50 protein-coding genes and 8 pseudogenes (1 of these 58 running past the window's edge) are annotated in these 56,210 nt (G+C 69.8%); 22 read left to right on the top strand and 36 right to left on the bottom strand.

What is annotated here, in order from left to right:
• The 9 genes from ACIF8T_RS36045 to ACIF8T_RS36005 all read right to left on the bottom strand — a co-directional run.
• A protein-coding gene (locus tag ACIF8T_RS36045) for a formylglycine-generating enzyme family protein (RefSeq protein WP_400041140.1) crosses the window boundary here: on the bottom strand, positions 1-341 show its beginning. It extends 610 nt beyond the left edge of the window; 341 of the gene's 951 nt are visible here — the first part of the coding sequence; it begins with the start codon at positions 339-341; its stop codon lies off the left edge, out of view.
• Between the two features lie 190 nt (positions 342-531).
• Positions 532-1,440, bottom strand: coding sequence for an ATP-binding cassette domain-containing protein (locus ACIF8T_RS36040; protein WP_400041138.1), 909 nt, complete (start codon positions 1,438-1,440; stop codon positions 532-534).
• 2 nt (positions 1,441-1,442) lie between these two features.
• A complete protein-coding gene (locus ACIF8T_RS36035; RefSeq protein ID WP_400041136.1) occupies positions 1,443-3,212 on the bottom strand; it encodes an ATP-binding cassette domain-containing protein in 1,770 nt (589 codons plus the stop codon).
• Positions 3,209-4,150 (bottom strand): ABC transporter permease, encoded by a 942-nt coding sequence (locus ACIF8T_RS36030; protein WP_400041134.1) that lies wholly within the window; start codon positions 4,148-4,150, stop codon positions 3,209-3,211. The genes ACIF8T_RS36035 and ACIF8T_RS36030 overlap by 4 nt, the downstream gene beginning before the upstream one ends.
• A 65-nt stretch (positions 4,151-4,215) precedes the next feature.
• Entirely contained in the window at positions 4,216-5,769 is a 1,554-nt protein-coding gene (locus ACIF8T_RS36025) for an ABC transporter substrate-binding protein (protein ID WP_400041132.1), read from the bottom strand.
• Between the two features lie 107 nt (positions 5,770-5,876).
• On the bottom strand, positions 5,877-6,206 hold the full coding sequence (locus ACIF8T_RS36020; protein WP_400041130.1) for a hypothetical protein: 330 nt from the start codon (positions 6,204-6,206) through the stop codon (positions 5,877-5,879).
• Positions 6,207-6,224: 18 nt separating this feature from the next.
• The gene (locus tag ACIF8T_RS36015; protein WP_400041128.1) at positions 6,225-6,359 is read right to left on the bottom strand and encodes a hypothetical protein; all 135 of its coding nucleotides are present in this window, start codon (positions 6,357-6,359) and stop codon (positions 6,225-6,227) included.
• Positions 6,360-6,429: 70 nt separating this feature from the next.
• Entirely contained in the window at positions 6,430-6,642 is a 213-nt protein-coding gene (locus ACIF8T_RS36010) for an SRPBCC family protein (protein WP_400041126.1), read from the bottom strand.
• A gap of 2 nt (positions 6,643-6,644) precedes the next feature.
• Positions 6,645-7,505: a Rieske 2Fe-2S domain-containing protein gene (locus ACIF8T_RS36005; protein ID WP_400041124.1), complete on the bottom strand. Its 861-nt coding sequence runs from the start codon at positions 7,503-7,505 to the stop codon at positions 6,645-6,647.
• Positions 7,506-7,773: 268 nt separating this feature from the next.
• Here ACIF8T_RS36005 and ACIF8T_RS36000 point away from each other — a divergent pair, with 268 nt between their 5' ends.
• From ACIF8T_RS36000 to ACIF8T_RS35975, 6 genes and pseudogenes are all read left to right on the top strand, one after another.
• Entirely contained in the window at positions 7,774-9,066 is a 1,293-nt protein-coding gene (locus ACIF8T_RS36000; protein ID WP_400041122.1) for a cytochrome P450, read from the top strand.
• Positions 9,063-9,254, top strand: coding sequence for a ferredoxin (locus ACIF8T_RS35995; protein ID WP_400041121.1), 192 nt, complete (start codon positions 9,063-9,065; stop codon positions 9,252-9,254). The genes ACIF8T_RS36000 and ACIF8T_RS35995 overlap by 4 nt, the downstream gene beginning before the upstream one ends.
• A 25-nt stretch (positions 9,255-9,279) precedes the next feature.
• A complete protein-coding gene (locus ACIF8T_RS35990) occupies positions 9,280-9,606 on the top strand; it encodes a DUF1330 domain-containing protein (protein WP_400041119.1) in 327 nt (108 codons plus the stop codon).
• A gap of 39 nt (positions 9,607-9,645) precedes the next feature.
• A pseudogene (locus tag ACIF8T_RS35985) lies at positions 9,646-10,119 on the top strand (LLM class flavin-dependent oxidoreductase); the annotation flags it as partial.
• 160 nt (positions 10,120-10,279) lie between these two features.
• Positions 10,280-10,624 carry a hypothetical protein gene (locus ACIF8T_RS35980; RefSeq protein WP_400041169.1) on the top strand — a complete coding sequence of 115 codons (345 nt, stop codon included), beginning with the start codon at positions 10,280-10,282 and terminating at the stop codon, positions 10,622-10,624.
• A gap of 98 nt (positions 10,625-10,722) precedes the next feature.
• Complete coding sequence (locus ACIF8T_RS35975) at positions 10,723-12,003, top strand: GDSL-type esterase/lipase family protein (RefSeq protein ID WP_400041117.1); 1,281 nt, start codon at positions 10,723-10,725, stop codon at positions 12,001-12,003.
• An 81-nt stretch (positions 12,004-12,084) separates the two neighbouring features.
• Here the strand turns inward: ACIF8T_RS35975 and ACIF8T_RS35970 are convergent.
• Positions 12,085-13,035, bottom strand: a pseudogene (locus tag ACIF8T_RS35970) (acyl-CoA dehydrogenase family protein); the annotation flags it as partial.
• Positions 13,036-13,100: 65 nt separating this feature from the next.
• Positions 13,101-14,336: pseudogene (locus ACIF8T_RS35965) on the bottom strand (CaiB/BaiF CoA transferase family protein).
• A gap of 127 nt (positions 14,337-14,463) precedes the next feature.
• Between ACIF8T_RS35965 and ACIF8T_RS35960 the strand changes: the two are divergent.
• From ACIF8T_RS35960 to ACIF8T_RS35950, 3 genes are all read left to right on the top strand, one after another.
• Positions 14,464-14,868, top strand: a complete 405-nt coding sequence (locus tag ACIF8T_RS35960) for a LysR family transcriptional regulator (protein WP_400041115.1) — start codon at positions 14,464-14,466, stop codon at positions 14,866-14,868.
• 265 nt (positions 14,869-15,133) lie between these two features.
• Positions 15,134-15,421 carry a LysR substrate-binding domain-containing protein gene (locus tag ACIF8T_RS35955; RefSeq protein WP_400041114.1) on the top strand — a complete coding sequence of 96 codons (288 nt, stop codon included), beginning with the start codon at positions 15,134-15,136 and terminating at the stop codon, positions 15,419-15,421.
• An 838-nt stretch (positions 15,422-16,259) separates the two neighbouring features.
• The gene (locus tag ACIF8T_RS35950; RefSeq protein ID WP_400041112.1) at positions 16,260-16,448 is read left to right on the top strand and encodes a hypothetical protein; all 189 of its coding nucleotides are present in this window, start codon (positions 16,260-16,262) and stop codon (positions 16,446-16,448) included.
• Between the two features lie 43 nt (positions 16,449-16,491).
• Here the strand turns inward: ACIF8T_RS35950 and ACIF8T_RS35945 are convergent, their stop codons facing one another.
• Positions 16,492-17,481 carry a LacI family DNA-binding transcriptional regulator gene (locus tag ACIF8T_RS35945; protein WP_400041110.1) on the bottom strand — a complete coding sequence of 330 codons (990 nt, stop codon included), beginning with the start codon at positions 17,479-17,481 and terminating at the stop codon, positions 16,492-16,494.
• Positions 17,482-17,663: 182 nt separating this feature from the next.
• On the opposite strand from ACIF8T_RS35945, the gene ACIF8T_RS35940 reads away from it, so the two are divergent.
• The 7 genes from ACIF8T_RS35940 to ACIF8T_RS35910 all read left to right on the top strand — a co-directional run bounded on the left by ACIF8T_RS35940 (position 17,664) and on the right by ACIF8T_RS35910 (position 30,273).
• A complete protein-coding gene (locus ACIF8T_RS35940; protein WP_400041108.1) occupies positions 17,664-18,995 on the top strand; it encodes an MFS transporter in 1,332 nt (443 codons plus the stop codon).
• 14 nt (positions 18,996-19,009) lie between these two features.
• A complete protein-coding gene (locus ACIF8T_RS35935; RefSeq protein ID WP_400041107.1) occupies positions 19,010-21,547 on the top strand; it encodes a glycoside hydrolase family 2 TIM barrel-domain containing protein in 2,538 nt (845 codons plus the stop codon).
• Positions 21,544-23,922 (top strand): beta-glucosidase, encoded by a 2,379-nt coding sequence (locus tag ACIF8T_RS35930; RefSeq protein WP_400041106.1) that lies wholly within the window; start codon positions 21,544-21,546, stop codon positions 23,920-23,922. Before ACIF8T_RS35935 ends, ACIF8T_RS35930 begins: the two co-directional genes overlap by 4 nt.
• Before the next feature lie 59 nt (positions 23,923-23,981).
• On the top strand, positions 23,982-26,486 hold the full coding sequence (locus ACIF8T_RS35925; RefSeq protein WP_400041105.1) for a glycoside hydrolase family 78 protein: 2,505 nt from the start codon (positions 23,982-23,984) through the stop codon (positions 26,484-26,486).
• Positions 26,483-27,382 carry an alpha/beta hydrolase fold domain-containing protein gene (locus ACIF8T_RS35920; protein WP_400041103.1) on the top strand — a complete coding sequence of 300 codons (900 nt, stop codon included), beginning with the start codon at positions 26,483-26,485 and terminating at the stop codon, positions 27,380-27,382. The genes ACIF8T_RS35925 and ACIF8T_RS35920 overlap by 4 nt, the downstream gene beginning before the upstream one ends.
• A 174-nt stretch (positions 27,383-27,556) precedes the next feature.
• Entirely contained in the window at positions 27,557-28,534 is a 978-nt protein-coding gene (locus ACIF8T_RS35915; protein ID WP_400041102.1) for a LacI family DNA-binding transcriptional regulator, read from the top strand.
• A gap of 278 nt (positions 28,535-28,812) precedes the next feature.
• Entirely contained in the window at positions 28,813-30,273 is a 1,461-nt protein-coding gene (locus ACIF8T_RS35910; RefSeq protein ID WP_400041100.1) for an MFS transporter, read from the top strand.
• A 128-nt stretch (positions 30,274-30,401) separates the two neighbouring features.
• Here the strand turns inward: ACIF8T_RS35910 and ACIF8T_RS35905 are convergent, their stop codons facing one another.
• The 20 genes and pseudogenes from ACIF8T_RS35905 to ACIF8T_RS35810 form a co-directional block, all read right to left on the bottom strand.
• Positions 30,402-31,877 (bottom strand): family 43 glycosylhydrolase, encoded by a 1,476-nt coding sequence (locus ACIF8T_RS35905; protein ID WP_400041099.1) that lies wholly within the window; start codon positions 31,875-31,877, stop codon positions 30,402-30,404.
• 217 nt (positions 31,878-32,094) lie between these two features.
• Complete coding sequence (locus tag ACIF8T_RS35900) at positions 32,095-32,247, bottom strand: hypothetical protein (protein WP_400041097.1); 153 nt, start codon at positions 32,245-32,247, stop codon at positions 32,095-32,097.
• 174 nt (positions 32,248-32,421) lie between these two features.
• Positions 32,422-33,327 carry a hypothetical protein gene (locus ACIF8T_RS35895; RefSeq protein ID WP_400041095.1) on the bottom strand — a complete coding sequence of 302 codons (906 nt, stop codon included), beginning with the start codon at positions 33,325-33,327 and terminating at the stop codon, positions 32,422-32,424.
• 439 nt (positions 33,328-33,766) lie between these two features.
• The gene (locus ACIF8T_RS35890) at positions 33,767-35,998 is read right to left on the bottom strand and encodes an MMPL family transporter (protein ID WP_400041093.1); all 2,232 of its coding nucleotides are present in this window, start codon (positions 35,996-35,998) and stop codon (positions 33,767-33,769) included.
• Between the two features lie 186 nt (positions 35,999-36,184).
• Positions 36,185-36,841 carry a LuxR C-terminal-related transcriptional regulator gene (locus ACIF8T_RS35885; RefSeq protein ID WP_400041092.1) on the bottom strand — a complete coding sequence of 219 codons (657 nt, stop codon included), beginning with the start codon at positions 36,839-36,841 and terminating at the stop codon, positions 36,185-36,187.
• Positions 36,829-37,983 carry a histidine kinase gene (locus ACIF8T_RS35880; protein WP_400041090.1) on the bottom strand — a complete coding sequence of 385 codons (1,155 nt, stop codon included), beginning with the start codon at positions 37,981-37,983 and terminating at the stop codon, positions 36,829-36,831. Before ACIF8T_RS35880 ends, ACIF8T_RS35885 begins: the two co-directional genes overlap by 13 nt.
• Positions 37,984-38,162: 179 nt before the next feature.
• Complete coding sequence (locus ACIF8T_RS35875) at positions 38,163-38,708, bottom strand: amidohydrolase family protein (RefSeq protein WP_400041088.1); 546 nt, start codon at positions 38,706-38,708, stop codon at positions 38,163-38,165.
• A 185-nt stretch (positions 38,709-38,893) separates the two neighbouring features.
• The gene (locus ACIF8T_RS35870; RefSeq protein ID WP_400041087.1) at positions 38,894-39,094 is read right to left on the bottom strand and encodes a hypothetical protein; all 201 of its coding nucleotides are present in this window, start codon (positions 39,092-39,094) and stop codon (positions 38,894-38,896) included.
• Positions 39,095-39,138: 44 nt separating this feature from the next.
• Entirely contained in the window at positions 39,139-39,780 is a 642-nt protein-coding gene (locus ACIF8T_RS35865) for a TetR/AcrR family transcriptional regulator (RefSeq protein WP_400041165.1), read from the bottom strand.
• Between the two features lie 97 nt (positions 39,781-39,877).
• Positions 39,878-40,030, bottom strand: a complete 153-nt coding sequence (locus tag ACIF8T_RS35860) for a hypothetical protein (protein WP_400041167.1) — start codon at positions 40,028-40,030, stop codon at positions 39,878-39,880.
• Between the two features lie 248 nt (positions 40,031-40,278).
• Positions 40,279-40,344: pseudogene (locus tag ACIF8T_RS35855) on the bottom strand (hypothetical protein); the annotation flags it as partial.
• Positions 40,341-40,646, bottom strand: a complete 306-nt coding sequence (locus ACIF8T_RS35850) for an NAD(P)-binding domain-containing protein (RefSeq protein WP_400041085.1) — start codon at positions 40,644-40,646, stop codon at positions 40,341-40,343. The pseudogene ACIF8T_RS35855 and the gene ACIF8T_RS35850, both read right to left, overlap by 4 nt.
• A 57-nt stretch (positions 40,647-40,703) precedes the next feature.
• Positions 40,704-41,033 carry a DoxX family protein gene (locus ACIF8T_RS35845; RefSeq protein WP_400041083.1) on the bottom strand — a complete coding sequence of 110 codons (330 nt, stop codon included), beginning with the start codon at positions 41,031-41,033 and terminating at the stop codon, positions 40,704-40,706.
• A gap of 168 nt (positions 41,034-41,201) precedes the next feature.
• Positions 41,202-42,110 (bottom strand): alpha/beta hydrolase, encoded by a 909-nt coding sequence (locus ACIF8T_RS35840; protein ID WP_400041081.1) that lies wholly within the window; start codon positions 42,108-42,110, stop codon positions 41,202-41,204.
• Positions 42,107-42,529: a thiolase C-terminal domain-containing protein gene (locus ACIF8T_RS35835; RefSeq protein WP_400041079.1), complete on the bottom strand. Its 423-nt coding sequence runs from the start codon at positions 42,527-42,529 to the stop codon at positions 42,107-42,109. Before ACIF8T_RS35835 ends, ACIF8T_RS35840 begins: the two co-directional genes overlap by 4 nt.
• Positions 42,424-43,884 (bottom strand): annotated as a pseudogene (locus ACIF8T_RS35830) (enoyl-CoA hydratase-related protein); the annotation flags it as partial. The pseudogene ACIF8T_RS35830 and the gene ACIF8T_RS35835, both read right to left, overlap by 106 nt.
• A 43-nt stretch (positions 43,885-43,927) precedes the next feature.
• Positions 43,928-44,578 (bottom strand): acyl-CoA dehydrogenase family protein, encoded by a 651-nt coding sequence (locus tag ACIF8T_RS35825; protein ID WP_400041077.1) that lies wholly within the window; start codon positions 44,576-44,578, stop codon positions 43,928-43,930.
• Positions 44,579-44,611: 33 nt separating this feature from the next.
• Complete coding sequence (locus tag ACIF8T_RS35820) at positions 44,612-44,737, bottom strand: hypothetical protein (protein WP_400041076.1); 126 nt, start codon at positions 44,735-44,737, stop codon at positions 44,612-44,614.
• Between the two features lie 123 nt (positions 44,738-44,860).
• A complete protein-coding gene (locus ACIF8T_RS35815) occupies positions 44,861-45,085 on the bottom strand; it encodes a hypothetical protein (RefSeq protein ID WP_400041074.1) in 225 nt (74 codons plus the stop codon).
• An 89-nt stretch (positions 45,086-45,174) separates the two neighbouring features.
• Positions 45,175-45,351, bottom strand: coding sequence for an acyl-CoA dehydrogenase family protein (locus tag ACIF8T_RS35810; protein WP_400041072.1), 177 nt, complete (start codon positions 45,349-45,351; stop codon positions 45,175-45,177).
• A 750-nt stretch (positions 45,352-46,101) separates the two neighbouring features.
• Between ACIF8T_RS35810 and ACIF8T_RS35805 the strand changes: the two genes are divergently transcribed.
• Both ACIF8T_RS35805 and ACIF8T_RS35800 read left to right on the top strand, forming a co-directional pair.
• Complete coding sequence (locus ACIF8T_RS35805; protein ID WP_400041070.1) at positions 46,102-46,908, top strand: TetR/AcrR family transcriptional regulator; 807 nt, start codon at positions 46,102-46,104, stop codon at positions 46,906-46,908.
• An 87-nt stretch (positions 46,909-46,995) separates the two neighbouring features.
• A pseudogene (locus tag ACIF8T_RS35800) lies at positions 46,996-47,724 on the top strand (acyl-CoA dehydrogenase family protein); the annotation flags it as partial.
• 126 nt (positions 47,725-47,850) lie between these two features.
• Here ACIF8T_RS35800 and ACIF8T_RS35795 read toward each other — a convergent pair.
• Positions 47,851-48,495 (bottom strand): annotated as a pseudogene (locus ACIF8T_RS35795) (CoA transferase); the annotation flags it as partial.
• 56 nt (positions 48,496-48,551) lie between these two features.
• Between ACIF8T_RS35795 and ACIF8T_RS35790 the strand changes: the two are divergent.
• The 3 genes from ACIF8T_RS35790 to ACIF8T_RS35780 all read left to right on the top strand — a co-directional run bounded on the left by ACIF8T_RS35790 (position 48,552) and on the right by ACIF8T_RS35780 (position 52,279).
• Complete coding sequence (locus tag ACIF8T_RS35790; RefSeq protein ID WP_400041068.1) at positions 48,552-49,334, top strand: enoyl-CoA hydratase/isomerase family protein; 783 nt, start codon at positions 48,552-48,554, stop codon at positions 49,332-49,334.
• A 277-nt stretch (positions 49,335-49,611) separates the two neighbouring features.
• Positions 49,612-50,265 (top strand): TetR/AcrR family transcriptional regulator, encoded by a 654-nt coding sequence (locus ACIF8T_RS35785; RefSeq protein ID WP_400041066.1) that lies wholly within the window; start codon positions 49,612-49,614, stop codon positions 50,263-50,265.
• A gap of 19 nt (positions 50,266-50,284) precedes the next feature.
• Positions 50,285-52,279 (top strand): hypothetical protein, encoded by a 1,995-nt coding sequence (locus ACIF8T_RS35780; protein WP_400041065.1) that lies wholly within the window; start codon positions 50,285-50,287, stop codon positions 52,277-52,279.
• A 79-nt stretch (positions 52,280-52,358) separates the two neighbouring features.
• On the opposite strand, the pseudogene ACIF8T_RS35775 reads toward ACIF8T_RS35780, so the two are convergent.
• Both ACIF8T_RS35775 and ACIF8T_RS35770 read right to left on the bottom strand, forming a co-directional pair.
• A pseudogene (locus tag ACIF8T_RS35775) lies at positions 52,359-52,558 on the bottom strand (DNA-binding response regulator); the annotation flags it as partial.
• 301 nt (positions 52,559-52,859) lie between these two features.
• Complete coding sequence (locus tag ACIF8T_RS35770) at positions 52,860-53,486, bottom strand: TetR/AcrR family transcriptional regulator (protein ID WP_400041063.1); 627 nt, start codon at positions 53,484-53,486, stop codon at positions 52,860-52,862.
• Between the two features lie 139 nt (positions 53,487-53,625).
• Between ACIF8T_RS35770 and ACIF8T_RS35765 the strand changes: the two genes are divergently transcribed.
• The gene (locus ACIF8T_RS35765) at positions 53,626-54,387 is read left to right on the top strand and encodes an SDR family NAD(P)-dependent oxidoreductase (RefSeq protein ID WP_400041061.1); all 762 of its coding nucleotides are present in this window, start codon (positions 53,626-53,628) and stop codon (positions 54,385-54,387) included.
• 159 nt (positions 54,388-54,546) lie between these two features.
• Here the strand turns inward: ACIF8T_RS35765 and ACIF8T_RS35760 are convergent, their stop codons facing one another.
• The gene (locus tag ACIF8T_RS35760; protein ID WP_400041060.1) at positions 54,547-55,989 is read right to left on the bottom strand and encodes an NF041680 family putative transposase; all 1,443 of its coding nucleotides are present in this window, start codon (positions 55,987-55,989) and stop codon (positions 54,547-54,549) included.
• Positions 55,990-56,210: the final 221 nt, after the last annotated feature.

The following is a 56,210-nucleotide window of genomic DNA, read 5'->3' as shown; positions in this document are numbered from 1 at the left end:
AGCGGGCCGGGCAGGAAACCAGCGAACACATAGGACCAACCGACGCGTTCGGCCTCGGTGACATGGCCGGTGGCGTCGACGAACGCGGCGAACTCGTCGTTGCTGACGGCGTGCGCGTCGATGTGGAAGGTGCTGACCTGCACTGTCCGCACGGGGCCTTCACCATCCGCCGGGAACCCCTCTTCGTCGTCGGCGCCCATCAGAAAGTCGCCACTGGGGATGCGGATCATGCCGTCCAAGGAGCCCTGGTAGTCGGCCAGTGGCACAGTCAGCGGCCGAAGGGCCGCCTCGTTGCTTCCGGGCGCGCAACAAAAGAGGGCAGAGGGGTGAGAAACTTTCATCAGACGCAACTCCTGTTTCTTGTGGGACACGGGTCATGCGGGTCGCCCGGCGTGTCCGTCGGACGCGGGGCTGACCTGTGCACAAGGGGAAATGAGTTTCCGCCGCTCTAAACTTTCGGCTCAGCCCGCCCAAGGGCTGGGCCGAGCCGTTCCTCCCACCAGCAGTTTCCCGACCTGGTCCATAACCCGGTCATCGAGATCCGCGGTGAAAGTTTGTGTTCTGCGCCGCTGTCGACCCCGTGCCATCGGACGTCTGTGGCGTTTCCACCGAGGCGGTGAGCCGTACCCGCGCGGCCCTGCGCTTCTCCTGTTCGACCGGGTCCGCGACCGGGGACGCAAGTACGAGTCGCCGGGTGTAGGGGTGCCGAGGGGCAGAGGTGACGGCGGGGGCAGGGCCGGTCTCCACCAGTTCGCCGCGGTGGAGAACGGCCACGCGGTGGCTCATGTGGCGCACGACGGCCAGATCGTGGGAGATGAAAAGGTAAGCGACTCCGGTGCGGCGCTGAATGTCGATGAAGAGATCCAGCACCCTCGCTTGGGTGGACAGGTCCAGTGCGGAGACGGGCTCGTCGCAGACGATCAGACGTGGCTCGGGGGCGAGAGCACGGGCGATGGCGACGCGCTGCCGCTGGCCGCCGCTGAACTCGCGCGGCAGCCGCTGGGACGCATCAGCGGGCAGCTCCACCCGGTCCAGCAGCGCGCCCACCTTTCTGCGGGCCTCCCGCGCGTTGACGCCTTGAACTGTCAGCGGCTCGGCAAGGGTGTCACCGACGGTCAGCGCCGGATTCAGTGAGCTGTAGGGGTCCTGGAACACCACTTGGATGTCACGGGCCAGGGCACGGCGTTCCCTGCGGTCGGCGTGAGTGATGTCGCGGCCGTCCCAAGTGATCCTGCCGGCGGTCGGCCGGGCCAGGCCGAGCACGGCCCGGCCGATGGTGGTCTTGCCGGAACCGGACTCGCCGACCAGGCCGAGTGTCTCCCCATCGGCCACGGCCAGGGACACCCCGTGCAGTACCTCCACCGGCCGGGCCCGCAGGCCTCGGCCGCGGCTCCGGTACGTCAGGCGCAGGCCCTCCACTTTCAACAGGGATGTGGTCATCCTTACTCCTTCGCCAGGATGCCGGATGCGGTGGCCGGTGGATCGGTGCGCACGGTGCGCTCGTCGAGGACGGAGCCCAGCAGCATCCTGGTGTAGGGATGCTCGGCCGCACGGAAGATGTCCAGGTAGGTTCCGGTTTCGACGACTTCGCCCTCCCGCATAACGGCGATGCGCCGGCAGCTGTCGGCAACGACCCCGAAGTTGTGAGTGACCAGCAGCACCGCCATGTGCAACTCCTGCTGGAGATCGCGCAGCAGGTCGAGGATTTCGGCCTGGACGGTGACGTCGAGGGCAGTGGTCGGTTCGTCGGCGATCAGCAGTTCCGGCTCAGCCGCCACGGCTCCGGCAATGAGCACGCGCTGGGCCATGCCGCCGGAGATCTGGTAGGGGTAGGAGGTGAAGGCCCGGCGCGGATCGGGGATGCCCACGCGTTCCAGCAGAGCCAGCATTCGCTCCCGAGCCTCGGTACGCGAAACGTCGGTTACCGCCCGGAGGCCCTCGACGAGCTGGGCCCCCACTGTGAACGACGGGTTGAGGTTGGACATGGGCTCCTGTGGAACGTATCCGATGGTCCGGCCGCGCAGGCGGTGCAGCTCCCGCTCGGTCGCGCCGAGCAGTTCACGTCCGTCCAGGCGGATGGAGCCGCGGGCCACCACCGCCTCGCGCGGCAGCACGCCGAGTACCGCGAAGGCCGTCTGTGTCTTCCCCGAGCCGGACTCGCCCACGAGGCCGAGTGTCTCCCCCGCATCCAGGCGCAGGTGCATTCCACTTACCACCTCCTTCAGTTCGCCCGAGGGCGTGGGGTAGGCGATCGTCAGGTCCTCGATGACCAGCAGTCCCGGCGGCGTGGCTTTCGGGGTGGAGGCACGGGGGGTGGGGGTCGGTCGGGCGGTCTTCTTGGAAGGCACGGAGGTGGCGCCTTCCAGAATGTCGCGCAGCGCGTTGCCGAACAGGACGAGGGAGACTGTCATGACGCCGAGCAGGAGGCTCGGCCAGACGATCTGCAAGGGCTCGATGTAGAGGTTGGCGAAGCCCTCGGCGACCATGGAGCCGAAGCTGGGGACCGTGGCGGGCCCGACGCCGAGGAAGGCCAGGCCCGCCTGGACCCCAATGGAGGCGTTGCACAGGAAAGCGGCGGCGATGATGACCGGGCCCCGGACGGCGAAGAGCACGTGTCGGCGCAGGATGCGCGCGTCCGGCAGGCCCGAGACCCGGGCAGCGTCCACGAACAGCTCGTTCCTCACCCCGAGGACGAGGTTGCGCACCAGCCGGTAGACGCTGGGTGACAGCAGCACGCCGAAGATGAGCATGGTGACCCTGTAGTCGCCCTTGGTCATCGGCATGAGCACGATGAGGAGCAGCAACCCGGGGAAGGTCATGACCAGACTGAACACCCATTCGGTGATGTTCCTGAGGCGGTCGTAGTATCCGCCGACCAGACCGGCCGTGACTCCGATGACCAGGGCGACGCCCGTTCCGATCAATGCCGAGACGACACTGGTGTTGATCGAGCCCAGCAGCCGGGCCCAGATGTCCCGGCCGCTGCGGTCGCCGCCGAGCAGGTAGCCGGCGGTGCCGGGGCCCGCGTCAACGTGCTCGAGCGAGGCCTCGTTGGGGCCGTGCTGGGTGAGCGGGGGCGCGAGCAGGCCGAGGACGACGACCAGCAGGAGGACGGCGGCCGTGGTTATCGCCTGCGGGTCGCGGAGCAGCTTGCGCAGGGGCGTCGTGCGGCGCGGGGTGTGGGGCCGGGTGAGGGCGAGGTCGGCGGTCATAGGATCCTCGCCTTCGGGTTGAGCCAGCCGTTCACGAGGTCGACGGCGAGGTTGACGAGAACGACCAGCAGGACGGCGAAAAGGGTGATCCCCATGATGACCGGGACGTCCCCTTGGAGGGAGGCGTCGAAGGCGTAGCTGCCGAAGCCCGGTATGGCGAACACCTTCTCGATGATGAGTGCGCCGCCCAGCATGGCGATGAATTCGAAGGACAGCACCGTGAGGGCGGGCCCGGAGGCGTTGCGCAGAGCGTGGCGGAGGACGACGGAGCGCGTCGGTATGCCGCGGGTGCGCAACGTGCGCACGTAGTCCTTGCGCAGTTCGTCGATCATGGTGCCGCGGACCTGTGCGGTCAGCCCGGCCACGCTGGCGATCAGCAGTGCGGTCACCGGGATGACAATGGACCGGGCCCAGGCGGCGGGGTTGTCGGTGAGAGAGGTGAAGCCGGTGGCGGGAAGCACGTCGAGGCGGATTGACAACAGGTACACGAGCGCGATGGCGATGAGCAGGTTGGGCACGAGGTGCCCGGCGAGGGACACAGCTTGGACCACGCGGTCGACGACACCTCCACGCCAGGCGGCCAACACGCCCAGCGCGATACTGAACGCGACGGAGAGCAGCAGGGTGACAAGCACGATCGACACCGTCACTCCGAGGTGCTGCCGGACAGTGCGCCCGACGCTCTCGCCCGTGAAGAACGAGTCGCCCAGGTCTCCGGCGGCCACGTGGGCCAGCCAGTCGGAGTACTGGACGAGCACCGGCCGATCGAGGCCCATCTGGGCCTTCATCGCCCGGATCGACTCGGCGGTGGCACCGGTGCCGAGCCGGTTTCCCACGATGGCGTCGAAGGAGGGCGCGAGGAGCAGGAAGGTGATCAGGGTGACCAGGAGCGCCAGCACCAGTCCGGAGACCAGGCGGCGTGCCACGTAGAGAAGCATGGGTCGGGTCCCTCGGCTTTCGGATCGGGGCTCCGGGCGGTCCCCCGAGGCCGCCCGGAGCGGTCTCAGCCGGCGGTGCCGAAATTGCGGATGTCGATCGCGGTCGAGGAGCCGTCACCGAGGTGCTTGACTCCCTTGCCGGTGACCCAGGTGACCCCGATGTCCATCAGGGGAGCAAACCAGGCGTTGTCCACGAAGAATTTGTTGATCTCCTTGTAGGCGGCGCCGACCTCGGCCGGGTCGCTCGCCCTGTTCGCCTCGTCGATCAGTTCGGTGAGCTTCGGGTCGGACGACTTGAACGGGTTCGTGGGGGTGCCGGGTGTGGTGTAGAGGGTGGTCAGGACGGCATCGGTGTCGAGGCCGTAGATGACGAAGTACATCGGATACTTCGCCGCGGCGAGGGTGGTGGCCTGCCGTTGGATCGGCACCGCCTCCCAGGTCACCTTGATGCCGATCGCGGCGAGGCTCTGGGCGATGACGGGCTCGAACGGCTTGGTGGTGACGAAGCTCGGCATCTTCACGGAGAAGCCCTGCGCGTACCCGGCTTCGGCCATGAGTTTCCTGGCAGCGGCGACGTCGAAGGGGTAGGTCTTGTCCAGCTGTGCGTCGTACGCCTGCCCTTTGGGGTTGAACAGTTGGGTGGAGGGCACGCCGACGCCCTTGAGGAAGGCGGCGACCAGCTTGGCGCGGTCGAAGGACATGTTGATCGCCCGTCGCACCCGTACGTCGCCGAGCGGCTCAAGCGACGTGCCCGCGCGGTCGGCGAGCACCAGGTTGCCCACCGTGAAGGCCTTCATTGGACTGATCCGCAGCCCCGCCGACTTCAGCGGCCCGACCTGGGTGGGGTCGACGCTGCCCGCGTTGAGTTCGCCGGCGCGCAACGCGTTGACCACGGCAGCCCGGTCGCCCATGACGCGGACCCGAACGGTCTCGAACGGATAGGCGTCGGCGTTCCAATGCTCCTTGCGCTTCTTCAGCGTGTACTCCGAACCGTTCACGGTGGCGCCCTTGTCCAGGGTGTAGGGCCCCGATCCGACCGGGTCCGTCGCTGTGCTCGACCGGGTCATGGTGGCCGGATCCGCGATCACGCCGTTGACGCCCGCGAGGTTCCACAGGAGCGAGCCGGACGGGTGTTTCAGTTCGACGACGACGGTCAGGTCGTCGAGGGCATCCACCGAGGCCACCGCGTCCGCGATGTTCGCCTGATTGGGGCCGGGGGTGTCGCGGATGCGCTCCAGGGTTGCCTTCACCGCGGCCGCGTTCACCGGCGCCCCGGACGAGAAGGTCATGCCCTTGCGTAGAGTGAGGGTGAGGGTGCGCCGGTCCGCGGAGTACTCGTAGCGCTGCGCCGCGTTCGGCTGGAGCCGGCCGTCGTTGTCGATGTGGAGCAGCGTGTCGTAGAGCGCCCTCCAGATGTACGACGACTGGCCCGCGTCTATGCGGGTCGGCTCGAACGACGCGGGGGCGCCCTGGATGGAGAGCGAGAGCCTGGTCGCCTTCTGCGACGAGTCGGGCGAGTCCGAGTCATCGCCGGAGCAGGCGGCCGTCATGAGTAGTGCCGCCACGGTGACGGACGCGAAGAGCCGCCGCGGTTTCGGTGGTCTGATCGTCGTGGGCATGGGAGATTCCTGGGGACGGGGCCCGGAAAGGGGCGTGTGGTGTGAGGCGTCTGCGACCCGCCGGGTGAGCGGATCGGCGAGTCACAGCGCTGCTTCCAGGTGACCGGTCAGACGGCCGGTTCGACGATCGCGTCGATGCTGGAGGCTCCCGAATCGGGAACCCTGGGCTGGCGCCACGCCTCGACGGAGAAGGCGGCGGTCACCCGCGAGCAGAACAGTCGCAGCAGGCGCTTGTCGGGCTCGGAGATGTCCTCCATGGAAATCTTCTCCAGGCGCGCCGTGCCGGACTTCAACAGCGGGAAGGCGACGTCGTAGAACGCGTCGAGCTCGTCCATCGTGCTGCTGATCCGCTTGGCGTAGCGGGCCTTCTCCGTGGGGACCGCCCAGTCGACGAACGGCTCCAGAGCCTCGAAGCCCTCGGGAAAGACACTGGCCATGATTCGGTTCTCCTCGGGTCAGGACGCGGCCGGGGCGCCGGCGGTGCGGCGCTGGTATTCGCGGACGTACTCCTGGGCGGAGTGGTGCAGGTGGCGCAGGAGCACCTCCTGGTCGTTCAGGGGGAAGCGGTCCATGGTGCTCGACTCGAACATCGTCTGGGTCGTCTCCAGGGTGTTGCCGTCCTGCAGGCCGTACTCCTTACGAGACGGCGGCCAACTCCTGCTAGAGCCGTTCGAAGGCGTTCTTCGGCTGGACGAAGTAGCACGTCTCCTCGAAGATGTGCGTGTTGTACGAGGTCGGCCAGTAGTGGTAGGTGAGGACCCAGTTCGGCCGCCAGATCAGCAGCATGAAGTTGGGGGAGAAGACGAAGGAGTCCATGCCCCAGCGCGGGTCCCGGGTGGGGTTGACGGCCGGCGGCAGATTCTCGGTGGCCATGCCTATGTCCGGCGCGTCCCACGGGCCGAACAGGCCGCTGCGCAGCGCCGCCTCGATGGGCTTGACCATCTCGCGGTCGTGCGGCGGGGGATGCCTCCCCAGGACGAGACCGTGCTGTGCGGGCCGTCGATGTCGTAGTGGAGCGCCTCGTAACCGCACTTCTGGATCTTCCGGGCCTGCTCGGGCATGTACTGGCTGGAGTGCAGGATCGGCGCGTGGTAGAACTCGGCGAACGCGTCGATGAAGAGCTTCCAGTTGCTGCCGATCCCGGCGCGGTACTTGTGGACCTGGGTCAGTTTGTGGAACGGGTAGCCCTCGATGCTCTTGGCGAGCTCACCGAGGTACTTCCGCAGCGGTGCGGCGTTCTCGTCGAAGTTGACGAAGGCGAACCCCTCCCACACCTCGGCCCTGACCTGCTTGAGCCCGTACTCGGACTTGTCCAGGTCGAAGAACTCGCCCTCCTGCTGGACGAAGGCGAGCTTACCGTCCAGGTCGTAGCGCCAGGCGTGGTACTTGCACGTGAACTGGCGGCAGACGCCGCTGGTCTCCTCGCGCGGGAAGTCGTTCCGCACCAGCTTGTTGCCGCGGTGTCGGCACACGTTGTGGAAAGCGCGCATCTCGCCGTCGGTGCCGCGCACGACGACGACGGAGGTACGGGCGGCGTCCAGCTCCTTGGTGAAGTAGCTGCCCTTCCTGGGGAGCTGCTCGACGCGGCTGACGTTGAGCCACGTCCGCTTGAAGATGGCCTCGCGCTCGAGTTCGTAGTGCTCGGGCGACGTCGAGTCCTCGTAGGAGACCGGCTCCGTGTCGACCTTGAGGTGCTCGATCCAGCTTCCCTCTTCGGGCTTCTTGAAGTGCACCATTGGGTCGGATCCTCCAGTTGACGACACCGGGTTGAGATAACTCGGATCCCTGGTTACGAGAACGATATTCTCAAAAATGAGCAACCGTCAAGGAGGAGGTGGAGAGCCGACGCAAACGGGCATCTGACCGGAGAGCCTTGAAGTACATTGGCGGTAACACGCTTCTCCTCAGCCAAGAGTCGAGCTATCGTCCTCCTGTCCACGGCCACGACCGGCGGCAGGCACCCGGTGCACTCGGCACGGCACGACGAAGGGACGTCCCCATCCCATGCCGGACTACGACACGATCGACTTCTTCCGGGACGAGGCGCTCGTCGCGGACCCCTACCCCTACTTCGAGCATCTGCGCGCGCAGTGTCCCGTCCAGCGCGAACCCCACCACGGCGTGGTAATGGTGACGGGATACGAGGAAGCGGTGCGGATCTACAACGACCACAACACGTTTTCGTCGTGCACCTCGGTCACCGGCCCCTTTCCCGGGTTCCCCGTCCCCCTCAAGGGGGACGACGTCAGCGAGCTGATCGCACGGCACCGCGACGAACTTCCGATGAGCGACCAACTCCCCACGCTCGACCCGCCCGTGCACACCGCCCACCGGGCCCTGCTGATGCGCCTGATCACCCCCAAGCGCCTGAAGGAGAACGAGGCTGCCATGTGGCACCTCGCCGACGGGCTCCTGGACGCGTACCTGGCGGCGGACGGGGGCGAGTTCATCAGCGGCTTCGCCGGTCCTTTCACCCTGCTCGTCATCGCCGACCTGCTCGGCGTACCCGATGAGGACCGTGCGGAGTTCCGGGCCAGGCTCCACCACCCGGAGGCCGCCGAGCCCGGGATCGGCAGCACCGGCGAGCAGACGATGGAGCACACGCCGCTGGAGTTTCTGTACGGACAGTTCACCCGGTACATCGAGGACCGTCGCCGCCACCCCCAGGGGGACGTGCTGACGGGCCTGGCCACCGCCACCTTCCCCGACGGCTCGACGCCCGAGGTCACCGACGTCGTGCGCGTCGCCGCCAACCTCTTCGCGGCGGGCCAGGAGACGACCGTCCGCCTGCTCGGTTCCGCGCTCCGCACGCTCGCCGAACGCCCGGACCTACAAAGGCTGTTGCGCACGGAACGTCAGCGCATCCCCGTGTTCATCGAGGAGTCCCTGCGCACGGAGAGTCCGGTCAAGGGCGACTTCCGACTGTCGAGGACAGCCACGACGGTGGGCGGCGTCGACCTGCCCGCCGGCACCACGGTGATGCTCGTCAACGGCGCCGCGAACCGCGATCCGCGCCAGTTCGCCGATCCGGCCGTCTTCGACCTCGAGCGCCCGAACACGCGGCGCCACGTCGCCTTCGGCCGCGGCGTCCACAGCTGCCCGGGCGCCCCGCTGGCCCGGGCCGAGGCGCGGGTGGCGATCGAGCGGATGCTGGACCGCACGACGGACATCAGGATCTCCGAGCGGGCGCACGGATCGGCAAACAACCGACGCTACAGCTACGTACCGACGTTCATCCTGCGCGGACTGACCGAGCTGCACCTGGAGTTCGACACTGCAGAGAGCGAGGGCCGATGAAGGTCACCGTCGACGACGACCGCTGCCGCGGACACGGCGTCTGCTGTGGCATCTGTCCGGAGGTGTTCGACCTGAACGACGACGGATATTCCACGGTGCTCCTGCCCGAGATCCCCGCCGAGCACGAACAGGCGGTGCGCAGGGCCGCCGCCCTGTGCCCCGAACACGCCATCACGACGACGGGCTGACGCCCGGACGGACGAAGGAGACGCGATGCCCAAGGGTCACGTCATCATGACCGAGGCCATCAGGGACGAGGCGGGCATGGCCGCCTACGGCAAGGCATCCGTCGCGTCGATGGCCGAGGCGGGCGCCCGCGTTCGGGTCGTCGATCCGAGCCCTCACGTCCTCGAGGACGAGTGGCACGGCGACCGGACCGTCGTCGAGTTCGCCTCGGTGGAGGCGGCACGTGCCTGGTACGAGTCGGCCGGCTACCAGGAGGCCAAACCGCTGCGGCAGGCCGCGGCGGTCACCAACGCCGGCATCGTCGCCGGATTCGAGCCGTCGGCGCGGACCACCGGGCAGGAGGGCTCGCGGTGAGGCGCGGACCGGACGGACGAGCGGTGGACGGGCACCGGCATGGCTGACCTCACGCTGTCCTGCGGCCTTCCTCCGGGGCCCGATTTCGCCGAACTGGCCGCTCTGACCGAGCGGCTGGGTTACCACCGGGTGTGGATCTACGACTCGGCACCGTTGTGGGAGGACTGTTTCGTCCATCTCGCCCTGGCCGCGGAGCGCACCACGCGGATCGGGCTGGCCACCGCCGTCCTCATTCCCAACCAGCGGTCGGTGATGGCCATGGCGTCCGGGATCGTCACCGTGGCGCGCATCTCGGGCGGCCGGTTCCGGGCCTGCTTCGGAACCGGTTCCACGTCCCGTCTGGCCATGGGGCAGCGCCCGATGACATTGGCCGGTCTGGGCCGGTACGTCACCGCCGTACGACGGCTGCTGGCCGGGGACACGGTGGTGGTGGACGGCGCCCCGGCACGGATGCTGCACGCGGACGGCCTGGCGGCACCACGCCCGGTGGAGGTTCCCCTCTGGATCAGCGCGTTCGGCCCGCGGGGCGCCGCCCTGGCGGCCGAGGCGGCCGACGGAATCATCGGTCCGCCCCACCCTGCCCACGGCGACGATCCTGTCCGGCACCGTACTCGACGCCGGCGAGGATCCGGCGTCGGACCGCGTCCGCGAGGCGATCGGGCTGTAGCGAGTCGTGAACTGGCACAACGCCTACGCGACGAAGGGCGCGAAAAGCGTCGACGCACTGCCCGGCGGCCGGGTCTGGCACGAGGAGCTGGAGTCGCTCGCCCCGGAGGGCGAACGGCACTTGCTGGCCTTCGAGGGCCACGTCACTCACCTGCTCCCGCATGATCGACGGCTCCTCGACCACATCGACGTCAAGCGCATGGTGGGCGGCGCCGACCGGATCGGTGTCCAGCTGGCGCGGCTCTCCTCATACGGCTTCAGCGAGGCCGTCTACACACCCACGGGTCCCGACGTCCCCCGTGAGCTGCGCGCCTTCGCGAGTGCCGGACGACAGCACCTCGTGACGAGCTGACGACGGCACCCGGGTGCCGCGCCCGGCCTCCCGGATCCCCGGGCTTGCGGCACCCGGGCAGCGACACGGTCACATCCGATCAGGAGAACGGATACACGGTGAACCTCCTCACGAAGACCGCTACGACGACGGCGGCCGCCCTGCTCCTGGCCTCCCTCACCACTTCGGCCCCGGCCCTCGGATCCGGCTCCGGCGGCGCGCCGGGGGGCCGGGCCTGGCACACCGTGTGGGCGCAGTCCCAGCAGGGCCTCGCCACGGCGCCCCTCACCGATCAGACGGTCCGATCGATCGCCCGTCTGAGTCAGGGCGGTGACGCTGTGCGCGTGCGCGTCCAGAACCAGTTCTCCGACACCCCCCTCACCATCGGCCGCGGGGCGGTGGCCGTCAGCGACGACGGCGGACCGGCCATCCACCCCGGCACCACCCGCGTCCTGGCCTTCGGCGGCCACCGCGGCGTGACCGTGCCCGCCCACGGCGAGGTGTGGAGCGACCCGATCCCTCTGGCCACCGCGCCGCAGACGGATCTCGCCGTCAGTCTCCACGTCCCCGGCACCGTGCGGCCCGGAGAGCACAGCGTCTCTTGGCGCCGCAACTACCTCACCGCGCCCGGCAGCGGCGACCACGTCGGGGACACCGGCGGGGCAGCTTACACCCAGCGGACCCACGCCACCTACATGGTCAGTGCGGTCGACGTCCGCAACCCCCGCGTCAAGGGCACGATCGTCGCCTACGGTTCCTCCGTCGTGGACGGCGCCGGGAGCGTCGACTGCGGCTCCGGCTGCACACCCTCGAGCCCCGAGAACCGCTGGACCGACGTGCTCGCCCGCCGCATCACCCGCGAGCTGCCCGCCGACCGGCAACTGGCCGTCGCCAACGCGGGAGTCAACGGCACGACCGCTTCCGCCGACTGTCCGGACCATCCACCGGAGTTCGCGGGCCTCGACGCCGGCGCCCGGCTCGAGCGCGACGTCCTGGCCCTGCACGGCGTCACGGGCGTGATCCTCTTCTACGGCACGAACGACCTCCAGAGCGGCTGCACGGGTGAACAGGTCGTCACCGCCTACCGGGACGTCCTCGCACGACTGCGCCGGGTTGGTGTCGAGGTCTACGTCGTTCCCGTCACACCCCGGCCGATCTACACCGATCAGATGAACCGGTACCGCTGGGACGTCGGCACGTACGTGCGCGACCAGGGCGCCTGTGACGGCGAGTGCGACGGCGTCATCGACTTCGACCATGTGATCAAGGACCCGGTCGCGCCCAACAGCATCAACGAGAAGTACGCCGTCGGCGACGGGATCCACGTGAACATCGCCGGCCACCGGGCCGAGGCGGAAACCGTCTCGCTGCCGCTGCTGGCCTCCTCGGCCCGCCACTGAGGCGGACGGTCGGCGGGGCGGGTGCGGGCGGCCGGTCCGTCCGCACCCGCTACCACCGCCGTCCCTCCCGTCAGGTGTCGAGCCTCCGCGTTCGACGAGCTGGCGCACGATCACGTTCCGCTGGATCTCGTTGGTGCCCTCTCCGACGATCATCAAGGGGGCGTCGCGGAAGTAGCGTTCCACGTCGAACTCGGTCGAGTAGTCGTATCCGCCGTGGACGCGGACGGCGTTCAGGGCGATCTGCATGGCCGTCTCGGAGGCGAAGAGCTTGGCCATGCCCGCCTCCATGTCGACCCGGCGCCCCGCGTCCGCCTCGCGTGCGGCGTACAGGGTCAACTGGCGCGCCGCGGTCAGTGACGTCGCCATGTCCGCGAGATGGTTGCCGACGGACTGATGCCGCCAGATCGGCTTGCCGAACGAGTGACGTTCACGGGCGTACCTCAGGGAGTCCTCGAGCGCCGCGCGACCGACGCCGAGCGCGCGAGCGGCGATTTGGAGCCGCCCCGTCTCCAGACCCTTCATCATCTGCGCGAAGCCCTTGCCCTCCTCGGCGCCGAGAACGGCGTCGGCGGGCGCCCGGTGGCCCTCGAAGGACAGCTCACAGCTCTCGACACCCTTGTACCCGAGTTTCGGCAGGTCACGGGAGACGTTGAGGCCGGGACCGTGCTCGACGAGGAGGATGAAGATGCCGCGGTGCGCGGGAGCGGCCTCGGGGTCGGTCTTGCACAGGAGCGCGATCAGCCGTGAGCGACGGGAGTTGGTGATCCACGTCTTGACGCCGTCGATCACGTAGCCCCCGCCGGGCTCCCTGCGGGCCACGGTGCGCAGGGCCTGGAAGTCGGAGCCGCTGTATTCCTCCGGAACGGCGAGTCCGAAGATGCCGAGGCGTTTCATCCGCTCGATCTGTGCCTCGGGGTAGGTATCGGTGTGTTCCAGTGCGCGGACGACAGGTCTGACGTCCTTGTCGACGAAGTCGCGCACCGTGCGCACGACGAGTCGCTCGTCCTCGGGCAGAATGTCGAGCGTGCTCATGCGGTGCCCCTCCTTCTCCTGTGGAACGGCGCGTCCGGCCCGGCCGGAGACAGTGACAGGACCGGTCAGACGACACCGTCGTCCCGCAGGACCGCAATCTCAGCGTCGCCGTATCCCAGTTCGCCCAGGATCGGGCCGGTGTGCTCGCCCAGGGCGGGCACGGCGCCCATGCGCGGACCGACGCCGGAGAGGTCGGCCGGGGGCCTCAGCGCGCGCATCGACTCGCCGCCGGGCAGCGGCAGATGTCTCCAGCGGTCCCTCGCGGCGAGCACCGGGTGGTCCAGGAACTGCCGTACGTCATTGACCGGGGCGTTGGCGATGCCCGCATCGTCGAGCAATTCCGCGGCCCGGGCACTGTCCAGGATGCGGAACCGCTCGGCCGCGATCGCGTCCAGGGCGTCCCGGTGCGCCACGCGGGCGGACCCCGTGGCGAACCGGGGGTCCCCCGCCAGCCTGGGACGCTCGAGGAACGTCTCGCACAGAGCGGCCCATTCGCGCTCGTTCTGCACCGAGAGGAGGACGTCCCTGCCGTCTCGGGCGGTGTAGGCGCCATACGGGGCGATGGTGGCATGCCGCGTGCCCACCCTCAGCAACTGGCTCCCGCCGTAGGCGGTGTAATACGCGGGCTGGTGCATCTACTCCGCCAACGCCTCGAACAGCGAGACCTCGACGGCTCGGGCGACGCCGGTGGTGGCGCGAGTGAACAGAACGGTGAGGATGCCGGAGTAGGCGTACATGCCGGCGGCGATGTCGGCGACGGAGATGCTGACCCGGGCGGGTTCGCCGGCGCTGCCGGTCAGGGAGACCGGACCCGTCTGGCACTGCACGAGCAGGTCGTCCGCCTTGCGGTCCGCCCAGGGCCCGGTGGAGCCGTAACCGGACACGGAGCACGCGACCAGGGCGGGGAACCTTTGTGCGAGGAGATCGGCGCCCAGGCCCAGACGTCCGGCGGCGCCCGGAGCCAGGTTCTGCACGAAGACGTCGGCGCGGGCGAGGAGCCAGCCGACAGCCTTCCGGCCGCGGCCGGACTTCAGGTCGAGCGTGATCGGCTCCTTCGACCGGTTGAGCCACATGAAGTAGCTGGACTCCCCGTGCACCGTGGTGTTGTACCGGCGGGCGAAGTCGCCGCCGCCCGGGCGCTCAACCTTGATGACGCGGGCGCCGAGGTCGGCCAGTTGACGCGTGGCGAACGGTGCCGCTACGGCCTGTTCGAGGCTGACGACGGTGATGCCGGACAGGGGCGGTGCGGGGTCGGACGCACCATCCTCGGCGTCCGGTGCTACGGGGTCGGTCGCAGGCATGCGACGGCCTCCTTCACAGGGCTGGCTGCCCGTGGGGTCCGGCTGTCATCATCGACGCTCATGACCGCTCGCGGGAAATAGCGAATCTTGATGGGGGCATACCCGAAGCGGGTGGCGAACGGACGGGATGGACATCAAACAGCTCAGGGCCCTCGTCACCGTGGCCGAGGTCGGCAGCGTCACGCGGGCCGCCGCGCTTCTGCACCTGGTGCAGCCCGCAGTCACCCGGCAGATCCGCACCCTGGAGCACGAGCTCGGGGTCCCACTGTTCGAGCGGACCCGGCAGGGCATGCGCCCCACCGAGGCCGGCACGATCATGGTGGACAGGGCGCGCCGGGCCCTGGGCGAACTGGAGCGGGCGCGCGCCGAAGTGCAGCCGGTGCCCGGCGCGGTGACGGGCGCCGCCACCGTAGGGCTCCTGGACAGCACCAGCGACCTGCTGGCGGAGCCGCTCGCGTCGGGTGTCGCCCGCGATCACCTCGAGGTGGAACTCCGTCTCGTCACCGCGTACTTGGGCCATCTGCAGCAGTGACTCGACGACGGCGAAATCGATTTGTCACTGCTCTACGACCTCGGCAGCACGCCGTCCCTGAACGCCCGTCCCCTGTTGCGGGAGCTCCTGTGGGCGGTGGCCCCGCCCACAGGAGCAGCTGTCCGCGGGCACTCCCGTGCCCTTCGCCGAGGTCGCCCGGCGCCCACTGGGCCTGCCGATTCCCGGGCATGGGCTGCGGTCGCTCATCGACAGGGCGACGGCGCGGGCCGGGGTCTCCTTGACGGTCGCCGTCTAGAGCAATGCGATGCGGGTGCAGAAGCGGCTCGTCCTGGCCGGTCACGGCTGGACCGTCCTGCCCGGCATGGGGATCTTCGAGGACGTCGCCGCGGGCGTCGTGAGAGCGGCGCCGCTGTGCGAGCCCGCCGTGTGGCGCTCGATCGTCCTCGTGACGCCCAGGTCGGGACGCGAGACCCCCGCTGTCAAGGCTGTCGCCCTGGCACTGGTGAACGTGGTCGACTCGGCCGTGCGGCGAGGGCACTGGCCCTCGGCGCAGGTCCGGCAGGACGGCGTCCCGCACTCCGACCGCGGGTAGGCAGCGGGGCCGCGCGGGCGCGGTATGCGACCCCGGAATGCGCCCATCACCGATTCCTATTGGTCATCCTGTTCAGGCCTCTCCCATGATGGGGTGCTTCAGTCGGCCGGCTCGGCCACCTCACCGGTGCCTGCGCGGAGGCAGGGAGACCCCGGTCATGCGACCAGCCCCCGCCCCTCTCGCCTCCTACGTGGAGTCGTGCGTCCCGGACCCGTCATGGATGTCGACCCACTGCCCCCAGGTCCTGCAGCAGTCCTGTCGGCGGTGCTCGACCTGCCGGATCCGGCAGCCGGCATGGGGGACCCGCTGCCGCCCCTGTGGCACTGGCTGTACTTCCTCCACTGGCCGGCACAGCACGAGCTCGGGCCCGACGGACACGTACGCGACGGCGGGTTCCTGCCTCCGGTTCCCGACCGTCGGAGGATGTTCGCCGGAGGACGCCTCCGGGTGACCGTGCCCCTGCGTCTGGGCGTCCCGGCCGAACGCGTCAGCAGCCTGAGCGCGGTCGTGCCGAGGCAGGGCCGCACGGGCCTACTCCTGTTCGTCACGACGCGGCACGAGTTCCGCCAGTCGGGCACGGTGTGCCTCGTCGAGGAGCAGGACATCGTCTACCGCTCCGGACTGCCCTCCGGCCACGCATCCGCACCGCCCAGGGGCACGTCGGCCTTCCCGGAGGCAGGGGCCCCTGGAGTTTGCGTGTGCAGCCGGACGAACAGCTGCTGTTCCGGTTCAGCGCGCTCATGCCAATACCCACCGCATCCATTACGACGCCCCGTACTGCCGCGACGCGGAAGGCTATCCGGGCCTCGTGGTACACGGTCCGCTCCTCGTCCTGCTAATGCTGGAACTGGTCCGCAGGAACGCGCCTGGGCGTCGGCTGCACTCCTTCTCCTACCGGTTGCGGCAGCCGGTCTTCGCGGGCGAGGAGATCATGGCCTTCGGCGCGGTCGCCGACGGTGCGGCCGGGTTGCGGATCGCGACCCGCGCGGAAGCACAGCACGCGACGGCGGACGCCGCCCTCGGCTGACACCGCACATGCGCCGGAGTATTTCCTTCGTCCGGCTTCCTACTCATGTGGTGTCACCGGGGACAACCTGGAGCATCTGTCCGCCCTCGGTCCGTCGGCGCGGCATCCGGCGTCCCAGTGCGGCGGCGAGTTCCACCATGACATCGTTCACGAATGTCCCCATGTCGACCGCGATCGTGGTGAGGCGCGGGGTCCACAGCTGACCCACATCCGTCGCGTCGACTCCGACGACCGTCAGGTCATCGGGAACCGTCCGCCGCAGTCTCGTCGCCGCGGCGAGGATGGCCAGCGCCACCTGGTCGTTATAGGCGGCCACTCCCAGCGGGACACCGGAGGGCAGCTCGCGCAGGACCTTCACGGCGGGTTCCAGATCCACGGGGACCGGCACGGACAGCGGCGTCGCCAGGCCCCGGCGCTCGCACGCGGCCGCCACCCCGGCGTACCTGCCGGGGCCGTAGGGATCCGGGCGCCGGTCGGAGAGCGACGCGTAGATGATCTGACGGTCGCCGCGCTTCGTCAGCTCCGCGACCTGGAGTTCGGCGATCTCCTTCTGCGGTTCGTGCAACCGGCCGCGCCGTGCACCTGTGAGGTCCGGCACGGTGGGCACGCCCTGCGCGGCCAGACGGTTGCGGGCGGCCCGATCGAGGGAGCCGAAGTCGACCACGGCGAGGGGGCGCAGTCTCAGCAGCGCCGTGGCGGTCCTCTCCGCGTCCGGACCGGCGAACCGGAGCACGACGTTGGACCCCATGCCGGCGGCGTCGTCACCGAGGCGCTCGAGCGCGTTCTGCAGGTTTTGGCCGATGGTGGTCTCCGGCATCACGACGACGATCGTGTCACTCCGCCCGGTGACGAGACCACGGCCGGCCGGGGACGGGCGGTAGTCCAGCGCCTCTGCGGCGGCACGCACTCGCGTCCGCGTCTCCTCGGGGAACCGCTCCTCCCGGCCATTGAGGATGTGACTGACCGTGGCGCGCGACACCCCGGCGCGCGTCGCCACGTCGGCGGCCGTCGCGGGGCGGGCGGGTCTCGTCATCCGTGTCGATGCCTTTCCGGGCTTGCGGACGGTCGTCCGCCGCGTCGAGTCAAGTGCTCCTGACCTTATCCCGCTTTCAGGTATCGCGTGATACCTCTATCCCATTCCAGGTATCACGTGATACCAATGCGGCGCGCGTCCACTCGCCGTCCTCGGCGAGGGGCCACGATCAAGGAGCCGCCATGTCCGCAGTGCCTCCCGACCCATTTCCTCCGCCCGCGCCGACGGAACCGGTAGCGACCCTGACCACCGTATCCCCTGCCTCCAAGGCCGCCGAGGGTGACGACCGGCCCAAGGTCGGCGGCCGATACATCCTGCTGCTGGTCCTTGCCCAGTTCGGCCTGTACGCGGCCGTCGTCGCGCCCATGGGATATTCGCTGAGCGTCCGCGTCGATCAGCTGGCGCCCGACAGTGAGGGGATCCTGGGCTTCGTCGTGGGCAGCGGGTCACTGGCCCTCGTCCTGTCGGGACCGGTTCTCGGAGTGCTGAGCGACCGGACGCGCTCACGTCTCGGCCGACGCCGGCCGTGGCTGCCCGTCACCGTGGCCGTCGGCCTCCTGGGATTCGTCTGCGTCGCGCTCGCGCCGTCGGTTCCCGTCCTGGTCCTCGGCTGGGTGGTGGTGCAGCTCGGGTTCGGCAGCACGCTCGCCCTGCTGAGCAGTTCGATGGCGGACTGCCTGCCCGAGTCCCAGCGCGGCAGGGTGGCGGGCCTCGCCGGCGTCGCGCAGATGGCCGCGTCGATCGTCGGCGTGGCGATCGCGAGCATGCTGACGTCGTCGAACCTGCTGCTGTTCCTCGTACCCGCCGGCCTCGGCGCCGTGGGAGTGCTCCTGTTCTTCCTGCTGATCACCGAGCGGGACAGCCGGGACCTGACCTTCGACGACAGCGTGACGGCGAAGCTGATGCTTTCGAAGTACGTCTTCCCGGTGCGCCGTTACCCCGACTTCGCCTGGAACTGGCTGGGCAGGTTCCTCTTCATGTTTGGGCTCACGCTGGCGACGACGTTCACGACGTTCTTCTTCGCCGACAAGCTCGACAAGTCCGTCACCGACATCGGCGGGCTCGTCGCGACAGTCGGCGCCGTCGGACTCGTCGCGACCATGGGAGGGGCCGGGGTCAGCGGTTTCCTGTCGGACAAACTACGCAACCGCCGCGGTTTCGTGTTCGGCGCCGGAATCCTGTTCAGTCTCGGTGCGCTGACGATGGCGGTCGCGCCCGATCTCCCCGTGCTGCTGGTCGGCTCGTTCCTGACCAATCTCGGCCTGGGCGTCTTCTCCGCGGTCGACCAGGCACTGGTCCTGGACGTGCTGCCCGAGCGCGACACGGAGGCGGGGCGTTACAACGCCATCAACCAGTTCTCGACGACGGTCCCGCAAGCGGCGGCACCCTTCGTGGCCCCCCTGGTCCTGGCGCTCGGCGGAGGCGGCAACTACCCCTTGCTCTACATCGTCTCCGGCGCGTTCGCGCTCGTCGGCGGACTCATCATCCTGGCCCGGGTCAAGAGCGTCCGGTGAAAGGGAAAGCGACCATGACACACCACGACTTCAACACCGGCTGGAGTTACCGCCGCAAGGTGACCCCGTTCCAGGAACTCGGCGGCACGGCCGGCTCGTCCTGGACGCCGGTGACGCTGCCGCACGACGCCCTGATCACCGCCGAACGGCGGGCGGACGTCCCCGACGGGCACACCAACGGGTACTTCCCGGGAGGCGCGTTCGAGTACCGCAAAACGTTCGCCGTCTCTGAAGAAGACCGCGGCAAGCTCCTGTACCTGGAGTTCGACGGCGTCTACCGCGACGCCGTCGTGACGGTCAACGGCGCGCTCGCAGGCCGTCACGCGTTCGGTTACTCCCGTTTTCTGGTGCGCATCGACCCGCACCTGCGCTTCGGAGCCGACAACGAGGTACGGGTGGCATGCCGCACGCACCTGGACAGCCGCTGGTACGCGGGCTGCGGAATCCACCGGGACGTACGCCTCATCGTGAAGAACCCGGCGCATCTCGCCGTCGACGGTGTCCGTGTCACAACCCCTGACGTCGACGACGAGGTCGCGGTCACCGAGATCGAGGCCCGCGTGGAGAACGCGGGCCTCAACACCCGTACCCTGCGTCTGACGGCCGTCGTGACCGACGAGGAAGGCGTGGAGGTCGCGCGAGGGCGCGCGCCGGTCACCCTGCTGCCGGCCGACGCCGAGACCGTGCGACTGCGGCTGCTGATCGACCGACCGCTTCTGTGGAGCGCCGAGGCGCCGACCCGGTACTTCGCCCGCGTCGAGCTCGGCGACGACCAGGTGGTGGACGAGGTGTCGGTGCCGTTCGGCATCCGCACCGTCCGGGTCGACGCACGGCGCGGCCTGCGCGTGAACGACACCGAGGTCAAGCTCCGCGGAGCTTGCCTGCACGGGGACAACGGCCCGCTCGGCGCCGCCGCCATAGGGCGCGCGGAGGAACGCAGGATCGAGCTGCTGAAGGCGGCCGGGTTCAACGCTATCCGCAGCTCTCACCACCCCGCGAGCAGTGCCCTGCTCGACGCGTGCGACCGGCTCGGCATGTACGTCATGGACGAGGCCTTCGACATGTGGACGCAGGGCAAGAGCGACTTCGACCACTCCGCCGACTTCCCCGAGTGGTGGGAACGCGACCTCGAGTCAATGGTCGCCAAGGACTTCAACCATCCGAGCGTGATCTTCTACAGCATCGGCAACGAGATACCCGAGACGGGCTCTCCGGACGGCGGCCGGTGGAGCAGGAGACTCGCCGAGAAGCTGCGCTCCCTCGACGGCACCCGGCTGGTGACCAACGGCATCAACGGCTTCGTGTCGGTGCTCGATCTCGTCCTGGACGGCATGGCGAAACGACGGGCTGCGGCACAGGCCGCCGACACCTCCGGTGACGAGCAGAGCGCCAGCGGCGTCAACGGCATGATGAACGCGTTCGGCGAGATGATGGGGCAGATCATCGCCTCCCCCATGGTCACCGAGCGCACGGAGGAGTCGTTCGCGGCGCTCGACGTCGCTGGCATGAACTACGGCGAGTCCCGCTACGTCCTGGACCAGGATCTCTTCCCCGACCGCGTCATCGTCGGCACCGAGACCTGGCCGACCGTCATCGACCGCAACTGGGCGCTGGTGCAGCGACATCCGCACGTCATCGGCGACTTCACCTGGACCGGATTCGACTACCTCGGTGAGACCGGCATAGGCCTCGTCAAGTACGTCGGTCAGCCGGGTGAGGGCACAGGCTTTTCCAGCCCCTACCCGGGGCTGACGGCGTACTGCGGCGACCTGGACATCGTCGGACACCGCCGGCCGGTGTCGTACTACCGCGAGATCGTGTTCGGGCTGCGTACCGAGCCCTACATAGCCGTACGGCGCCCGGAACGGCACGGCATGCCCGTTGCCGTGTCGACCCCGTGGGCGTGGACCGACTCCGTCTCCAGCTGGTCCTGGCCCGGCTTCGAGGGCGCCCCCGTCCACGTCGAGGTGTACGCCGACGCGGACGAGGTCGAGCTGCTGCTCGACGGTGAGCCGATCGGCCGTTCCCCGGTCGGCGCCGAGCGGGCCTTCCGGGCCGACTTCGAGGTGCTCCACCGCCCCGGTGAGCTGGTGGCGGTCGCCTACCGGGCCGGCGACGAGACCGGCCGTACGTCTCTCACGTCCGCGACCGGAGCTCTGCGGCTCACGCTCACCGCCGATCGCGACGAGTTGCATGTCGACACCCGCGACCTCGCGTTCGTCTCGCTCGCGCTGACCGACGACTCGGGCGTCGTGCGGAACACCGCCGACCGCGAGGTGCGGGTGACAGTCTCCGGCAGCGGTCTGCTGCAAGCGCTCGGCAGCGGTGCACCGGTCACCGAGGAGACGTTCCACGGGGACACCCGGCGGACGTTCGACGGACGCGCCCTCGCGGTCGTGCGGCCGACCGCGGTCGGCACGATCACCGTCACCGCGGAGGCCGAGGGCTGCGAGCCGGTGAGTCTCATGCTCGCCGTCGCCCCGGCGCTGCCCTTGTCCGCCCCCCTTCCCGCCGAACCCACCGACGACACGGCCCTGGAGATGACCGCATGACCGCCCTCGACGCACTCGTCCGCAAGCTTGACCTGGACGAGAAGATCGCCCAGCTGCACGGGATGATCCTGCCGGCACTCTTCTCGGTGCGGAAGGATCCGGGGATCGACCTCACCACGGAGGAGGGCCGCAAGGCGGCTTTCTTCGTCGACACCGACAAGATCGCGGACCTGCGGCCGCACGGTCTCGGGCACCTCTCCCTGGCGTGGATGCTGCCTCTGCCCTCCGACGGACTGCGGCGCGTGTTCGCCGACGTCCAGGCGAAAGCGCGCGAAGTGAGCCGCTTCGGCATCGGCGTCCTCATTCATGCGGAGGGGCTCAACGGACTCGTGCACGGCACGGGTATCCAGTTCCCCACGGCCTGGGCGCAGGCAGCCACGTGGATGCCCGGTCTCATCAAGCGCAGTACGGCGCTGACCGGCGCGCAGTTCCGCGACTACGGGATCCACCTGTGCTTCTCCCCCGTGCTGGACCTGGCGCGCGACCCGCGCTGGGGCCGGGTCCACGAAACGTTCGGCGAGGACCAGGAACTGGCCGCGCAGATGGGCGTCGCCTTCATCCGCGGCATCAACGGGCCCGAGGGCGACACGGGCGTGCTCGCCACGGGCAAGCACTTCCTCGGCTACGGCAGCTCCGACGGCGCTCTCAACCAGGCGCGGACGAGCCTTGGCCGCCGACAGCTCACCGACGAGTTCGCCGTACCGTTCCGGCGGGCGATCGACGAAGCCGGACTCTCGATCATCATGAATTCCTACAACGAGATCGACGGAGTGCCGTCCGCGGCGAACCGGTGGCTGCTCACCGACCTGTTGCGCGGGCAACTCGGCTTCAACGGCCTGGTAGTGAGCGACTACGACGCCGTCACGATGCTGCACTCGGTGTACCACACCGCCCGCGACCAGCGGGAGGCCGCGGCTCAGGCCCTCACCGCCGGCCTTGATGTCGAGCTTCCGGCCGACGAGAGCTTTCACCGGCTCCGTGAGGCCGTGGAGGCCGGCCTGGTGAGCGAGGAGGTGGTCGACACCGCGGTGCGGCGCGTATTGGAGGTCAAGCGCGACCTGGGACTCGTCCCGGACTTCACGCCGCACCGGCCCCTTCGCGCGCCCGAGCCGCTTGACCGGCCGACGGCCGCCGCCGTCGGCCGGGAGATCGCCGAGCACGCGGTGACGCTGCTGCAGAACGACGGCACGCTGCCACTGCGGGCCGGCACCAAGGTGGCCGTCGTCGGCAGCCTCGCCGAGGAACTGCGCATCCACTTCGGTGCCTACACCGACGTCGCCAACGCCGAGGTCCCGCTGGCGATGCAGCTGATTCGGTCGGGGCAGGTCCCCGGCATCGACCCGGAGAAGTACATCTTCACCGAGCTGTTCAACACCCGTATCCCAGGGATCGGCCCGCGCTTCGAGACGCTCACCCGCGAGCAGTACCCGGACACCCCGACACTGCTCGGCGCACTCGCCACGACACCGGACCTGGAGGTCACGTTCCTCGACGTCGGTTCGCCCGACACGACCGACCCGATCGACGCCGGCGCGGTGCTCGGCGCGGTGCGGGACGCCGACGTCGTCGTCGCGGTCGTCGGCGAACGCACCGGATGGGCGGGCGAGCACACCGCGGGAGAGGGCCAGACCTCGGCAAGGCTGCGGCTGCCCGGCAACCAGCACGAACTCGTTTCGGTCCTCGCGCGGGCCGAGGCGCCGTTGGTGACGGTGCTCATCACGGGACGCCCCCTCGTCGTGCCGGACGTCGCCCAGGCGTCCGCCGCGGTGCTCCTGGCTCCGCTCCTCGGGGCACACGGCCCGTCGACGGTGGCGGACGCGCTCACCGGCGCCGTCGAGCCGGGCGGACGCCTGCCGATGACGTTCCCTCGGCACATCGGACAGATCCCCCTTTTCCACGGCCACCCGTACGGCAGCGGCTACGCGCACCCGACCGGCCGGCGCACCGGCTACAACGACCTGGACGGCGGTCCGCTCTACCCGTTTGGACACGGTCTGGGCTACACCGAACTGGCGGTCGAGCTGCTGGACGCCCGGCTCTCGGACGACGGCACGGCCCTCACCGTGCGCACGCGCACGGCCAACCGCGGCGACCGGGACGGCTCCACGGTCGTCCAGGTCTACGCTCGCGACGAGCACGGGGCGGTCGTACGGCCGGTGCGTCAGCTGATCGCGTTCGCCCGCGTCACCGTACCGGCGGGCGGTACCTCCGAAACCGTGCTCGAAGCCCCCCTCAACCGACTGTTCCACACCATGGTCGACGGCACCCGCGGCATCGAGGCGGGTGACGTGACGGTCCTCGTCGGCACCAGCAGCGAGCGGATCACGGGCAGCCGCACCCTCGACGTCCCGGCCCGACAGGCGGACGCGCGCTGACCGGGACCGCTGCCATGACCTCATCCGCACCCGCGCATTCCCCGCTAGGAGGACCACCCATGCCGCACCCGTGGCAAGCCTCGTTCATCAGCGCCGCCGCCCCTTCCGCCGAGGGCGACCCGGCACCGTACTTCCGGCGGGAGTTCGAGGTGGCCGAGGGGCTTCGGCGCGCCGTGCTCCGCGTCACCGCCCTGGGCATCGTCGAGCCGTACGTCAACGGCGTCCGGGTCGGCGACGAGATGCTCGCACCCGGCTGGACGAGCTACCACCACCGTCTGATGGTCTCGGACCACGACGTGACCGGCCTGCTGGCGCCCGGAGCGAACGCGTTCGGCGCCGTCGTCGGCGAGGGCTGGGCCGTAGGGTCACTCACCTGGGAGAACCGGCGGCACAACTACGCCGACCGACCGGCTCTGTGCGCCCAGCTGGAACTCCACTTCGACGACCGCGTCGAGGTCGTCGGCACCGACGAATCCTTCCGTGTCGGCACGGGAGCCGTGCGTGCGAACGGCATTTACGCCGGCGAGACGTACGACGCCCGTCTCGAGCCGGACGGCTGGAACCGGTCCGGCTTCGACGACTCTGGCTGGGCCCGTGCCGTGCCCTTCGACTGGAACCCCGAGACTCTGCAGACGCCGACCGCACCGCCGATCCGGCGCATCGAGGAACTCGCGCCGAAGGCCGTTCTCGAGAGCCCGGCCGGACGTCCGATCGTCGACTTCGGGCAGAACATCTCCGGATGGGTCCGCATCACCGTCGAAGGGGAACCGGGACGCACCGTCACCCTGCGCCACGCCGAGGTGCTGACCCCCGCCGGAGAGCTGGAGACCGAGACAAACCGCACGGCCGCGGCGACCGACCGGTACACCCTGCGGGGCGGGGGCGAGGAGACCTGGGAGCCGCGTTTCACCTTCCACGGATTCCGCTACGCCGAGATCGACGGGTGGCCCGGTGAGATCTCCCCCGAGTCGGTGCGAGCCGTCGTCGTCCACAGCGACATGGTCCGCACCGGCTGGTTCGAATCGTCCCACCCGCTGGTGAACAAGCTGCACGAGAACACCGTCTGGTCCATGCGGGACAACTTCGTCGGCGTCCCCACCGACTGCCCCCAGCGCGACGAACGCCTCGGCTGGACCGGGGACCTCAACGCCTTCGCCCCCACCGCCGCCTTCCTCTACGACGTGCGGGACCTCCTCGGCTCCTGGCTGCGGGACTTGGCCGCGGAGCAGGAAGAGACGGGGGACGTCCCCATGGTCGTGCCCGATGTCCTGCGGACCGGATCCACGCCGACCGCCCTGTGGGGCGACGTTGCGATCAGCCTGCCCTGGCTGCTGTACCAGGAGTACGGCGACCCCGGCATCCTGCGCGCCGCCTACGCCTCCATGACCGCCTTCATACGCAAGGTCGAGCCGACGCTCGACGAGCACGGGCTGTGGAGCAGGGGTTTTCAGTTCGGAGACTGGCTCGACCCGGACGCGCCCGCCGACAACCCCGCCGGCGGCAAGACGGACCCCCATCTCGTCGCCTCCGCCTACCTGTGCAGGACCACCCGCGAACTCGCGCGGGCTGCCGAGGTCCTCGGTGAGACCGAGGACGCCGAGCACTACACCCGGCTCGCCGAGCGCGTGCGCACGGCCTTCCGCCGGGAGTACGTGTCGCAGGCAGGCCGTGTCGTGAACGAGTCCGCGACCGCGTACGCCCTGGCGATCATGTTCGGCATCCTCGACGACGACCAGTTGGCGACCGCGGGCGAACGTCTCGCCGCACTGGTGCGCAAGGCCGGCTTCACCATCGCGACCGGATTCGCGGGCACCCCGCTGATCACCGACGCGCTGACCGCCACCGGCCACCTCTCCGAGGCGTACGACCTGCTCCTTCAGAAGAAGGCACCGTCGTTCCTCTACCCGGTGACCATGGGAGCGACCACCATCTGGGAGCGCTGGGACTCCGTCCTCCCGGACGGCACCCTCAACTCCACCGGCATGACCTCACTCAACCACTACGCGCTCGGCGCCGTGGCGGACTGGCTGCACCGGGTCGTGGGCGGGCTGGAACGCGCCGAGCCCGGCTGGCGCCGCATCCGCATCGCCCCGAAGCCGGGCGGCGGTCTCGACTCCGCGTGGGCGGCGCACGACACCGTCCTCGGCCGTGCGGAGGTCGCCTGGCGTCTCGACGCGGGTGAGATGCACGTCGACGTCACCGTGCCGGAGGGCACCACCGCGACTGTGGAACTACCCCTGCACCCGGACCGTCTCGTGGAGCACGTGGAGGGGGGAGAGTACTCCTGGCACTATCCCGCCTCCGGCGGGAGCGGCTCCGACGACATCACCATGGACACACCCCTGCGGGAGATCCAGCGCGACGCCGCAGTCTGGGCCGCCGTGCTGGACGTCATGCGCAAGCACTTCCCCGGCGTCCCCATCGAAGCCGCCGGGGACCATCTGGCGGACATGTCGCTCGCGACGGTTGCGGATCGTCTGCCCGAAGGAGCCGACGCGCTCAAGCGCGATCTGAAGGCCGTGCTCAGGGAGTTGTCGGCCACCGACGCGAGGCGGCAGGCGTGAGGGGCAAGGCCGTACGGGCGGTGCGCGCTCTCAGCGAGGGCATCGTCTTCCACGACGACCACGTGCCGGGCCGTCACGGCTCCATCCCGGTCAGGCGTTACGTCGCCGACGGCCCGCCGGCGGGAACGCTGGTCTGGCTGCACGGCGGAGGGTTCTCCGCCGGTGGCCTCGACCAGCACGAGTCCCATGCCGTGGGCGCCGCCCTTGCCCGCAACGGGATCGAGGTCGTCGCGGTCGACTACCGCCGGGTGCCCCGATGGAACCCGTTCCGTGATCCGCCCCCGGGCCGGCTGCCGGGCATCCGGTTTCCCGTGCCGCTCGATGACGTCGTCGACGCCTTCGACGCCGTGTCGTCCGGGCGGGGCCCTGTCCTGCTCGGCGGCGCGAGCGCCGGCGCCTGTCTCACGGCGGCCGCCGCGCTCCGCATGCACGCCGAGGAGCACGCGATACCCGCCGGTCTCGTCCTCGTGTACGGCACCTTCCACGCGGCGCTCCCGCCGCTCCCCGAGGAACTACGGAGCCGGGTGCGCGGCCGGCACGGACTCCTCCAGTTCCGTCCGCACGTGGTGCGGCGGATGAACCACAATTACGCGGGGTCCAACGAGGCCATGGCGCTCCCGTTCGCCTTCCCCGGCGGTCACGATCTCCCGCCGCTACCGCCGACCTTCATGGTCGACGCCGACCGCGACACCCTGCGGGCTTCCGGCGAAGCCTTCGCCCGAGAGCTCTCGGCCGCCGGCACCCGCGTCGACCACCACGTCGTACCGGAGGCCACCCACGGGTTCCTGGACCGTCCGCACCGGCCGTATTTCGGCATGGGCATCACCGTCATCAGCAGGTGGATCACCTCGGCAGCACGAGGGGGTGACGAACCAGGCAAATCCCTGAGCGCGTGACCGGTGAGTCGATGATCAGCCCGAGGGCCGGATCGGGCTGGGCGGGACCGCCTGCCGTTCCACCCCTCCGGCAGGGCGTGGAACGTATCATCGACGCACCCGTCGCGAACTGCGGCGGAGGGGCTGCCGCGGCTGGCGCCGCGTCATGCCGACCGCTGAAACGGGCTGGAGACGATGACGCACCCTCGGAAGCGGAGCACCAGCGCCGATGTGGCCCGGGTGGCGGGTGTCTCGCGCACCACCGTCAGTTATGTGCTCAACAACCGGCCCGGGGAAGTGATCCCCGAGGAGACGCGTCGGCGTGTCCTGGAAGCCGCCGAGCGCCTTCAGTACCGTGCGAACTCCTCGGCCCGTACGCTGGCGGCGGGCCGAAGCGACATCGTCCTGCTATCCATCCCCGATCTGCCCATCGGTCCCAGCATCAGCCGCTTCGTGGAAGAGCTGACCTCCTCTCTCGCCGGGCACGGTCTGACGCTGGTCACCCACCTGATGGCGGGGCAGAGCCGAAGCCTGCCCGACGTGTGCGCCGCTGTGGGCGCTTCCGCCGTCCTCGGTTTCGAGGCGTTCGACGACGACATCGTCCAGGCGATGCAACGGCTCGGAGTCATCGTCGTGTCGCCCACTGCCGAGGGCGTCTTCCCCTCGATGGCTCCGCTGGGGCGTCTCCAGGCCGAGCACGTGATCACCCGCGGGCATCGTCGGATCGGTTACCTCCTGCCGGCACAGGTCAGGTTCCGGAGCATGGCCGAGGACCGGCTGCAGGGTGTGATCTCCGCCTGTGCGGACGCAGGCGTGGCACAGCCTGTCGTCCTGGCCGCCGATCTGGAGATCGACGATCTCGTCCAGCCGCTGAGGCGCTGGCGCGACGCATCGGTTACGGCGGTCTGCGCCTTCAACGACGAACACGCCATAGCGCTCCTTGCGGCCATGCGCCACATCGGGCTGAGCGCTCCCGAGGATCTCGCCGTCATCGGAGCCGACGACATTCCGATGGCGCGCTTCGCGGCACCCGCCCTGTCCACGGTGTACTTCGACCTGCAGGAAGCGGGGCGGTACCGGGCCGAAGCGGTGCTGGCCGGCCTTCGCGGAGGACGTCAGCACTCTCCCTCCCCCGCCGCCGGCCTGCGGCTGGTGCATCGGTCCTCCACATAGCCACCCAACCCCCCTCGACCCGTTACCCAGTCGTTACCAGCAGGTGTCTTGCTGGCGTCGCACCACTGCGGTTTGCTACTGACGCGCGCCACTGACGCGCGTCAGTATCGGTGCCCGATAACGGCAAATGCCGCACGACTTCCCGCGGACCCGCACCGCATTTCTCACGGCTGACTCCAATCGACCCGAGCCCCATGCCCGCTCAGCCTCTTCAGTGCACGTATTGAATCGTTTCAGTATCGGCACCCCACGCCCCCGCCCGTACGGAAAGGCGAATCATGTCCTCCACCGAAACCGTCTCGGACACAAGACCCGAGGAGAGCAGCGGCTTCTCCACCCGTCAGGCACTCGCCCTCGTCGCGTTGTTGTGGACCGTGGCACTCAACCCGATCACGGGTCTGCTCGCCGGCAACGCGCAAGCGGAGGTGGCCATCCACTTCCGCACCACGCAGATTGCGTGGTTCACCCTGGGCGCCGCTCTGATCGGCACCTTCCTGACGCCTTTCGCCATGAAGGCCGCGGCCATGTACGGCAAGAAGCGGGTACTGGTCACCATCACCGTCCTCGGACTCGTCGGTGACGTCATAGCGGCACTGGCAACCAACTACGAGACGCTGCTGGTCGGACGCGTCTTCGCCGGCGTCTACGGCCCCTCGGCGTTCATCGCCTACGCCATGGCGCGTGACGTGTTCCCCAAGCGCCTGGTAGGCACGGCCAGTGGCGTGCTCGCGGCCAGCGTGGGTCTGGTCGGGCTGGGCGGCCCCTTCTTGTCGGCCTGGCTGCTCGACAGCAATGGTTTCCGCGCCGCCCTGTGGTTCATCGCCTGCTCCGCCACCGCGTGCCTGCTGCTGCAGCTCTTCTGCATCCCCGAAAGCCCGGTACGGGAGTCGGGCCACCGCATGGACTGGATCGGCGGCCTGCTCCTGGGAGGAGGCCTGACCGCTATCGTCTACGCCATCGGTGAGGGCTCGCACTGGGGCTGGACCAGCGGCAAGACTTTCACCTGGGTCGGGCTGGGTGTGCTGGCGGTGCTTGTCTTCCTCCCCTACGAGGCGAAGACGGCCCATCCGCTCGTCCCGCTCTCGCTGATCAGGAGGCGCCGTGTGTGGACCGTTTTCCTGGCCACCTCGGTCGCGGCGGGCGCAACCTACGCGGTGGGCACGGTGACCATGATTCTCACCCTCATGCCCGAAATCCCCGGTGTGTCCGACGGGTTGGGCTGGTCGGTCACCAAGAGCGCCGTGGTCAGCGCTCCGATCAGTGTCCTGGTCATCGTGATCGCCGTCCTGGCGGGCAAGCTCGCCCGCCGGTTCGACACCAGGATCCTATTGGCGATCGGCGGCGCGCTCGTCACGGCCGGTTACGCTGTCGGATCCCAACTGCATCACAATGAGTGGCAGTTCATTGTGATGGGCTTGATCAGCGGTCCCGGTATGGGTCTGGTCGTCTCCATCATGCCGATCATGGTGATCCAGTCGGTGGCTCCCGAGGAGCAGGCCCTCGCCAACGGCTCGCAGTGGCTCGTGCAGGGCGTGATGCAGGTGGTCATCACCCAGCTCGTCTTCACGACGATGACCCGGGACGGTGCGGTCGCGCACGGCACGCAGTTCTATCTCGACGCCGGCTTCACCAACGCCTTCCTGCTGGTGGCCGGCGTATGTGCAGTCGGAACGCTTCTGGTGGCGGCCATTCCCAAGGCCCGCCCGGTCGACACCGTCGAGGCGGGGCAGGCGGCCTGACATCCGTTTTCGGACCGGCTTCAGAGAAGCCGGTCCGGTTCCCCAGCGGTGTGCCCAGGCCGACCGGCTCTGTGCACACCGCTGGGAGCCCACAGCGCCGGGTCCGGTGGCCCCGGTGCCCTGGCGTCTCACTCCAACTGAGTCGAGTAGGACACTTCCTCGACCACGACCTGGCCGTGGACCGGTTCGACACCGAGCATCCGGCCGGTGAATCCTCCGGCCACCTCCGTGGAGAGGTAGCGCCCGTCGAGGGTGGCCAGGGCGTCACAGGTGCCGTCGTCACCCACCACCGCGAGTTCCACGAGGTCGGGCTCGTCGGGTGCGCCGAACTGCGCGGGGCGGTCGGAGTCCCGGACCGTGATGCGCAGGGTGACGTTCCTCCCGGCGCAGCGGGACCTCCGTGCGACCGGGCTGACGGCGGGTCCGATGGCGGCCGTCGCCTCGATGCCGTCCGCGTCGACGGTCAGCCCGTACCAGTGGTCGCCGTCGATCCGGAGCAGAAAACGGCCGGTGCCGCCGGACGTGTCCAGTCGTGCTTGTGCGGTCCACCGGGTGTCCCTTGCACGCGTTAGAAGCAGCGCCGGCGACTCCTGCTGCGACGGCCGTTCGAGCACCAGGCGGCCTCGGTCCTCCCAGCGGGCGAAGCTGGCGGGAGCGGTGCCGGGCGCGACCCAGCGCGGATCCAGTTCGGACGTCTCGAACCGGTCGGTGAAGGCGTGGTCCCGTGGTTGCGCGGCGAACCGCTGCTCGTCCACGACCGGCCAGCCGTCCACCCAGTCCACGCCGGCAAGGAAGGTTTCGCGCCCGTTAACATGGAATTTGGGGGTCCTTCCGCGCGGTCGCACGCCCAGGTACACCATGGCCCAGGATCTGTCGGCCAGTTCCACGAGGTCGCCGTGCCCGGTGTTCTGCACCGGGTGGTCCGTGCTGCGGTGGGTGAGGATCGGGTTGTGGGGAGCCGTCTCGAAGGGGCCGTCAAGGGTACGGGCGCGGGCGACGGTGACGGCGTGGCCTCGCTCGGTGCCGCCTTCCGCGAGCAGGAGGTACCACCACTCCCCCACGCGGTAGAGATGCGGTCCTTCCGGGGCGGCGAGACCGGTGCCGTTCCACAGCAGGCGCGGCTCCGCAAGCATCGCGCCGGCCGCGGGATCGATCGGCACGCTCGCGATGCCGTGCAGGCCAGGCTGGAAGGAAGCCCAGGTGAGGTGGCATACGCCTGTTTCGTCCCAGGTCAGATCGGGGTCGATGCCGATCGTGCCCGCCACGTGCACCGGATCCGTCCACGGCCCTTCCGGCCGCTCGGCCGACACGATCAGGTGTCCCCGGCGTATCTCGGAAATGTTCGTCGTCACTAGCCAGAATCTGCCGTCGTGGTGACGGAGTGTCGGCGCGTAGATGCCCGAACTGGCGGTTCCGGCGTGCGGCGTGAGCTGACTCGGACGGGTCAGCGCGTTGCCGATGTGCGTCCAGGTGAGCAGATCGGTGCTGTAGTGGATTGGAACGCCCGGTACGTACTCGAAGCTGGAGTTGGCGAGGTAGTACGCGTCGCCGACGCGGCAGACCGAGGGGTCGGGGTGGAATCCCGCGATGACGGGTGTCGTCATGATGCTTGTCTCCTCAAGGTGCGGGCCGTCGGGCGTCGGCCCGGTCGAGCGGGGCATGAGGGGCGCCGGGGTTGAAACCGCCGGAACGCTGCGAGGACCGGCGGGTCGATCCTGGCGCGCGGGGAGGCGCTGCCGACGGCGGCATCGGTCACGCAAGGCGGATCGACGTGTGGACGCAAGATGTCGATCCAGCCGCAGGGATGGGCAGTGGCGCGGTTCAGGCGGCAGACCAGCCGTCGGCGGGCGGGAACACCACCCCGTTGACGAAGGAGGCTGCGTCGGAGGCAGGAAGGTGAGGGCGGGTCGCGCGTCCGATGTACGGTGCCGCACCGGTCACCACGACGCTGTGTCCTACTGGATCGGTACTCATCTAGATCTCCTTGTTTCGGCCCTGCAGGTGAGTTGAGTCGGCGGAATTGGCACTACTGACGCGCGTCAGTAGCCAAGACGAAGTCGGAGGTCGTTCACAAGGGGCCGCTTCATCAAGATCGGGTAACGGTCGATACCGCTGGCGAAGGGAGCTCGAACCAAAAAACAGCACAGCTCACGGGGAGACGACCGTGGCTCTCGGCGGGCAGTTGTGGTCGGCGATCCGACGTACCGCCTCCACCGTCGGCACGGCGGGCGGGGCAGCGGGACCACGGGAGGAGTACCGGGCGAGCAGCAGTATCCCTCGGGCGGTCAGCACGGCGCCCGTGACGGCCAGTACTGTCCCCAGGGCCCCGTCCGAGAACCGTTCGCCGAGAAGCGCCACGCCGATGACGGCCGCCCAGAGCGGGTTGGCAAGGGTGAGAATCGCCAGGGAAGTTCCGAGTCCGCCCGTGTACGCGGACTGCGACAGCAGCACGCCCACCACCGCGAGGCCGATCGCCGCCAGCGCCACCACGAACGTCTGCCACGTAAGCAGCCGGTCGGTGTGCAGCACGGTCTGGGTGAGGGCGGAACCGGTGCCGGAGACGATCCCGGAGGCGGTGGCGAACACGGGCGCGCGCAGACCCGGATGACGGACGGAGCCGGCGAGGACTGTGACGAGAAGGGCGATCGCCGCGACGGCGAGGGATCCCGTGGTGGTGAGAGTGCCGCCCGCCCCGGTGGTCGACATGAGCGGGAGCAGCAGGGCGAAACCGACGGCGGTCAGGCAGAGGCCCTTCCGCTCCGAGGGGCCGACGCCCCGGCCGGCGGCGCGGGCACCGATCGGGACCGCGACGACGACGGTGAGGGCGCCGAGACATTGCACCAGACTCAGCGGTCCATAGGCGAGGGCGGCGACGTGCAGGACTGCGCCGAGACCGTTGGCGCAGACCGACACCCACCAAACGCTGTCGGTCAGCATGGCTCGCAGACCGGCCCCGGCGGCCCTCTCGGCCACCCGGTGCTGCACCGCGGCCGCGGTCGCGTAGGCGACGACGGATGCGAGGGCGAGGGCTACGGCAGCCGGGATATTCGTCACGACAACTCTCCAGTCACGAGGTCTGCGGTCTCGCACACGCCGGTGATGCGATGTGACGAGAGAAGGGGACCGCCCCAGCCGGAACACGTGCCGTCCGGGTGAGGAAGTGGGAGGCCGCCCCGGTCTCCAGACTTCCGTCGCGGGAGCGCCATGACGAGGCGGTGCGCCCCCGGGTCCGAGGTGTAGAGGGCTACACCCGGCCGCCGCCGCTCCGCACCGGGAGATTCGTCCCGGCATGCCGCCGAGGAAGCCGAGCAATGTCGCCGGAGCCGCCGGAACGGCTCGGGCCCGGCGGCGAGCGGAAGATTCGCTCGGCCGCCGGGCCCGGTCCCCGCCGTTCCCCGTCCCCACGGTCACGGCGGATGTGGGGCCGCCACCGCTGGAGCGGCCCCGGTCAGTCGATGGGTGCGCAGAAGGCCTCCCACCGGGTCGTGGTTCTCTACCCGCGGTATGCGGGCTCGTTCTCGTACTGGTGGGACGGTGTGTGCGCCGTAGTGCGGGTGAGGGCTTCACCTTCGATGTCAATGTCGGGCAGGAGACGGTCCAGCCGGCGCGGCAGGCGCCAGGCGCGGTCGCCCAGCAGGGCGAGAACGGCGGGGACGATGGCCATGCGGACCACGAAGGCGTCGAAGAGGACTGCGACGGCCAGGCCGAAGCCGATCATCTTGATCATGGACTCGGCGGAGCCGATGAAGCCGGAGAACACCGCGATCATGATCAGGGCGGCGGCCACCACGACCCGGGAGCTGGAGCGGAAGCCGGAGACGATGGCCTGAGCGGGCCGCTCACCGTGGACGTAGGCCTCGCGGATGCGGGAGACGAGGAAGACCTCGTAGTCCATGGCGAGTCCGAAGACGATGCCCACCAGGAAGATCGGCATCATGCTCATGATCGGGCCGGTCTGTTCCACGCCGAGCAGTTCAGCGCCGTATCCGTGCTGGAAGACCAGGACCACCGCGCCGAGGGCAGCCAGTACGGAGAGCAGATAGCCGAGGGCGGCCTTGAGGGGCACCAGGAGGGAGCGGAAGACCACCATCAGCAGCACGATGGCCAGGCCGACCACGACGATCAGGTAGGGCACGAGCGCGGACTGGAACTTCTGGGCGAAGTCGATGTTCGCCGCGGTGCTGCCGGTGATCTCGTAGGTGGCGCCGACCTGCTGCTCCACGGCCGGACGGTCGCTGCGGATGGTCTTGACGAGGTCGATCGTCTCGGCGTCGGTGGGAGCGGTGGAGGGGGTGGCGGAGAGGATGGCCGCGTCACGAGCCTGGTTGAACTGGGCCGGGGAAACGGACACGATGCCGTCGGTGGCGGCTATCTCCTCGGAGATGGTCGCGACGGCCGCCTCGGGGTCGTCGCTGTTCTTGGTGTCGACGACGACGGTCAACGGGCCGTTGAAGCCGGGGCCGAAGCCCTCGGCGAGGGCGTCGTAGGCGCGCCGTTCGGTGGTGGTGGTGGGCTTGGCCTCATCGCCGGGCATGCCCAGCTGCAGGCCGGTCGCCGGGATGGCCAGCGCGCCCAGGCCGATCACACCGAGCAGTAGCACGAGCACTGGGCGGCGCACCACGAGGCTGGCCCAGCGGCTGCCCATGTTGTCGGCGGTCTGGCTGCGGCCGGAGGTGGTGATCTCGCCGCCCCGCTTGGCCGCCTTGCGGTCGCGGCGGGCGAGTACGGCCTTGGGCCAGAAGCCGAGCAGGGCCGGCACGAGGGTGAGGCAAATCAGGACGGCGATGACGACCGCGCCGGCGGCGCTCAGGCCCATCTTGGTCAACATCGGGATGCCCACCACCGACAGCCCGGCCAAGGCGATGACGACGGTCAGGCCGGCGAAGACCACGGCCGATCCGGCGGTGCCCACGGCGAGCCCGGCCGCCTCCCGCGGGTCACGGCCCTTGGCGCGCTCTTCGCGGTAGCGGGAGACGACGAACAGGGCATAGTCGATGCCGCACGCCAGGCCGAGCATGGAGGCGAGCGTGCCGGTGGTCAGGGAGAGGCCGAAGGTGCTGCCCAGGGCGATGATGCCGGTCATGCTGATGCCGACGCCGATGATCGCAGTCAGCAGCGGCAGTCCGGCAGCGGCCATGGAGCCGAAGGTGATCACCAGGACCACCGCGGCCACCAGCAGGCCCATCGCCTCGGCCGATCCGCCGGCCGCAGGTTGCGTCGCCAGGGCGTCGCCGCCGACCTCGACGGTCAGGCCGGTGTCCCTGGCCTGGTCGACGGCCTTCTGAAGGTGTTCCTTGCTCGCGTCGGTGAGATCCGCCGCCTTCACCTCGAAGGTGACGGTGGAGTACGCGATGGAGGCGTCCTCGCTGACCGTCTTCGCCTGGAACGGGTCGACCGCCCGGACCACCTGCGAACCCTCGCCGGCCTCGCCGACCAGTTCCTCGATGGCCGCCTTGTTCTCCGTGGCGGTGACCTTCTCCCCGTCGGGGGCGACGAACACGAGCCGGGCGCTCGCACCCTCGGCGCCCGAACCCGGGAAGCGCTCGTCCATCAGGTCGAACGCCTTCTGCGACTCAAGGCCCGGCATGGCGAACCCGTCGTCGGGGGCGGCGGGTGCCTTGGCCGCGGCGAAGCCCACGGCGGCCAGCACGCCCACCCACAGGAACGTGACAAGCCAGCGCCGTCGGAAGGCCATATGACCGACGTTGTACAGAAAAGTTGCCATGGCGGGGAGAACGCCTCCACATCAGCGGTACGGAGCAAGAGACAGGGCCGGCACTCGCATCCGCCGCGGCGGACGCCGAAGCGGCGTGCCCTGTGTGCTCTCCACGATCCCGTCCGGCGGGCGCCGCGACGAGGGAGTGGTCTCCCGAACCGATGGTGTAGCCCGCTACACCATCGGGCGATGGCGTCAAACGGCCGAGCGCGGGTCCTTCAGATACGTGAGGACGGCCAGCACCCTGCGGTGTCCGCTGTCACTAGGCGGCAGACCGAGTTTGAGGAAGACGTTGCCGATGTGCTTGCTCACCGAGCGTTCCGTCACGACCAGGGTTTTGGCGATGGTGGTGTTGTCGTGCCCCTCCGCCATCAGCTTCAGCACCTCGCGTTCACGAGGGGTCAGCGAGTCCAGCGGTGAGTCGCGGCGGCGGGTGAGCAGCTCGGTGACGACCTCAGGGTCCAGGGCCGTGCCTCCGGCGGCGACCCGTTCCAAGGCGTCGAGGAACTCGTCCACCCTTCCCACTCGGTCCTTGAGCAGGTACCCGACTCCGCTGCTGCCGCCGCCCAGCAGTTCGGCGGCGTAGGACTCCTCGACGTACTGCGAGAGCACCAGTACCGGCAGGCCCGGGATCCGCTCACGGGCGGCGAGGGCCGCGCGCAGTCCCTCGTCCCTGAATCCGGGCGGCATGCGCACATCGAGCACGGCGACGTCCGGACGGTGTTCCAACAGGGCCGGCAAGACTTCCGGCCCCGTCCCGGCGACGGCGACCACCTCGTGTCCGGACGAGGTGAGCAGGAGGACCAGACCTTCACGCAGAAGCGCGTTGTCTTCGGCGATCACCACACGCAAGGGAGCTCCACGGCAACGACTGTCGGTCCTCCTTCGGGACTGATCACCGTCACCGTACCGTCCAGCGCGGCCACCCGGCGACGGATGCCGATCAGCCCTGAGCCACCGGTCTCGTCCGCGCCGCCCGTGCCTTCGTCTCGCACGGTCACCCTCAGACCGGTGCGCAGCCGTTCGAGCTGGACGGTGGCGCGTGGAGAGCCACTGTGCTTGGCGGCGTTGGTCAGGGCCTCCGCCACGGCGAAGTACGCTGCCGCCTCGACCGCCGCGGGGGGCCGGGGACCGTCGTCGGCCAGGCCGTCGGTGGCGACGGCCACGTCCAGTCCGCTGCCGGCCGCCAAGGCTCGCACCGCTCCGGCCAGGCCCCGGTCCGAGAGGATCGGGGGGTGGATGTTCCGTACGACCTGGCGCAGTTCGGTCAGGGCCTGCTCCGCCTGTTCCTGCGCGTCGTCGAGGAGCTTGCGCGCGGTCTCGGGCTGATGGTCGTAGGCACGCCGGGCGAGCCCGAGCCGCATGGACAGGGACACCAGATGTGCCTGTGCGCCGTCGTGCAGGTCGCGTTCGATGCGGCGCAGTTCCGCGCCGTGTGCGGCGATGGCGTCTGCCCTGGTCTCGGTCAGTTCGTCGACCCGGGCCGCCAGCACCGCCTGCGGGGAGGGCCTGAGCAGGGCGGCCGACCAGCTGGCCTCCAGGTCCGCCAGGCGGCTGATCAGCGGCAGTACGACCGGTCGGCGCCGCAGCAGCCCGCTCCACACTCCGTCGACGACCAGACCGAGCAGCCATAGGGGGACCGTGAGCAGCCCTATCCAGCCGTAGACGTAGAAGGCCGCCATCCACAGCAGGTCGGAGCGGGTGCCGGGGTCTCGCACCGAGGTACGCAGACGTTCCCGCAGGCGGCCGGTGATCGGCTGGTACGCCTGCGGGATCTCGCGGCCCGTCCACGAAGCGACCAGATGCCGCTTGGCACCGGCGATCCGGCGAATCAGCAACACGGTTTCCGGGAACAGCCAGGCGCCGATCACGATCAGCGTGCCGGCGGCTGCGATCAGGAGCACGCAGACGAACAGGCACATCCCGAAGACCATCGCGACCGATTTGCCCAGTTGAAGGGTCGCCCGAGCGGCCTGGCTCATCGTTTTCCACATATCGCTCACATTAGGCGGACCGGCGACCGCGAGCGGGAGAGCACAGCACCCCACGGTGGTGTAGCGGGCTACACCACCGCTCCTCCCTCCGTGCCCAACGGGCGCAAGGTGCCGATCGAGGAACAGCCGACAACGGCCGTCCACAGGATCCGCACCGAACCGGTTCCACCTGTGAGGGCTCAGTCCTTGGACTTCGCGAGTGCCGCCTCCGCCTTCTTGCGGTAGTTCGCCAGCTTCTCCGTCGGGGCGACGGCCGCCTGCTTGCTGCGGGGCTTCACGGACACGTCGTGGCCCTCGGCGGCCCTGCGGAGCGCGCACACCGTGGCCTGCTCGCGCGGGATGTGCGCGAAGGGGTCGAAGGAGTACCAGCGCATCGCGTTCTCGTAGGTCATCTTGTGGATTTCGTCGTCCGGCACGTCGTTCGCCGTGAGCACCCGGTGCAGTTCCTCCGGTGCGTCGGGCCACATGGAGTCGCTGTGCGGATAGTCCGCCTCCCAGCAGATGTTGTCGATGTCGTGGCGCAGCTTCACGCCGACGGGGTCGGAGATGAAACAGGTGAGGAAGTGCTCGCGGAAGACCTCGGACGGCAGCTTGCCGCCGAAGTCCTGAAGGGCCCAGGTGGCGTGCATCTCGAAGGTGCGGTCCATGCGGTCCAGGAAGTACGGGATCCAGCCGGTGCCGCCCTCGGACAGAGCGATCTTGATGTGGGGGTACTCCTTGAGCATGCGCGACTAGACCAGATCGGCAGCGGCCTGGACCAGGTTGATCGGCTGGAGGGTGATCATCACCTCCGGCGGGGCGTCGAGGGCCGTGATGGCGAGGCGACCCGCCGGATCTCCTGGGCGCACAACTCGGCGTCCCAGATCGCCGAGAGCTCCATCGGGATGAACCTGCCGGGGTAGGCGCCGCACTACTCGTCGATGTGCCAGTCGTTGTAGGCGCGCACCAGGGCTAGGGAGAAGTCGGAGTCCTCAGTGGCGAACAGCCGGGCGGAGAAGCCCGGGAAGGAGGGGAAGTTCATCTGGGCCAAAACACCGCCGGCATTCATGTGGGCGACCCGTTCATCGACGTCGCAGCCGGGCCTGATCTCGTCCAGGCCCTGCGGCTCCATGCCGTACTCCTCCTTGGCGAGCCGGGTGCCGACTTCACCCGGGTCTACCCGTTCACGGTGGGAGCCTGAGAGGGGCCGTTCCCGCCCTCACCCCGGGTGTCCTCGTGCCCGGGCTCGTCATCCGTGAGACCCAACAGGACCGACAACGTCTCCCGCACGATCGTCGGGTAGTGGTCCGCGTCCGGCTCCGGGTCCATGAGCCACCACTGGTGGATGCCCTCTACCAGGGCGAGGATGGCGGTGGCGGCGGCCGACGCGCTCAGGCCGCTGGGCAGCCGCTCGCCGTAGCGCTCGGCCAGTCGGGCGGTGAGGTGGGCCTGGAGCGAGCGCAGACGGTCTCCCACGTAACCGCGGGCGGGCTCCCGGCCGGTGACCGCCTCGGCCATCACCACGCTGTACACGGTGGCGAACGAGGGGTGGCTCTGTTCGAAGGCGACGGCCGCCGCGAAGTCGGCGGGCAGGTCCTCGCCGACCGGGTGGTCCGCCAGGTGCTCTCGGTTGAGCTGCTCGCGGAAGGACAGCATCTCCAGGAGCAGCCGCTTCTTGCTGGGGAAGTAGTGCAGCACTCCCTGCCGGGTCAGCCCGGCGCGCTCGGCCACCGCGTCGATGGAGGCGTTCTTGAAGCCGCGCTCGGCGAACACCTCCGAGGCCGCCTCCAGGATATCCTGACGCCGCGCAGAACCCACCTCATGCCCTTCCGCCGTTGGCCAGTGCCCGCACACAGTACGCACCCTCCGCCGGGCCGGGGCGAGAATTCGGACGTGACCGGCCCGGCCCCGGGCCTCACCGCCCCATGGCCTCCAGGGCGGAAAGGGCCGTTTCCCGCACTGGGCTCCGTCGTCCCTCGCCGTCGGCGACGGCGGCCTCGACGATGCTCGTGAACAGCCGCACGTCCTTCGCCAGCAGTCCGCCCGCGTGTGCAGTGATGCGCCGCAACGTGCCGCCCGCGTCGACGACCCGCTCCAGGGCGAAACTCGCCGCGCTGCCGCGCGCAGGACCCGGCCCAGCCCCGCGGTGTCCAGCCCCAGTCGGCCCCCGAGTTCCAGGGCGTCCGCCGCGAGTCCCAGCTGAGCGGTGAACAGAACGTTATTCAGGAGTTTCGCCACCTGCCTGGCACCGGTCGGACCGAGGTGGACGACGGGATCGCCGTACGTGGCGAACAGGGAACGGCAGAAGGCGAAGACCTGGGGATCGCCGCCCGCCATGACGAGTAGGGTGCCTCGTTCCGCAGCCCGCCCCCCGCCGCTCACCGGTGCGTCCAGCACGGAGACCCGCTGGAGGCGGGCGCGCTACTCCAGCCGACGGCAGGTTTCGGGGTGGACGGTGGAGTGCACCACGAGCACACCCCTGGGCGCATCCCGGCGAGGACACCGTCCCCTCCGGTGGTCAACTGCTCGACGTCCGCGTCGTCGACGACACAGAGGCACACCATGTCGCTGACGGCGCCCAGTTCGGCTGGCGATCCCGCGGTGTCCGCGAAGGGTGCGAGCGTGGCGGAGCGGCGTGCCCACAGGGTCGTCCCGTACCCCGCCTCGACGATCCGCCGTGCCATCGGCGCACCCTGACTGCCCAGTCCGATGAAAACCGACCCGCATGTCGCGTCGTCCTCTCATGTCGTCTCCCGTGGCCGCCAGAAGGCGGCGAGCAAGCCGCCCGTCGCCACCACCGTCACCGCGAGCACCAGGCCGACACCCGACCATCCAGCCACCGCGAGGTCCGCCGCCGTGTCGACGGCGTACTCCCCCGGCCCCCACACACCTAGCGTCACCGCAAGCACGCCCAGCACCAGGACGTACTCGTAACCCTCCTTGAAGACGAAGAAGCCGTGCGGGCGGTGCCCGAGCAGTCCGGCGACCAGCATCACCGACAGGACGGCGGCACAGGCCAGCGAGGTGAACAGTCCCACGGCCAGCAGCGCGCCCGCACCGATCTCCGTCACACGCTGAACCACGCCTGCAGGCGCGGGCGGCGCAGACCGAGGCCGGCGAACCAGCCCGCCGTGCCGGTGATGCCGCCCCCGCCACGCAGTGATTCCAGCCGTGCGCCGCCATCACCGCATCCAGGGCGACCCGGACGAGCAGCAGGGCGGCGTCCGCGGGCTCACCCATCACCGCGCCCTCCTCTCCGAGGGCAGCGCCGGCACGCCGAGGGCGCACTCCTCGACGAATGCCAGCACGTGCAGGTGGTAGGCGAGGGCGGTGCGGCTGACGCTGGTGTTGTGTCCCGCACCCGCCTGCTCGTGCAGCACCAGACGGGGCGTTCCGGTGAACATCGAAGCCGGGTCGGCCAGTCCTTCCGGACCGTTCCTCCACACCCGCTCGTACTCGGCGAGCGTGATGTGGAGGGGTACCGGCACACGTGCGGCGAGCCGTGCGAACTCCTCCTGCCAGCCCTCCCGACGGCCCTCGTACGACGGCGAGGCGGCGCCGATGACGCGTCCGCCGTAGACGTCAGCCGGGTAGGCGTGCGGCGGGTCCCACAACGCCCGGCGCAGGTCGGGCCGGGTGCGGGCCGGATTGCGCCGCCACTCCTCCATCGCGGCGAGCACCCTGGGGTGGTGGGTCCGGCCCATGCCGGCGAGTTCCACGCCGAGCAGATCGGCGCCGCGCGGGTCGCTCGCCATCCGGACGGTCAGCTCGCAGCCCGCCGAGTGGGCCCAGAGGAACACACCGAGGCCTCCGTCCCGGTCCCGGAGGAACGTGTCGACGGCGGCGAACGCGAAGTCCGTGCGTTGTTCAGGTGCCTGGAGGCGTTCCTCGTGTCCGGCCGAGCTGCCGTAGCCGGGGCGATCGAGGGCGATAACGGTGAAGCCGGCCGTGGCGGCGGTGCGCAGCAGGGAAAGCCTTGGGTGGCCGGGGTGGTCGAAGTAGGTGGAGGTGGTGGCGCCGCCGTGCACGGCCACGATCACGGCGCGCGGGCGGGCCGCCTCGATGACCAGTGCGGAGGCGGGGACACCGTGTACGCCCACCACCTCCCGGTGGACACCGCTGGCGAGTTCGGGTTCAGTCGAGGTCATCCGTCCGTCCTGAGCAGGAGTACGCCGCTGGGGGTGAGCCCGCCGCTGGAGACCACAGCCGTCCGGGCGTCCGCCACCTGGCGGGCGCCCGCCTCGCCGCGCAGCTGGACGATGGCCTCGTGGAGCAGGCCCATGCCGTGGGTGCGGCCGTGGGAGAGCTGTCCGCCGTGCGGGTTGAGCGGGAGGACCCCGTCCCAGGCGATGTTCTTGCCGCCGTCCAGGAAGTCGCGGGCCTCGCCGATGCCGCAGAAGCCGAGCGCCTCGATCCAGGACAGGCAGTTGAAGGTGAAACCGTCGTACAGCAGCGCCACGTTCACGTCGGCGGGGCGCAGCTCGGTGCGGGTCCACAGGTGGGCGGCCTGGCCGAGCACCTGGGGTTCGTGGGTGAGCGTGGCCTGGTCCCACTTGGGGCGTTCCATGATCCGCGTCCCGACCGCCTCGATACGGATCGGGCCTTCGGCAGGTCGTCGGCGGTCTCGGCGGCGGAGACGACGACGGCGGTGGCGACGTCGCAGGGGACGTCGCAGTCGTAGAGGCCGAAGGGCGTGGTGATGGTGCGCGCCGACAGGTAGTCGTCCATGGTGAGCGGGTCGCGGTAGACGGCGTCTGGGTGCAGGGCGGCGCCGGCACGCTGGTTGAGGGCGATCCAACCGAGGGTCTCGCGGGTGGAACCGTAGCGGTGCATGTGCCGCTGGGCGTTCATCGCCAGCATCATCGCGGGTGAGACGGCGCCGAACGGCTTGAACCAGCCGTCGGCCGCTCCTCCCCGGGGAAGCCGGATCTTTCCCTGACGGACGAGTTCGGCGTGGGTCGCCTCCCACACGGTCCGGAAGCAGAGCACGTGGCGGACGAGGCCGCCGGCCACCGCGAGCATGGCGGCGATCACGGGGCCGCCGGGGCCGAAGGTCTCCCCGGCTCCGTTGTGCCAGACGGGGCGGATGCCGAGCGCGGATTCCAGTGCGGTGACCCCGCCCTCGGCGAAGCCGCCGTGAGCGCCGCCGCCGGGGTAGGTGGACAGACCGTCGATGTCATCGAGGGTAAGTCCGGCGTCGGCGACGGCCTTCTCGCACGCCTCCACTGTGAGGTGGAGAGGCGGGGCCATGAGGCGGCGGCCGATGCGGGAGGCACCCGCGCCGCTGATGACGGCGCGGTCCTCGAACTTCCGGGTGACCGGCGTGCGGCGGATGTGCTCACGCATGCGTTCGGGGGCCGGGTCGTCGGTCGGGAGGGGGCCGGGTCCGGCTGGTCGGCGGCCGGCTGGAACAACGGCAGCAAGGTGTCGCCTGCCTGTTCGAAGACGACCTCCATGAGCATGCGTGAAGAGGATCTCCTTGGCCTTACGCGGGCCCAGCTCCCAGGTGTGGCCGTGGTACTCGACCCCACCGATTCCCATGTGCACCACCAGGTCAGAGAACTCGGCGTTCTCGACGGCCACGATCAGGTCGCACGGCCAGCACAGCATCAGCCCGGCGGCGATGCACTTGCCCTGGACGGCGGCGATCGTGGGCTTGGGGATGTTGCGCCACTTCAGCGAGTACTCCAGGTAGCGGCGCGTCTCGGCGTCGTAGATCCACTCCAGGGTGATCTCGTCCGGTCCCGGCCAGCGGACTTTCAGGTCGTGTCCGGCGGAGAAGTGACGCCCGTTGGCCCGCAGCACGACCACACGGACCTCCTCTTCCCGGGCCGCGCGCATCCAGGCCGCGTCCAGGTCATCGAGAAAGGCCATGGTCTGGGTGTTGGCGGCCTCGGGGCGGTTGAGCGTGATGACGGCGACGCCGTCTTCGGCTTCCTACAGGATCTGGTCCATGACCGGCGTCCTAACGCGGTAGGCCGAGGATGCGCTCGGCGATGATGTTGCGCTGAATCTCGCTGCTACCGCCCGCGATGGTGCCGGCGAAGCTGCACGCGTACCGCTCGAACCAGCTGGAGACGAAAGCCTCGTTGTCCATGTGGTGGTACGGACCGGTGCGGGCGGGATGCGGCAGTGCGTCGGCGCCGTGCGCCTCCAGGGCGTGCAGGGACGCGTTCTGGACGGCCTCGGAGCCGAGCAGTTTGAGCACGGAGATCTCGGCGGGGTTCCGGTCCGGGCCGAGCCGGCGGTAACCGAGCAGTCTGAGGGCCGTCAGGTCCATGAGGAGGGTGGCGTACCATTCCTGGCCTGAGCTGGCGTCCACGGCGTCGCGCACCAGGTCCTGCAGGCGCTCGGCATACGACAGCCACAGCAGGGTGCGTTCGTGGCCGAGGGAGCCGTTGGCCACCCGCCAGCCCTCGCCCAGCGGCCCGACCAGGTTCTCGCGCGGCACGCGGACGTCGGTGAGGAAGACCTCGTTGAAGTCGTGGTCGTCCTCTGAGGCGATCGACCCGAAGGGCCGCCGCACGACACCGTCGGCGGCGGTCGGGATCAGCAGCGCGCTGAGCCCTTTGTACTTGGCGGCGTCGGGGCCGGTGCGCACGAAGGTGAGGAGCACGTCGGCGTCGTGGGCGCCGGACGTCCAGATCTTTTATCCGTTCACCGCGAAGGTGTTCCCGTCGAGGACGGCCCGGGTGCGCAGCGAGGCCAGGTCGAAGCCCGCCTCGGGTTCGCTCATGTCGAGCACGGCGGTGATCTCGGCGCGCAGGATCGACACGGCCCAGCGCCGCTTCTGCTCGTCGGTGCCGAAGGTGAGCAGGGATGCGGCGATGATGCCGAGTCCCTGCAGGTTGAAGCTGTGATAGATCCTGCGGTGGACCAGCTCCTCCAGGTGGGCGAGCTATTGGGGCAGGGTGGCGTTCCGGCCTCCGTACTCGGGTGGCTGGCCGGGCAGCAGCCAGCCGTTCTTGAAGAGGGTGCGCTGCCAGCGGCGGGCCCAGGCGGGGACGTGGGCGCTGGAGCGGGGGCGTTCGCGGGCCTCCACTTCCGTGGGCAGGTGTGCGTCGAGGAAGGCAGAGAACTGAGCGCGGAACTCCTCCACCTCGGAATCGTCGGCGAGCTTCATACGGTCAGCAGGGCCTTCCTGTGGGCGGACGCGGTGCCGAGCAGCAGGTCGCAGGCCTGGGCCCGTTTCAGGTGCAGTTGCAGTTCGTTTCAGGTGGAGCCCATGGCACCAAACAGCTGCAGGCCGTGCCGGAAGACCAGGCGCTGGCACTCCCCCGCCGCCGCCTTGGCCATGTGGGCGGCCCGGGCCCGGCGCGGGTCGCCCTCGACGATCGTGGGCGCGGCGAAGTGGGTGAGGGCGCGGGCCCGCTCCACGGCCACGTGCATGTCGGCCACCTTGTGCTTGACGGCCCGGAACGAGCCGAGCGGCCGGCCGAACTGCGTGCGCTACTTCACGTGCGCGAGGACCAGGTCGAGGATGCGGCGGCAGGCTCCGGCCCCGGTGGCCGCGAGACCGGCCATGGCGAGATACGGGGACGCCGGCCGCCAGAGCGCCCGCGTCGACGTGCGCCACGTGCAGGTGCGGGTCAAGGACGTCGACGCGCTCGGCACCGAGGCTCGCTCCGGACACGACGGTGACACCGTCCGGGGTGAGCAGTGCGATCTCGTCGGCGCGGTCGGCGTCGAGGACGTAGCGGCCGGTACCGTTGAAGACGGCCGTGCCGCTGCCTTCGGGCAGCCGGCCGGCCAGCGGCGCGAACCAGGTGACGGTGGCCAGAAGCGGGGGCGGATCGGCCGCGTACCCCAGCTCCTCCAGGATGAGAACCAGCTCCAGCGGCGGTGCCTCCAGCCAGCCCAGGCTCCGATAGGTCTCCCACTGCCGGTCCTCGGGCTGCGGCCGCACCTTGGCGACCGTCTCGCGCACCGTTCGGCGCAGCATCCGCTGCTCCTCGTCGAGTTCGAACTCCATGCCCGGCCTTCGCTCCCCCGAGGTTCTGGTGGCACCCTCTGTGGCACACGCGCGCGCGGCGAGAATATCATTCTCGCTATAAGGAAGTTAGGATCTCGTTTCACGCGGAGCGCGATTCGGCAGGGGGAGTGCCACCTCTTTTCACATATGTGGAGTACCGTTCTGCCATGAGTGTCGTCCCCGCCGAACCGGTCGAGTCCCCTGAGCCCGCATGGCGGCAGCGCGCCGTCGAGCGATCCACCCGGGCCGCGAAGCTGCGCGCCGAACAGCGCGTGCAACGCTTCCTGGACGCGGCGCAGGAACTGATCGCCGACAAGGGCACCACCGACTTCACGGTGCAGGAGATCGTGGAGCGGTCCCGTCAATCGCTGCGCAGCTTCTACCAGCACTTCGACGGCAAGCACGAGCTGCTGCTCGCCCTCTTCGAGGACGCGCTGTCGAGGTCGGCCACCGAGATGCGGGAGAAGATCTCGGCCGTGGCAGATCCGCTGGAGCGGCTCAAGGTGGCGGTGAACCTATTGTACGAGGCCTCCACACCCCGCGAGGGGCAGCAGTCCCCCCTCTTCACCGACTTCGCCGTCCAGCTGCTGGTGAGCCACCCCGATCAGGTGGCCACCGCCCACGTGCCGCTGCTCACCCTGTTCACGGAATTGGTGGAGGACGCGGTCGAGGCCGGCCTGGCCATCGCGCCCCGTCCTCGCCGCACCGCCTCGCTGATCATGCAGACGGCGATGTTCACGGCCCAGGCGCCTACGACCCCGGTCGGCGTACAGCCTTCCCGGATCGGCGCGCAGGACGTATGGGAGTTCTGCCTGGGCGGCATCACCGGGACGCTCCGTGGCGCCGACGAGAACACGGCCGGGACCGCCGAACCCAAACCCAAGAAGGCCGCGGCCGCCAAGAAGGCGACGGCGAAGAGGGCCCCTGCCAAGAAGTCCGCCCCCGCCAAGGGCGCCGCCGGCGGCACGGCCTGACACCACAGCCGTCAGACGGGGAAGGGTCCACATCCGCGCGGACCCTTCCCCGTCTGACGGCTGACCCCGGCCCCCCGCAACTACGTTGTGTTCCCCGGACAGTTGACGTCTCTTTTCGTCTGTCCTTTGGCATGTTTCACACATCAGCAACCGGCAGAGGGGTTCCCCGCCGTGGGTTTCGAGCTGACCGAGGACCAAGAGACGATCCGCAAGGCCGTGGCTGGTCTCCTGCGCGACTTCGACGACCGGTACTGGATGGAGAAGGACCGCGACCACGCCTTCCCCAAGGAGTTCTACGACGCCGTCGCCGGCGGCGGCTGGCTCGGCATCACGATCCCGGAGGCGTACGGCGGCCATGGCCTCGGTATCACCGAGGCCACGCTCCTCTTGGAGAAGGTGGCCCGCTCGGGCGGCGGCATGAACGCCGCCAGCGCCATCCACCTGTCCATCTTCGGCATGCACCCGGTCGTGGTGCACGGATCCGAGGAACTGAAGCGCCGCACGCTCCCCCGCATCGCGGACGGCGACCTGCACGTCTGCTTCGGGGCGACCGATCCTGGCGCCGGCCTGGACACGACGAGCATCACGACGTACGCCCGGCGGGACGGCGACCATTACGTCGTCAGCGGCCGCAAGGTGTGGATCTCCAAGGCGGCGGAGTCGGAGAAGATCCTGCTGCTGACCCGCACATCACGGCGCGACGAGGTCGCGAAGCCGACGGATGGCATGACACTGTTCCTCACCGACCTCGACCGCGACCACGTGGACATCCGCCCGATCCCGAAGATGGGGCGCAACGCCGTCACCTCGAACGAACTGTTCATCGACGAGTTGCGGGTCCCCGTCCGGGATCGGGTCGGCGAGGAGAGCCAGGGGTTCCAGGAACTCCTCAGCACTCACCCCCAGTCGGCGCAGCGCCCGCGGCCGCGAGGCCTCGATGACGATGTCCGCCCGGTCCACGGCGTCGGCCAGCTCGTCGGAGGCGAAGTCCAGCACCAGGCTCTCGTGCCCCTCGTGCAGCCGGCGGTAGAACTCCGGATGCCCCCACCGCGCACCGTCCGGTCTGGTGGTGCTCTCCGCCTTGGTCACCTGTGCCCCGGCCAGGCCGAGCAGCCGCGCGCACAAGGGCCCGGCCCACAGTGCGGAGAGGTCGAGCACGCGCAGGCCGGTGAGCGGGCGGGGGCACCGCGCACCATGGGACCGGGCGCGCACGGGGCGGCGGCGGGCACGGGCCGATCCGAGCGCGGCGGCGGGGATGCCCACCGTCTGGGCGGCGTCCGCGAGACGGGACGCGGTGACCCGGCGGGCCCCGCCGACCAGGTCCGTGTGCCGCGTGTCGAGGAGGGCCAGCAGCGCGGGGAGGGAGACGTGGTCGTCCGGACGGGCCAGGTTGACGGCGGACCATCCGTCGGCGGTCCGCAGGAGTCGGCACGAACCGCCGGCCGAGGTCCGGCCCGGTGCCGGGAGCCCGGCGAGGCACGCCCTCAGGAAGAGAGCCGTGGGCAGGTCGACGGTGACGCCGGAGTAAGTCTCGAAGTCGTCCGTGACGTCCTGGAGCGGGGCGAGGTACGGCGCGACATCGGACATCCAGAGATCAAAATTGAGATCGGTATTTCCTACCGAGGAAACACCCTTCTCTGCATGTGGAAGTCGCATTACACTCGGGCCGTCATGGAGTCGCCCTGCCGCGTGATCGACATCGACCGTCCGGCACCGCCGCCGACCGCGCGGGACCACGTCGTGGCGGGTGTGGCGGCCCGGCAGGAACAGGCCCCGGACGGGTTCGACGTCCTCCTGACCGAAAGCCCCGAGGCGCCGCCCCCCTGGGTGGCGTGCGCCGACCCGTAGGCCACCGCCCGGCACATCGGCGACGCGGTCGGCCGGCACCCCGCCGCGTCCGTCGCCCTCGTTCAGGCACTCCGGATGGGGCGCGTGCTCCCACCGCCGGACAGACTGCTGATGGAGTCCCTCGCCTACTCGGCCCTCCAGGGCGGTGCGGACTTCCGTGCCTGGCTGGCCGCGGCCCCGCCCCGCACGCCGCGTCCCGCGCCGGAACCGGTACGGCTCCGGCGCGACGGCGACTGGCTGAGCGTCGTACTGGACCGCCCCGGGCACGCAACGCCTTCGACGCCGCCACCCGGGACGCCCTCTGCGAAGCCCTCGAGGTCGCCTCGGCCGACCCCTCGATCACCCGCGTCGACCTGCGCGGCACCGAGCCGGCGTTCTGCAGCGGGGGCGACCTCACCGAGTTCGGCACCGCACGGGACACCGCCGAGGCGCACCGGGTACGAGTGTCCCACAGCCCCGCGGCGCTGCTCCTGCGGTGCGCCTCCAAGGTGACCGCCCACCTGCACGGTGCCGTGTGGTCGCGGGCATCGAGCTGGCGGCGTTCGCCGGACGGGTCACGGCCACCCCGGACACGGTGATCCGACTGCCCGAGATCGGGATGGGCCTGATCCCCGGCGCGGGGGTACGGCGAGCCTACCCGCCCGCATCGGCCGGGAACGCACCGCCTACCTGGCTCTGACCGGTACCGCGCTGACCGCGACGGAGGCCCTGCACTGGGGCTTGGTGGACGAAGTGCTCCTTGAAAATTGAGTAGTAGAAGTTTTTTACGGCATCTTCACGTCCACCTCACGGAAATCTAGCTCGGACGAATGCAAAAATGCTAGCTTCCACTCAATATTCAGGGAAGGATGGTCCATGGAAGCTGCCGCACGCTCACGGAAGCGCGGCCCCTACCAGCGGTCCCACGAACGCCGGGAACGCATCGCACTCGCCGTGCTCCGACTGATCGACGAACGAGGTCACGAGGGGGTCACCACCTCACTCGTCGCCGCCCTGTCGGACTCCAGCGAACCGACGGTCTTGTACCACTTCCCCACCAAGGACCACCTGCTCGTCGCTGCCCTCGACCGCTCGGACGACCTGGAGTTGGACCTCGCGACCGTGGGGGGCGAGGAGCTGACGCTGAACCTCGACGCCCTGCGCACCGTCGCGGACGCCGCGGTGTCGGCACACGAACGGCGACTGCGTCTGTTCGTGATGCTGCGCGGCCAGGCCGCGACGCCGGACCATCCCGCCGCCGAGTACTTCGCCCGCCGCACGGGAAGGGCGATGGACGTCTGGACCGGGATGATCTCGAAGAGGCAGCGCGACGGGCTGGCCCATCCCGGTCTCGACGCCCGGGAGACGGCCCGGCAGGTCCTCGCACTCTGGGACGGTCTGGTCCTAGCCCGCCTCGGCGACCCCAACTTCGACTGCGGACGGGCGCTGGTGGACGGTGTCCGCCGCCTCACGGGCCAGAACTGGGTCGAAGGGCTGGCCGTCCTCAACCAGCCGGGCAACGGCCTCTGACGGAACGGGAAACGGAACCATGACCGCCCAGACTTTCGAGCACCCCTATGTCGATGTCGACGAATGGCGCGACACGCCGCAGCCCCACCGCTATGTACACGGAGGCTTCAAGGGCACCGAGACCCGGTTCTCCCTCTACTTCCCACCGCCCGGGATGTACCGGAAACGGTTCTTCCAGCACATCACCCCGGTCCCGGACAGCGAGCACCTGGCGCAGTCCGCGACCGGACAGGAGGACAAAGTCGGGTTTGCGTTCGGCGCGGGCGGCTACTTTCTGGAGACCAACGGCGGCGGACCCTCCGGAACACCCGGCTCGGACATGGATCCGACGATCGCCGGCTTCCGGGCGAACGCTGCCGCCGCGGAGTACTCAAGGGTGATAGCGCGTCAAATGTACGGCGACCACCGCCCCTACGGTTACGCCTACGGCGGCAGCGGAGGCGCCTTCCGGACCATGGGCTGCGCGGAGAACACCGAGGGGGTGTGGGACGGCTTCGTCCCCTACGTCCCCGGCAGTCCGATGGCCGCTCCCAACGTCTTCGCCGTGCGGATGCACGCCCAGCGGGTGCTGCGCCACGCGTTCGACCGAATCGTGGACGCGGTGGAACCCGGCGGCAGCGGCGATCCGCACCAGGGCCTGACTCCCGAGGAGAGCGCCGCGCTAACCGAGGTCACGAGCATGGGTTTCCCGATCCGCTCGTGGTTCGGGCATCGCACGATGGGAACGCACGCCTTCGGGACGCTGTACCCGCACATCGTCACCGTGGACCCCGGATACTTCGAGGAGTTTTGGACCACGCCCGGGTACCTCGGCGCGGACCCCGACTCGTCGGTCCACCGGGACCGCGTCCGCTTCGACACCACGGTCGGTGACGTCCTCACACGGCGCGACACACCTGATCTCGGTCCCTTCACCGATCCTGCCCAGGCTCCGCGGGGCGGCGTGGACGAGGCGTTCAAAGGGCCCGCGGATGAGTACGACACCGTGGTCGCGCTGCGCCTCGCGTCCGTGCCGAACACCGAGACCCTGGGTGCCGAACTGATCGTGACGACCGGCGAGGCCGCCGGTGCCCGGCTGCGGCTGAAGGGCTTCTGGCACGACCTCGCCGTCCTCGACATGCCTGGCGCCGAGCACCCCCCGGGTGGTCTGCGCCCCGGCGACACCGTCCACGTGGACAACAGCAACTTCCTCGCGGCCCAGACCTACCACCGTCATCAGGTGCCGGGCCCCGAGTACCCGGTGTGGGACCAGTACCGTGACGCCACCGGCGCGCCGCTCCTCCCTCAACGTCCCTTCCTGCTCGCCCCCTTGTTCGCGGCCGCGGCGGCCGGACACGTGCCCACCGGGAAGTTCGGCGGCAAGATGATCGTCGTGTCCTGCCTGCTCGACAGGGAGGCCTTCCCCTGGCAGGCCGACTGGTACCGCGGCAGGGCCGCCGAGCATCTCGGTGACGCCCTCGACGACCACTTCCGCCTCTGGTACGTCGACAACGCGCTGCATGCCGACGCCGAACGGCAGGAACACCCGACCCACACCGTCAGTTACCTCGGCGTCCTGCACGAGGCGCTGCGCGGTCTCGCCGACTGGGTGGAGAAGGGCGTCCCGCCCGCCTCCGGCACCCGCTACAAAATCCAGGACGGGCAGGTTGTCGTGCCCGACTCGGCCGCCGATCGCGGCGGGGTCCAGCCGGTGGTGCGGATCACCGCCGACGGCGCTGCGTGTGCCGACGTTCGCGCCGGCACACCCGTGACCCTGGCGGCGACCGTCGAGGCCCCACCGGGAACGGGCGGCATCGTGCGGGTCCAATGGGACCTGGACGGAGACGGCACGTACGAGATCGACGACGTTACCGATCCCGTCCTCCGGCTGACTCTCGAACGCCACCACACCTACCTCGAGCCCGGTATCCGCTTCGTCACCGTACGGATCTCGGCACAGCGCGACGCCGACCCGGAGACACCGTTCTCCCGCGTCGACAACCTGGCCCGGGTCCGCGTCGTCGTACGCCGATGACCGTGCCGGCGCCCGGAAGCGCTCAATCGGCCTGCGGGGGGGCGAACGCGCACCAGCTGGCTCTGATAAGCGGTCACCAGCCCAGGTAACCGCCGCCGTCGGCGCGCAGGGCGCGAGTTACGTTCTCGTCGTACTCGAAGGTGGTAAGCACCAGGACGCGGGGTCCAGACAGCTCCTGCCGTCCGCAGATGTCGGCGGTGGCGGCGAGCCGTCGGTCAGCAGCATCCGGAAGTCCATGAGGACCACGTACGGACGGTGGCTGCGGGTGAGTTCGACACTCGGTATGGGAAATGCCGTGGACGGAGGAGTACCAACTCGCCTACTTCAAGGCCAGCCACCGGGCCTTCGACCCTGTCGACGCCGTGGTGGGCGAGCGCGTGTGGGCCGCCTTCCAGACCTCGAACGGCATCCACCGCGTCGGTGGTAACAGCAAAGACGCTTTTCACCCGAGGCCGCCGCTCCAAGACCGCCGCGCACACCCTACGTTTCTGCTGAAAGCCGCCGACGGGTGGCGAGCCCTCGACCGGCTGACCGCGTCCGCCGAAAGCCGCGGGAGAAAGCGGAGGCAGGCCTCGGCGATTCAGGAGAGGCCTGCCGCCGTGATGGCCAGGGCGGTGCGCAGGGTCTCCGCGAGGTCGGCCCGGGCCGTCTCGGGACTGGTGGTCGGCTCGGTCGTCCGGTAGGCGTGGTGTTCGACGGCCGCACGCAGCGCAGCGTTGAACATGGCGGCCCAGACCGCCGGCCGTACGTCGTCGGCGGGCAGTCCGGCCCGCTCGGCGAGGGCGCGTGCGAAGGCCGGCTCCGCCTCGTCGTGGGTCTGCAGCCAGACCGCGCGCAGGCCCGGCTCGGTCCGGGTCAGCCGCAGCAGGGCGCCTACGTCCGGACCGGGCAGGACCGTATCGGTGGTCCATACGTGGTCGAAGGCTTCCTGGAGGGGGCGGCCGGGACGCCACTGCCGCAGTGTGGTGGCGATCGTGTCGATGCCGGACGAGAAGAGCGGCCGCACACAGCTCTCCTTCGTGGGGAAGTACCGCCACACCGTGCGTGCCGAGACGCCGACCGCCTGACCGATCTGTTCGCCCGTGGTCGCGGCGACGCCTTGGGCGATGAACAGGTCGACCGCGGCGCGGGCGATCTCCAGCCGGATGGCGGCCTTGCGCTCCTCGGTCAGGGGTGGTCGCCCCGTCCGTCCGCGAGCTGCGGTCATCTGCTCCTCCGGCATCGGTGATCCCTGTCCGGAGCATTCTCCCTCACGACTTTATGTCACCCAGAGACACAAAGCGGTAGGGTGCTGGCGCGGTGTGACACGAGTCCACCGCACCAGCACTTCTTGGACGGAGCACTTCATGACCGGCGATCTGAACGGGCGCAGCGTGATCGTCACCGGAGCAGGATCGGGCATAGGACGCGCGACCGCGCTCGCCTTCGCCGCCCAGGGTGACCGCGTCGTGGTGGCGGACCTCAACGCCGAGGGGGCCGACGCGGTCGTCAAGGAGATCGAGCAGGCGGGCGGCACTGCGGTGGCCGTCACGGGCGACCTGAGCGAGCAGGCCGTCGTGGACCGGGTGGCGGCGACGGCGGTGGAGCGGTTCGGCGGGGTGGACGTCCTGGTGAACAACGCCGGGATCATGGACAGCATGTCGGCCCTGGCCGACGTGAGCGACACCGAGTGGGAGCGCGTCATCCGGGTCAACCTCACCGCGCCCTTCCTGCTCGCCCGCGCTGTGCTGCCGCACATGCTGGCTGCGGGCCGCGGCGTCATCGTAAACACCGCCTCCGAGGCCGCTCTGCGCGGTAGCGCGGCGGGCGCCGCCTACACCGCTTCCAAGCACGGCGTGGTGGGCCTGACGAAGTCGCTGGCGGTGATGTACCGGAAGCAGGGCATACGCGCCAACGCCATCTGCCCGGGCGGCACCGCTACCGCCATCGCGGTAGAAGCCGACCGCACGGCGCACGGCCCGGCGGCGATCGGCCCACACTTCGTCAACCTCGGCCGCATGGCGCAGCCGGAGGAACAGGCGGCTGTGCTCCTATTCCTCGCCTCGGACGCCGCGAGCAACATCAACGGCGCGATCCTGCCTGTCGACGACGGATGGTCCGCCGTCTGACACGACGTCGGCCACATCTACCGAGGTGCCGCGTCGCCGCATCGTGAGCGCGTGGCACCTCACTCGATGAGGGACCGCACCCCGGGCAAAGCCCGGCCGGAAGCTGCCGGGCACGCCCCGGACCGTACCGCGTTGCGGTCCGTCTTCCTAGCTTGGCGTTTAACGCTGACCTTGGTGTTCCTTGATCGATTCGGCGCGTTTGACGGTCTTGCCGACGTCGTGGTGTCTGGCTCGCTGCTTGTTGCGGGAGCCGGGTGGGCGTCCCGGTCCTGGCCGGGACGGTTTTGGTGCGGCTGCCGGGTGGGAAGCCGCAGCGCGGACGTTGCGAAACCCTCGCCTCACCCGGGCGGGGGTGAGGCGGCGGGGCTCGGTGTGGCGTTCCCAGGGCCGGCGCAGGTCCTCCGTCAGGGGCCGGGCGAGGCGGAGCTGGGTGTGGGCGGCGATGACGAGCCAGGTCCACAGGTCGGCGGTGTCCGCGTGGCGGGTCTTCGGCGCGGTCCAGCCGAGGGTCTGTTTCATGAGCCGGAAGGTGTGTTCCAGGTCGAATCTGCGCAGGAACGACTGCCACCAGCGGTCGATGTCCGCCGGCGTGGCGCCGTCGGCCGAGGACCACAGCCAGACGGGTTTCGGGTCGCGGTTGCCCGGCAGGTGCTCGACTTCCAGGCGGATCAACGTGCCGTGGAGGATGGGCAGTTCTTCGTGGGTGTGATCGAGCCAGGGGCCGCGGTGGGTGAGGCGAGGGTGTATCCGGTCCCAGGCGATCGCCTCGGCGGTGCCGTAGCGGCTGGTGTCCGTTGTGGTGGTGAGGTCGGGGGTGTGCCAGGTGTCGGGCTTGGCGAGGGTGAGGACGCCGCCGTGCCGGCGCGGTCGCCCGCCCTTCGGCCCGGAGCGGGCGGGGCCGGCGTCGCGGAGCATGACGCGGTCCGAGCGCAGACGTCCGACCAGCACCACCGGCAGGTCCGCCAGGACGTGGGAGAGGTAGGCGGTGTCGTAGCCGGAGTCCATGACGATCAGGATCTCGGGATCGCCCGGCCGCCACTGCCCGGCCGCCATCAACCGGACTACCACGTTCCGGAGTTGGCGGGCGGTGACCTGGGTGGCGTCGTCCGCCCGGCCCAGGCGGACTGCGTCCAGGAGCGCGACCCAGGAAGTGCGGCCGGTCTCCAGGGCGGCGACGAAGGAATACGGCCAGCCCGGCACGAACTGGTCACTGCTGCGGTCCCCCCGTCCGTAGACGTGGCAGAACAGTCGCTCGTCGCTGGTCGGCGCGTCGGGCCGCAGCCAGTTGGACACATCCACCGCGAGCACGATCCGCCCGTCGGCCGCCCTCGGCAGCGGCAGGCCGGCCAGCACGCGGCGCAACCGCGCCGGCTCCAGCCAGCCCCGGTCCAGTGCCGCGTACATCGCCCCGTGCCCGCGCCGGTGCTCGGCCGCCAGGGACAGCTCGACCAGCGTCTTCACCGGCCCGTCCGCGCACAACAGCGCGTCGGTGAGCTCGAAGAGCGCATCCGCCCGCTGGTAGAGACACTCGTAGAACTCGACCCGAAAGCGGGACAACAGGCCCAACGCCTCGCTTCCGGGCACATCGACGGGCAGACTCATGGGCAGCGGCCGTTCTCTCGTTCTTCGTGACTCGACATCTCGAAGCGTGGAGAACGGCCGCCTCCGCTGTCCCGGGAAGAACCGCAGGTCAGCAGGACGAGTGACCCGCGATGCTAAACGCCAAGCTTACTGATCTTTTCGTTAGTTCGGTGGGTGTGACGGGCTTGTTGGTGGGATTCTGGGTTCGTGTCTTTCAAGCCTTCGCCTGTTGCCTCCAGGCC

Source organism: Streptomyces sp. NPDC085946 (assembly GCF_044540485.1).
GTDB lineage: Bacteria > Actinomycetota > Actinomycetes > Streptomycetales > Streptomycetaceae > Streptomyces.
The sequence above is the reverse complement of the archived record's forward strand: the minus strand, read 5'-3'. Positions and strand labels throughout refer to the sequence as shown.

What these genes read in the sequence shown, in the direction of transcription:
- ACIF8T_RS35805 (WP_400041070.1), top strand. Translation starts at nt 46,102, where the DNA reads ATGAGTGTCGTCCCCGCCGAACCGGTCGAGTCCCCTGAGCCCGCATGG.
- ACIF8T_RS35935 (WP_400041107.1), top strand. Translation starts at nt 19,010, where the DNA reads ATGACACACCACGACTTCAACACCGGCTGGAGTTACCGCCGCAAGGTG.
- ACIF8T_RS35850 (WP_400041085.1), bottom strand. Translation starts at nt 40,646, where the DNA reads ATGGCACGGCGGATCGTCGAGGCGGGGTACGGGACGACCCTGTGGGCA.
- ACIF8T_RS36005 (WP_400041124.1), bottom strand. Translation starts at nt 7,505, where the DNA reads ATGGTGCACTTCAAGAAGCCCGAAGAGGGAAGCTGGATCGAGCACCTC.
- ACIF8T_RS35995 (WP_400041121.1), top strand. Translation starts at nt 9,063, where the DNA reads ATGAAGGTCACCGTCGACGACGACCGCTGCCGCGGACACGGCGTCTGC.
- ACIF8T_RS35955 (WP_400041114.1), top strand. Translation starts at nt 15,134, where the DNA reads ATGCGGGTGCAGAAGCGGCTCGTCCTGGCCGGTCACGGCTGGACCGTC.
- ACIF8T_RS35810 (WP_400041072.1), bottom strand. Translation starts at nt 45,351, where the DNA reads ATGCACGTGGCCGTGGAGCGGGCCCGCGCCCTCACCCACTTCGCCGCG.
- ACIF8T_RS35905 (WP_400041099.1), bottom strand. Translation starts at nt 31,877, where the DNA reads ATGACGACACCCGTCATCGCGGGATTCCACCCCGACCCCTCGGTCTGC.
- ACIF8T_RS35940 (WP_400041108.1), top strand. Translation starts at nt 17,664, where the DNA reads ATGTCCGCAGTGCCTCCCGACCCATTTCCTCCGCCCGCGCCGACGGAA.
- ACIF8T_RS35815 (WP_400041074.1), bottom strand. Translation starts at nt 45,085, where the DNA reads ATGAAGCTCGCCGACGATTCCGAGGTGGAGGAGTTCCGCGCTCAGTTC.
- ACIF8T_RS35870 (WP_400041087.1), bottom strand. Translation starts at nt 39,094, where the DNA reads ATGGAGCCGCAGGGCCTGGACGAGATCAGGCCCGGCTGCGACGTCGAT.
- ACIF8T_RS35945 (WP_400041110.1), bottom strand. Translation starts at nt 17,481, where the DNA reads ATGACGAGACCCGCCCGCCCCGCGACGGCCGCCGACGTGGCGACGCGC.
- ACIF8T_RS35780 (WP_400041065.1), top strand. Translation starts at nt 50,285, where the DNA reads ATGACCGCCCAGACTTTCGAGCACCCCTATGTCGATGTCGACGAATGG.
- ACIF8T_RS35915 (WP_400041102.1), top strand. Translation starts at nt 27,557, where the DNA reads ATGACGCACCCTCGGAAGCGGAGCACCAGCGCCGATGTGGCCCGGGTG.
- ACIF8T_RS35880 (WP_400041090.1), bottom strand. Translation starts at nt 37,983, where the DNA reads ATGTGGAAAACGATGAGCCAGGCCGCTCGGGCGACCCTTCAACTGGGC.
- ACIF8T_RS35960 (WP_400041115.1), top strand. Translation starts at nt 14,464, where the DNA reads ATGGACATCAAACAGCTCAGGGCCCTCGTCACCGTGGCCGAGGTCGGC.
- ACIF8T_RS36035 (WP_400041136.1), bottom strand. Translation starts at nt 3,212, where the DNA reads ATGACCGCCGACCTCGCCCTCACCCGGCCCCACACCCCGCGCCGCACG.
- ACIF8T_RS35890 (WP_400041093.1), bottom strand. Translation starts at nt 35,998, where the DNA reads ATGGCAACTTTTCTGTACAACGTCGGTCATATGGCCTTCCGACGGCGC.
- ACIF8T_RS36025 (WP_400041132.1), bottom strand. Translation starts at nt 5,769, where the DNA reads ATGCCCACGACGATCAGACCACCGAAACCGCGGCGGCTCTTCGCGTCC.
- ACIF8T_RS35785 (WP_400041066.1), top strand. Translation starts at nt 49,612, where the DNA reads ATGGAAGCTGCCGCACGCTCACGGAAGCGCGGCCCCTACCAGCGGTCC.
- ACIF8T_RS35875 (WP_400041088.1), bottom strand. Translation starts at nt 38,708, where the DNA reads ATGCTCAAGGAGTACCCCCACATCAAGATCGCTCTGTCCGAGGGCGGC.
- ACIF8T_RS36020 (WP_400041130.1), bottom strand. Translation starts at nt 6,206, where the DNA reads ATGGCCAGTGTCTTTCCCGAGGGCTTCGAGGCTCTGGAGCCGTTCGTC.
- ACIF8T_RS35765 (WP_400041061.1), top strand. Translation starts at nt 53,626, where the DNA reads ATGACCGGCGATCTGAACGGGCGCAGCGTGATCGTCACCGGAGCAGGA.
- ACIF8T_RS36010 (WP_400041126.1), bottom strand. Translation starts at nt 6,642, where the DNA reads ATGGCCACCGAGAATCTGCCGCCGGCCGTCAACCCCACCCGGGACCCG.
- ACIF8T_RS35910 (WP_400041100.1), top strand. Translation starts at nt 28,813, where the DNA reads ATGTCCTCCACCGAAACCGTCTCGGACACAAGACCCGAGGAGAGCAGC.
- ACIF8T_RS35760 (WP_400041060.1), bottom strand. Translation starts at nt 55,989, where the DNA reads ATGAGTCTGCCCGTCGATGTGCCCGGAAGCGAGGCGTTGGGCCTGTTG.
- ACIF8T_RS35930 (WP_400041106.1), top strand. Translation starts at nt 21,544, where the DNA reads ATGACCGCCCTCGACGCACTCGTCCGCAAGCTTGACCTGGACGAGAAG.
- ACIF8T_RS35835 (WP_400041079.1), bottom strand. Translation starts at nt 42,529, where the DNA reads ATGGAACGCCCCAAGTGGGACCAGGCCACGCTCACCCACGAACCCCAG.
- ACIF8T_RS36000 (WP_400041122.1), top strand. Translation starts at nt 7,774, where the DNA reads ATGCCGGACTACGACACGATCGACTTCTTCCGGGACGAGGCGCTCGTC.
- ACIF8T_RS35900 (WP_400041097.1), bottom strand. Translation starts at nt 32,247, where the DNA reads ATGAGTACCGATCCAGTAGGACACAGCGTCGTGGTGACCGGTGCGGCA.
- ACIF8T_RS36030 (WP_400041134.1), bottom strand. Translation starts at nt 4,150, where the DNA reads ATGCTTCTCTACGTGGCACGCCGCCTGGTCTCCGGACTGGTGCTGGCG.
- ACIF8T_RS35770 (WP_400041063.1), bottom strand. Translation starts at nt 53,486, where the DNA reads ATGACCGCAGCTCGCGGACGGACGGGGCGACCACCCCTGACCGAGGAG.
- ACIF8T_RS35840 (WP_400041081.1), bottom strand. Translation starts at nt 42,110, where the DNA reads ATGACCTCGACTGAACCCGAACTCGCCAGCGGTGTCCACCGGGAGGTG.
- ACIF8T_RS36015 (WP_400041128.1), bottom strand. Translation starts at nt 6,359, where the DNA reads ATGTTCGAGTCGAGCACCATGGACCGCTTCCCCCTGAACGACCAGGAG.
- ACIF8T_RS35990 (WP_400041119.1), top strand. Translation starts at nt 9,280, where the DNA reads ATGCCCAAGGGTCACGTCATCATGACCGAGGCCATCAGGGACGAGGCG.
- ACIF8T_RS35950 (WP_400041112.1), top strand. Translation starts at nt 16,260, where the DNA reads ATGCTGGAACTGGTCCGCAGGAACGCGCCTGGGCGTCGGCTGCACTCC.
- ACIF8T_RS36040 (WP_400041138.1), bottom strand. Translation starts at nt 1,440, where the DNA reads ATGACCACATCCCTGTTGAAAGTGGAGGGCCTGCGCCTGACGTACCGG.
- ACIF8T_RS35925 (WP_400041105.1), top strand. Translation starts at nt 23,982, where the DNA reads ATGCCGCACCCGTGGCAAGCCTCGTTCATCAGCGCCGCCGCCCCTTCC.